The organism is Paraburkholderia agricolaris (genome assembly GCF_009455635.1).
Lineage (GTDB): Bacteria > Pseudomonadota > Gammaproteobacteria > Burkholderiales > Burkholderiaceae > Paraburkholderia > Paraburkholderia agricolaris.
In genome coordinates, this window is record NZ_QPER01000001.1 from 288,358 (window position 1) to 345,132 (window position 56,775).

Sequence of the window (56,775 nt, forward strand, 5' to 3'; positions counted from 1 at the left end):
CGCGCCAGCTTCGCCGATTCGAGATTCATCTCGATGGCGAGGTCTTCCATTCCGTAGTCGGCCTGCGCAACCGTGGTGGCGCCGAACGTGTTGGTCTCGATGATGTCCGCGCCCGCCGCGAGATACTGCTCGTGAATCTCGCCGATGATCTGCGGTTGCGTGATCGACAGCAACTCGTTGTTGCCTTTGATGTCGCGCCCGTAGTCTTTGAAGCGTTCGCCGCGATAGCGGGCTTCGTCGAGCTTGTAGCGCTGGATCATCGTACCCATGGCGCCGTCCAGAATCAGGATGCGCGACTTGAGCAGCGCGGGTAGTTCCGCGCCGCGCGTGTAGGCGGCATCGGCACGGGCTGGCTTGGCGATTTGAGCAGGCTGGTTCATGGCGGACGAGGGCTTGCGCCGGCTTTTGCGGGAAACCTGTCATTGTAGCCGCTGTGCGGCGGTTCCGCCGGGCGCAGGCCGGGCGGGGGCGCGTCCGGCGGCTGCCGCCAGCGCGGAAACACAATGACGAAAACGAAATGATGGAAACAACGGGTTGAAACCAGGGGCGGAAACAACGGTGGAAACAGAACGGCCCAGTCAGGTGAAAGCCTGCTGGGCCGTGTTACTACTGCTAACCGACTTGTAAAGGCCGCCGGCTAAGCCGGTCGGCGCGGTCGATGGTTGTCGCCAAACCGTTACGTTAAACCCTTCGGTTAGTGAAGAATCACCGGTTGATGCATCAGGCTGTCGAATTGCCCGAGGAATTCGTCGACCTCGTCGAGCGACGGTTCATCTTCGATCAGTTTTTGCACGTGCTCGCGGAAGCTCGCTGCCATTGCACCGTCTATGTAGATTTCGCGCTGCATGTTCTTGTCCACGATCTCATAGCCTCCTGATTTCATGGCCAGAGGACCTTCCTGCGGCGGAAACTCGACGACACAATAGTTGGGGCTGTTATAGATCATTTGCATGGCGACACTCCTTATTTCCGTTGGCTCCTGGCCATTCCTGCGCCATAGGTGGAGCTTGTGGTGTGGAATTCAAGGGGTGGGTCCGGATTGACGCTTGTGAAGTTCCGAACCTACCGGTTAGACCGGCTTTCCAAGAAACGTTTCAAGCAGTGCAGCAAAACGGTGAGATTGTTCGATCGGCGTGAGACGAGCCGCATCGAGCATTCGAACTGTGCGCCTTCGAAGGCGTCTGCTATTGCCTGCGTTGCAGCAGGTGGCGTGCCCGTATCGTGGCAGCCCACCACGGTCAACGTCGGGCGACATACTGTTACCAGCTTACCGCGTACACGGAAATCTCGCAGGGCTTCACACGCCACGGCGTAGCCTTCTGACAACGTAAGTGTTAATTCGTGAAAATTTCTGCGATCTGTTCGAGACCCTACCCGAGTTCAGGGCTTTTCTGGCAGGGTGTCAGGAGCGGTCGAATTGACCGATGAGGCAGAGGCGGCTTTGGGCGTCATCGCGGGTGCGTTGGTCGTGGACGGCTGGTTTGCCGGACTGCCAGACGAAATAATGTCGCCACCGTTGGCGCCACCAGCACCGTTCGTACCGTTGGTGTCATTGGAACCGTTGCCCGGAGCGTCGGTTTCGTCTGCATTGAGCTTGCCGCGCCACACGAGTTCGACTTGCGTGCCGTTCGGCTCGGTCTGCATGATTCGCGCGGGCAGCCAGCCAAGCGATGGCGCGAGCCATACGTCGATACGGCGCAGATCGCCATCGTGGCGAGGCAATCGTTTGAAGTGACGCGTCTCGAGATAACCCTGCGCGGTGCGGATAGTCTCGTCGCCGATTGTTTCGATGGGCCAGTTCTCCCCGCTATCGTTATCGACGACGAAAAATTGCCGCGTCACACCCGGCTTGTAAGCGGCAGGGTCGCCACGCACGAGGCTGGCAAGCTGCATCACCATGCTGAAGCGGTCTTGCGCACCGTCCGGCAGCGGCAGTGAAGCCGGTGTGCGTGTGAAGACGATCATTTTGTCGGTGCGATTGAAGATCGCCACGTCTTCCGGACGACGGCCACGTTTTTCGATGTACTGATCCGGCGCGAGGCCGAATGCATCGATGCGGCCATGGCTCGAATACGTGAACGTGCCGACGAACGGCAGTGGCACGGAAACGACCATCTCATAGCTTTGCGCGTTGCTGGTCCAATGGATTGTGCCGGGCTGGTTGCGCACGCCGTTATAGAACGTGTCGTATTGCAGTTCCCCGGATGGCGGAACAGAGAATTTCACACCCGCTGCAGCTTTGGGCGCGCTGGCGGGGGCGGGAGCACTGGCCGCGCCTGAGGCGGCCGCACTCGCATTGGCTGTGGCATTGGAAGGGCTCGTCGCGGCGGCTGCGCTCGCCACGGTATCGGACGCGGCCGTGACCGCGGGTGCCTGCTTTGCCGGTTGCATTGCCGTCAGCACGTGTTCGCGAGGTTTGCTCGCGGCGGCCTTGTGCGCCGGCGCTGGCGCCGCAGCTTTGGGCGCCTCGGCCGCGGGATTGCGCTCGACCCGCTCGGGTGTCAGCAGGGCGACCTGCACGGGCACATGCTCGTTATCCGATGGATTCAGCGTCGCGCGGTTGCGTTCGACCCATTGCGCCGCAATCCAGTGCAGGACGGCCACCACCAGCAGAACCGCAAGCCATCGCCACACTCGCAAACCGGCGCGCGGCCCGGCGAGCGGCGTGCGATCAGTGCGGCGTGTGGCGGAAGGTGAGGACATGGCCGGGTGAGTTCGAACGGGCAGACGGTAACGGAGTAGGCGGGGACATATCCAGCACCCCTGCGCGGCGGCAATGGCAAAAGCCGCCAGGTCTGGGCACGGAACGGGCCGCGAACGGATTCGACCCGCCGCCGGCGAACGATGTTCCTGAACTCAGCGCGTCAGCGCGGCGACGCACTATACCCGAGCTCATACGAAAGCTTTTGCGCACAGTCGCGTAGTGCCGTATCGATCTCGCCACCCCAGCGAATATCGAACGCGCCTTCATGACCGAGCGCGACCAGGCCGAGCGCGAGATCGCCGGTCGAGTCGAACACCGGCATGCAGAACGCGTGGATGGTCGGCAGCAACATGCCTTCAACACGCGCCGCTCCGTGCTGCCGCACCTCCGCCAGCACCTGCTCGACGGCTTCCGGCGTACGCGGGCCGCCCATGTACGACGAGCGGCGCGAGTCGGCCAGTTCGCGCTCCAGCATCGCGGCGGTTTTGCTCGACGGCAGATAGGCGGCGAACAGCAAACCCGTGGCCGAACTGAGCAGCGGCATTACATCGCCGAGTTTGAGCGACGCCTTGGCCGGATGACTCGATTCCATCCAATGGACCATCGTGGGCCCCTGATTGCCCCATACCGCGATGCCCACAGTCAGATCGAGGCGGTCGCGCAGTTCGGCAAGCGCAATGCGCGCAAGCTTCACACCGTCGACGCGAGCAAGCCGTGCCAGCCCCAATTGCAATGCGAAGCCACCCAGTTCGTACCGGCCCGACAGCGGATCCTGCGCCACCACACCGAGACGCAGGAAGCTCACCAGATAACGGTGCGCTTTGGCCGGGCTCATGCCTGCCCGCTGGGCCAGATCGCGCAGCATCATCGCGCGCGGTTCGTGGGTCAGCACCTCGAGCAATCTGAACCCGACTTCGATCGACTGGATGCCCGAGCGCAGCTTCTCCTCGCCAGCCTCGATGCTTTCGTCGTCGGATTCGGGCGTGCCGTGCGGTTCGAGCGGTTCAGCGGAGTCGGCGTCGGTGCGGATCGCGCCGGAGCGGGCAGTAGGCGGCATGAGCAAGGCGCACGGAGCGCGTTCAAAAGCAGTGAGAAGTGAGAAAGGGCGCGGGTACTTGGGCCGCGCCGATTCACCATCGTAGAATAGATTCCTTCTATCGTCACTAACGGTTCACTTTCCTATGAAACTTGCCACGCTGAAGGACGGCACGCGCGACGGTCAACTGATCGTCGTGTCCCGCGACCTGCACACCGCGGCCATCGCCGACGCGATCGCGCCCACCATGCAGCGCGTGCTCGACGACTGGGCCTTCTACGCGCCGCAACTACAGGACCTGTACGACGCGCTCAACCAGGGCCGTGCGCGCAACACCTTCCCGTTCGACGCCAGGGAATGCATGGCGCCGCTGCCGCGCGCGTTCCAGTGGGCCGACGGTTCGTCGTACGTGAACCATGTCGAACTGGTGCGCCGCGCGCGTGGCGCGGAAATGCCGCCGGAATTCTGGACCGATCCGCTGATGTACCAGGGCGGCAGCGACGACTTCATCGGGCCGAAAGACGATGTGCTGTGCGCGTCTGAAGAATTCGGCATCGACTTCGAAGCGGAGGTCGCCGTGATCACCACCGACGTGCCGATGGGCGCTACGCCCGATCAGGCGCTGAGGAGTGTGCGTCTGGTGACGCTCGTCAACGACGTCTCGCTGCGCAATCTGATCCCCGCTGAACTCGCGAAGGGCTTTGGCTTTTTCCAGAGCAAACCGGCCACGTCGTTCGCGCCGGTGGCGGTGACGCCGGACGAACTCGGCGAGAGCTGGCGCGAAGGGCGCCTGCACCGGCCGATGATCGTCCACTGGAACAACAAGAAGGTCGGCCAGCCCGACGCCGGCACGGACATGGTGTTCCACTTCGGGCAACTGATCTCGCACGCCGCGAAAACGCGTAATCTGCGCGCCGGTGCGATTGTCGGCTCGGGCACGGTGTCGAACAAGGACGCGAAGCGCGGCTATTGCTGCATCGCAGAGAAGCGTTGCCTCGAAACCATCGAGCACGGCGCGCCGCAAACGGAGTTCATGAAGTTCGGCGATACCGTGAAGATCGAGATGTTCGACGAAGCAGGCAAGTCGATTTTCGGTTCGATCGATCAGGGCATCGCGCCGCTGGACTAAAGCGACTGATTGAGACGCGGGTTTTTGCGCGAGAGGTGGCATCGAGGCGGCGTCGGCACGTGCTTTATTTGACATCTACGAAAGGGTTTCGCCCGATGCCGGCGCCACCACGCGCCGCTACACTGACTGGCGCGGTGGCGCGCCACGGGGTAGCGGCTGTCCGTTGCATGTGGAACCAGCGTGAAACAGCACGTGAACTGGGCGCCGGCAGCACACCGGTGCAACGCAGGCACAGCGCAAGCACAAGACAAGCAGCACATCGGCAGTACATCAAAACGAAAAACCGACGTGAGGAGACAGCATGCCGCGATTTGAATCACTGGAACGAGAAACCCGGCGCGCTCGCGCATCGAGCGTACGCGCAACACCATCCAGGCGCGGGCTCGGCCGCCTTGCCGCTGCGCTATGTGCCGCGCTACCCACCATCGCCTTGGCGCAGGTGAAGATCGGCCTCGTGCTGTCGCTGACCGGGCCGGCCGCGTCGCTCGGGATTCCCGCGCGCGATACCGTCGCGCTGCTGCCCAAACAGATTGGCGGGCAGAACGTCGAATACATCGTGCTCGACGACGCGTCCGACACCACACAGGCGGTGCAGGACACCAAGAAACTGATCTCCGAGAATCACGTCGACGCGATCATCGGATCGTCGATCACGCCGAATTCGCTCTCCATGATCGATGTGGTTGCCGACGGTGAAACGCCGATGATCTCACTGGCCTCGTCGGCGAAAATCATCGAACCCGTGGACGCTAAACGCCACTGGGTGTTCAAGACCCCGCAGACCGACGCAATGATGGCCTCGGCGATCGCCGCGCACGCCAGCGCACACGGCGTCAAAACGATGGCGTTCATCGGCCAGGCCGATGCGCTCGGCGAAACGTTCTACACCGAAGTCGCCAAATTCGCGCAGTTGCATCACATCGATATGGTGGCGAGCGAGCGCTTCAATCGCACCGATCCGAGCGTGACCGGCCAGGTCCTGAAGATTCTCGCGACCCACCCGGATGCGGTGGTGGTCGGTGCTGCCGGCACGCCCGCCGCGCTGCCGCCGAAGACGCTCAGGGAACGTGGCTACAAAGGGCTGATCTATCACAATCATGGGGTCGGCAATAACGACTTCCTGCGCGTGTGCGGCGCCGATTGCAACGGCACGTTCCTGCCCGCGAGCCCGGTGCTGGTCGCTGCGCAATTGCCGGCGGATCATCCGGCCAAACGTCTCGCGCTCGACTACATCGCGCGCTTTGAAGCGTTGCGCGGAGCGGGCAGCGTGTCGGCGTTCGGTTCGTACACGTGGGACGCCGGCATGTTGCTCGGGAACGCGATACCGATCGCGCTCAAGCAGGCCGCGCCCGGCACACCTGAATTTCGCCGTGCGCTGCGCAACGCGCTGGAAGCGACGCGTGGTCTTGCGGATACCAACGGCGTGGTCAACATGAGCGCCACCGATCACCTCGGACTCGATCAACGGGCCCGCGTGATGGTCGAAATCAAGAATGGGAAGTGGGTTTATCAACCGAATTGAGTTTGCGTGGGGAGTTTGTGTGAGTTTCGCGCTGACATAGCGCGAAACAGGCCGAATGAGCTGAACCTACCGAAGGGGCTCTTAAGGCGACGGTTTCAACAGATACATCGATAGACGGATTGCTCACCATGTCTCAGGCACCACACCGTAACGACGCGTTTTACGCGCACTACCAGTCGCTGCAATTGCACCGTCATCCGCACGGCGTGCTCGAAGTCGTGATGAGCGGCGAGGGCGCGAACAAAAGCGGGCTGGCCACCGCCAACGCGCGGATGCACTTCGAGCTCGCCGAAATCTGGCGCGATATCGATCGGGATCCCGAAACGCGTGTCGCGATTATCCGCGGCGAGGGCAAAGGCTTTTCGGCGGGTGGCGACCTGCAACTGGTCGAAGACATGGCGACCGATTTCGACGTCCGCGCACGCGTGTGGCGCGAGGCGCGCGATCTGGTCTACAACGTGATCAATTGCAGCAAGCCGATCGTTTCGGCGATGCACGGTCCGGCGGTCGGCGCGGGGCTCGTGGCAGGTCTGCTCGCCGATATCTCGATTGCGTCGAAAACGGCGCGCATTATCGACGGCCATACGCGCCTTGGCGTTGCCGCCGGCGATCACGCGGCCATCGTCTGGCCGCTTCTGTGCGGCATGGCGAAAGCCAAGTACTACCTGCTGCTGTGCGAGCCGGTGAGCGGCGAGGAGGCTGAGCGGATCGGTCTCGTGTCGCTTGCCGTCGATGAAAACGATCTGCGGCCCAAAGCATTCGAAGTCGCGCAAAAACTGGCCAACGGCTCGCAAACGGCGATTCGTTGGACCAAATACGCGTTGAACAACTGGCTGCGCTCGGCCGGCCCGGCGTTCGATACGTCACTGGCGCTGGAATTCATGGGTTTCGCCGGGCCGGACGTGCGCGAAGGCGTGACCTCGCTGCGCGAGCGGCGCGCGCCGGATTTTGGCGGCGCGGACCCGTGGAGCGGACGGCCGCGGCACACGCCGGACAGCGGCGCCAAGGACGACGAAGGTTCCTGAAACCGGCGACCGGCGCAGCTTGCGCAAAGCCTCCGCCGGTCCGCGCTTGAGGTGCCGCGCGAGGGGCGCAAACGGTTGTCCGAAGCGCTGCCCAAACTCAGCGTGGTGCGCCGCGCCGCGCGCGGTATGATCGAATCAGACGCGTCCGGGATGGCGCTATTTCCTTCCCTTTATGCAGCGAGGCGACAAGCATGACCGATACACCTGGCACCACGCCGCCCTTTCCCGGTTTCCCCGGGTTTCCGCCCGCTGAAATGCTCGAACGCATGTGGGGCATGATGCGTCTCTCGCCGTTCAGTTCGGCGTTTTCCGGCGGGCAGGCGGGCAGTAGCCTCGGGCCGTCGCTGTCGATGATGTCCGACATGATGGCGCCGCTGACCAATGTCGAAGAGCTCGACAAGCGCATCACGGATATGCGCGCGGTCGAGCAATGGCTGAAGCTCAATCTGAACATGCTGCAATCCGCCATTCAGGCGCTCGAAGTGCAGCGCGCCACGCTCGCGACACTGCGCGCATTCGGTGCGTTCGCGCAGTCGTCGATGGCGCAGCCGGCTTCCGCCGGTGCGGCGCCGAGCCCCGCGCCGGCTGGCTGGCCGCATCCGGAGGCAGCTTCGGCTTCAAGTCCGGCTTCAAGCAATGCGAACTCGTCGGCCGCCGCCGAGCCGGCAACCGAGGAGGGTGAGGTCGCTACGCCGCCGTTCGACGCCTCCGCCTGGTGGAATCTGCTGCAATCGCAGTTCAACCAGATCGCCCAGTTTGCGATGACGCAACCCGCTGCGGGCGCCTCCGCGTCAGGCGATTCGGCGACGGACTCGCCCGGAGCGGCGGGCGCTGCGGCGTCGGCAAAGGGTGCGGCTGACGCACCGGATGAAGCCGCTGACGCCGGGCCTGCCGCCAAACGGCCGGCGGCGAAGCGGGCCGCGTCGGCAACCTCGACTTCGACGGCGAAGCGTGCCGGCAGTACGGGCACCGCTGCGCGCGCGACGAAGAAACCCGTTTAACGGTAGGCGCGAAGCCGGGCGATGCAACCCACGCGATGGCGGCGCAAAGCCCGGCGGACTCTCGGCGCGGCGAGGCAAATTCGCCACATGTCATGGTTTTGACCCCGATCGTCCGCCACACTTCGTGAATCGGATTGTTTATTGAGAGAAGTCAATCGGGCACCAGAATTGCGACTGTTAGTGCACGGGATCCGTAAAGTCAGCGTGCTATCATTGTGTAAGCTTCATTTGGCTTTTGGGCGTGCACTGAAAAACAACCAATCCAGCCGCCCTTGCTCCAATCGCCGCCGGTATCCCCGGCGCAGGGCTGGACGGTGCGGATTCATCGCAAACTGGCTCGACCTCAGGCATAGGGTATCCCTCACCCACGGTTGGCCGCGTAGCGCGTAACTTCTGGTTAGCAGCGCCGCGCAAACGGCTGGACTTCTTTGCTGCCCGATGCATCTAGGCAGCCGATTACCGCGTAAAATTGAATGCTTGGCCGATAAACGGCGCACAAAACAGTGCGTTTCGTTCGTCATCAGCAAAAGTGCTACATGTAGTAGTGACAGACACAGACAGTATGCGCAGAACAGGGGTGGGACTATGAACACCATGCTTTATCCGGAACTTTATAAATCGCTCGAATCCGTTCGATGGGACATGGAGAAAGACATTCCCTGGGACAAGTTCGATGCATCGCTATTGACCGACGAGCAGGCAGCGACGATCAAGATGAACGCGATCACCGAATGGTCGGCGTTGCCCGCCACGGAAATGTTCCTCCGTGACAACCATCACGACAGCGATTTTTCCGCATTCATGAGCGTGTGGTTCTTTGAAGAACAGAAGCATTCGCTGGTGCTGATGGAATATCTGCGCCGCTTCAAGCCGGAAATGTGCCCGACCGAAGAAGAGCTGCACGCCGTGCGCTTTGAATTCGACCCGGCGCCGCCGCTCGAAACGCTGATGCTGCACTTCTGTGGCGAAATCCGCCTGAACCACTGGTATCGCCGTGCAGCCGAATGGCACACCGAACCGGTCATCAAGGCCATTTACGAAACCATCTCGCGCGACGAAGCGCGCCATGGCGGCGCGTATCTGCGCTACATGAAGAAAGCGATGGTGCAAACCGGTGACATCGCGCGTGCTGCGTTCGCCAAGATCGGCGTCCTGATGGCATCGGCTCGCCGCACGGAAAAGCCGCTGCACCCCACCAACCTGCACGTGAATCAGGCGCTGTTCCCGCGCGACACGATTCAATCGCGTCTGCCGGATCCGGAATGGCTCGAGCGCTGGCTCGACGAACAGATCCGTTTCGACGACGGTTGGGAAAAGAAAGTGGTGGAGCGGATTCTGCACAACCTGTCGATCCTGTTCGAGCGTACGTTCAACACGGCGCAGGAATTGAACCGCTATCGCAAGGAAGTGGTCGCGCGCCTGCAGGCCGATCAGAAATCGGCGGAACAGCCGGCTTGATGATTTAGAAGGCTTAAGGTTTCATGAACGGCCCGGCAGGCGTCAGCTTGCCGGGCCGTTTTGCTTCATGCCGTTCGCCGTGTATCGTGGCGGCACTTCTTTTTTCTTCGCGACTCCATCATGGCTGCTACTTTTGAACGCAAGATTCTTACGCGCGACGCGCTGGTGAAGCTTCGCGCTTCGATGGCCGCCCCGGTTGTCTTTACCAACGGGGTGTTCGACATCCTGCACCGCGGGCATGTGACTTATCTTGCCGATGCCAAAGCGCTCGGTGCTTGCCTGATTGTCGGCGTCAATAGCGACGCGTCCGTGCGCATGCTCGGCAAAGGCGATGACCGGCCGATCAATAACGAGGCCGATCGGATGGCTTTGCTGGCGGCGCTGGAGAGCGTCGATTACGTGGTTTGTTTTGGCGAGAAAACGCCTGTCGAGTTGATTTCGGCGCTGCGACCGGATGTGCTGGTCAAAGGCGGCGACTACGACATGGATGCTCTGCCCGAATCGGCCATTGTGCGGGGATGGGGCGGCAAGGCGCTGGCGATTCCCTTCGAGCATGAGCGTTCGACCACCGCGTTATTGAAGAAGGTGCGCGCGCAAGGGTGAGGTGTTTGTCCGGGTTCGGACGGTGCTTTCTTCTTTTCGTCGCCGAAGCGAGACGTAGTGCCGGGGCTTGGCGCCCCTTGCCGCTTCTCTCTACTGCGGCAATGCCGATGCCGCTATCGGCGCCGCCGGCACCGGGCCGCCTACCACTGCCTGGTCGGCTGCTTCCGCTGCCGTGAGGGGTTGCACCTTCAACCATTCCGCGTGCAGCTGACGGTTCAGGTGGTTCGGCTCGCGGCTGCCGGCTGTGGGCGTCGGGCCGAATACGCCGCGCATCGCGACGAATGCCAGCATGTTGGCAAGAAACAATATGGCGATCAGCCAGCGCAGCATCGTTAGTCTTTCCCGGTCGATAAGTTCAGCCGCTGTTATCCGTATGGCCGCGACTCAGGCGCCGTCTGCCAATGTGCGTTCGGCGGCAATCAGCGCGAGCCCCGACAGCACCAGCGAATCGTGGCGAGTATGCGGCACTTTGAGCGCACTTGTCACTTCGTCCACGGCGCCGCCGCTTACCACGAGCCGTACTGGCACTTGCCACTCGTCCTGCAAATCGCGCCACATGCGTTCGATCAAACCGGCTTGCGCCAATGTGCACCCGGCCGACAACGAGCGCGGCGTATCGGTCGCGAAAAACGGGCCGTGGCGTTCCCCGCCTGACGTGGAATTCGCGTCGAGCAAGCCGCGTGCGGCGTTGGCGTCGAGCGTCGGCAGTTGCGCCGTGTGCTCGCCGAGCGAGCGCATCATCAAGGTCCAGCCCGGCGCGATCAGACCGCCGACAAAGCAGCCGTCCGCACGCAACGCTTCAAGCGTGGTAGCCGTGCCGAACGTCGCAATCAGCAGATTCTCGCGGGGAAACGCCGCGTGTGCGCCGATCAGGCCAGCCCAGCGATCGCTGCCGAGCGTATCCGGCGCCGTGTAGCTGTTGGTCACACCGCATTGCTGTGCGCAGGCACGGATCGTCGTACGCGGCAGTTGTGGCCAGTGAGTGTCGAGGAGTGCGGCAATTCGCGCCGCGACACTTTCGCCGGCCACGTTCGATAACCATGCGCCGCCCGGCGTCGGCAAACTCGACCAGTCAGGTTGGTCAGTGCCGCCGTGCGCAAGCGCGCCGGCCGCGATTTGCGTGCCGTCCGGCTTGACCAGCGCCCACTTGATGCGGCTATTGCCTGCGTCGATCAACAGATAAGGCGCGCCGCTCGTCATGCAGCACCGTCGGCCAGACGCAGCGAGACGTCACCGGTCGCCACAGTCAAACGGCCCGCGGCGGTGTTGAGCAGCAGTTGCCCGCGCTCGTCGACCCCTGCCGCCACGCCGCGTGCCAGCTCCTGACCTTGCTCCAGCAACACCACTTCGCGGCCTGCGTAGGCGTGCACGGCGTTCCAGCGCGCCTGGAACGGCGCGAAGCCTTCGGCGCCGAAGCGCTGCAGCGCCGGTTCAAGCGCATTCAGTTCCGCTGCCAGCGTATCGGTGAGGTTCGCGTTCGGCAGCGCGCGTTGCAGCGCGGTCGGCATGGTGCCGCGCGCCTGCGCCGGCACGTCGGCATTCAGCTTGCCGACCTTGGCCGCGAGTTCGTCCGCGCCCTTCACGTTGGTGCCGATACCGATCACCACGGCGCTCGCTTCGTCCGTGCTCCATGCGGTCTCGATCAGGATGCCGGCCAGCTTGTCGCCTTCGAGCAGGACGTCGTTGGGCCACTTCAGCGCGATCTGCCCTGGACCCGCGACGGGCAACGAGCGCAGCCCGTCGACCAGCGCCACACCGACCGCGAGGCTCAAACCCGCCAGCCCTTCGAGCGGCCGCGGCAGCACACACGCCACTGAAAACAGCAGCGCATTGCCCGGTTCGGCATACCAGGGGCGGCCACGGCGGCCGCGCCCCGCGGTTTGCAGATACGCGACCCGCACGATCGGGCGGGGCAGCGCGCCGGCTTTGCGCGGCAATGCCTTGACGCGCGTCATCAAGTCGGCGTTGGTCGAGCCGGTTTCCTCGACGATCTCGATCGGCCAGTCATGCGCGTGCGGGCCGAATAGCGCGACCGCGCGCTCGCGGTCGATGCGCCAGTCGGCAGCCGCAGCGGCTTGGGGTGGGGTCTTGGAGGCGTTCATGAGGCATATTGTAGCGACAGCGAACGCCGTGAGCCCACGAGCCCGGTTCATCAGCCGCGCCTTCGTTACAATGGCCCCTAATCCGATAACCAGATTGCAGCGATCCTTGAACTACGACACTCCGCCCGGCCTTGAAGTCGCGGCAGGCAGCCAAGGCAAGATCGTCCGGCTTTCGGGCCAGTGGACGGCGCTCGCGCTCGCACGCGACAAGGCCACCGGCCACGTGATCCCCTTGTTGCATTCGCTGAGCGGCGCCCAAGGCATCCACGAATGGGACCTGTCCCGTATCGTCCGGATGGACCACGTCGGCGGGCAGGCACTGTGGCGCGTGTGGGGCCACAGAATGCCGCCGGACACCACGCTCACCGACACGCAACGCGACATTTTCGAGCGCATCGCGCTGCTCGACACAGGGCGCGAAAAGGTCGAACCGGTGGTCAAGGTCGATCCCTTCACCCGCCTGGGCCTCTCGATCTTCTCGTTCTTCGAGCATCTGTACGGCGGATTCGGCATGCTCGGGCAAGTCGTGCTCGATATTCTTGCGATCCTGCGCAAGCCGAAAATCACGCCATGGACCGAAATCTCCGCGAACATCTATAACGCCGGCACCAGGGCGTTGCCGATCACCGCGCTGGTCGCGTTCCTGATCGGCATCGTGCTGAGCTATCTGTCGGCGCAGCAACTGCGGCTTTTTGGCGCGAATCAGTACATCGTCAATATTCTCGGGCTGTCGGTGATTCGCGAACTGGGGCCGGTGCTGTCGGCGATTCTGGTGGCGGGCCGCTCAGGCTCGGCGATTACCGCGCAGATCGGCGTGATGCGCGTCACCGAAGAACTCGACGCCATGCGCGTGATGGGCATTCCTCACGGCCTGCGGCTGATTCTGCCGCGCGTGGTCGCACTCGGCGTGGCGATGCCGCTGCTCGTGATGTGGACTAACATCATCGCGTTGACCGGCGGCGCGCTCGCCGCGAAGATCGTGCTCGGCATCGACATGAGCTACTTCGCACGCGCGTTGCCGGGCGTCGTGCCGGTCGCGAATCTGTGGATCGGTTTGGGCAAGGGCGTCGCGTTCGGCATGCTGATCGCGATCGTCGGCTGTCACTTCGGCTTCCGTATCAAGGCCAATTCGCAAAGCCTCGGTGAAGGCACGACCACCTCGGTGGTGACCTCGATCACCATCGTGATTCTCGCGGACGCGGTGTTCGCGATCCTCTTCCAGAACGTGGGGCTAGGATGATCGCGCCACTGACCCAGGCCGTACGCGGCCAACCGATGCCGGAGATCGCGGAGCCGGTGATCGAAGTGATCGACATCACCAAGCGCTACGGCCGCAACATCGTGCATCAGCATCTGAATTTCGACGTGCGGCGTGGCGAGATCGTCTCGATCGTGGGCGGCTCGGGTTCGGGCAAAACCACGCTGGTGCGGCAGATTCTCGGGCTGGAGCGGCCGTCGTCGGGAACCATCAAGCTGTTCGGCGAAGACATTTCCACCATTTCGCCGGAAACCGCGCTGCTCATGCGCAGCCGCTCCGGCATGCTGTTTCAGCGTGGCGCGCTGTTTTCGTCGCTGTCGGTGTTCGACAACGTCGCGCAGCCGTTGCGCGAACTCGGCAAGGTGCCTGAGGATCTGCTGCGCGACATCGTGATGCTCAAGCTCGAGATGGTCGGCCTGCCGTGCAAGCACGCGTCGAAGATGCCGTCGGCGCTCTCTGGTGGGATGATCAAGCGCGTGGGTATCGCGCGCGCCATCGCGCTCGAACCCGAACTGCTGTTTCTCGACGAGCCGACCGCCGGCCTCGATCCACAGGCATCCGACGAATTTGTCGAACTGATCTCGGCGCTGCATCGTGCGCTCGGTCTGACGGTGGTAATGGTCACGCACGATCTGGACACGATGATCGCGCTCTCCACCCGTGTCGCCGTGCTGGCGGACCGCAAGGTGCTGGTCGCCGCGCCGGTCGAAGAGGCGGCGGGCGTCGATCATCCTTTTATCCGCGAGTATTTCCTCGGCCTGCGCGGGCGCCGCGCGCTGCAGGCGCTGCCGCCGGAACGCCGCGCGAAATTGCCGCGCGCGGCGCTCGAATCGGCATCGTCCGAATTGCCGCTGTGAACCAGGGAACCTGACAATGGAAAACAAATCACATGCCTTCTGGGCGGGACTTTTTACGGTGGTCCTGCTGGCTGCGATCGCGGTGGCGGCTTTCTTGTTTAACGTCGACCGTTCGGTGCGGGTGCCGTACGACCTGATCGCGCGCACCAACGTTACGGGGCTGTATACCGACGCGGCGGTGCGCTATCGCGGGCTCGACGTCGGCAAGGTGCAGTCGATCAAATTCGACCGGGATCATCCGGGGCAGATTCTGATCCGCATCCTCGTCGACACGCACGCGCCGATCACGCACTCCACGTTCGGCAGCCTCGGGTTCCAGGGCGTGACGGGTATCGCCTTCATCCAGCTGGATGACAATGGGCGCGATCCGACGCCGCTCGCGTCGTCGGTGAAAGATGTGGCGCAATTGCCGATGCGTCCAGGCTTGCTCGATCAGTTACAGCAACGCGGCGACATCTTGCTGCGCAAACTCGAAAGAGTCACCGACGACGTCGACAATCTGTTGTCGCCGGAAATGGTTAGCCAGTTGCAGGGCACGGCCGCGAGCATTCAGAAAGCCGCCGACGGCGTCGCCACGCTGACCCAGCAGATGGCCCCGGCGGCCGGCAAGCTGCCCGCCACGCTGAACACGCTGGATCGCACGCTGGCATCGACCAACGAGCTGATCACCAGTCTGAACCGTCCGGACGGGCCGTTCGAGACCAATCTGAACAAGGTCGGGACGGCGGCGCAGCAAGCTGGGGACGCGCTGGTCTCAATGGACAGTTCGATTCAGGAACTGTCGGCGCGCGTGGGTTACGACACGCTGCCGCGCGTCAATTCGCTCGCCGAAGACGTGCGCTCGGCGGCCCGTTCGGTTGACCGCGCTGCTGACACGTTCAGCACCAATCCGCGCAGCGTGCTGTTCGGCGCACCGAAATCGGCACCGGGCCCAGGCGAAGCCGGCTTCACATGGCCCGCCGCGCACGCTGCTCAATGAAATGATTTGAAGGTTTTGAAGAAGGAACATGGTTATGTCACGCTCGATTCACCGATTGTTGTCCTCGAGCACCGCGCTTGCGGTATTGCTCGCGTTCGGCGTGTTGGCTGCCGGCTGCGCCGGCAACCCTGCGGCGATCTCGGACATTCGCTACGACCTTGGGCCGCCGAATCCGGCGGCCTCGGCCGGCACGTTGCCGGCAGTGAAGGTGCTCGATGTCACCGCGTCCGACAATCTCGAATCCGACAAGCTGATTTACCGGCTCAGCTACGCCGACGCACAGCAGACGGCGTCGTATGCGAATAGCCACTGGACCATGGCGCCGTCGCAATTGCTGACCCAACGTCTGCGCGGCGCATTGAGTTCGCGCGGCACGGTACTGACCGGCGCCGACGGCGTGCATGCCCCGGTGCTGAAGGTCGATCTGAGCGAGTTCGAACAGGTCTTCGATAGCCAGTCGGAAAGCCACGCGGCGGTCACCGCGCGCGCCACGTTGACGCAAAACGGCAAGGTGATCGGCCAGCGCACCTTCATCGCACGGGCGCCGTCCAGTTCGGCGGACGCGGCCGGCGGCGCGCAGGCGCTTGCCACGGCCAGCGACGATCTCGTCGCGCAGATCAGCGCATGGCTGGGCGTGCAGGCGCTGGTCGCCGCGCAATGACCGGCATGCAGCGCACGCAACGGAGCGCTGCATGAGCGTCAAATCCTGGCAGCGCCGCCCGTCGGCGCTTGCCCGGCAGGCCTTGGGGCTTTATGCGGCGCTGATCGTCTACGGTTCGTGGTATCCGTTTTCCGGCTGGCGTTCGCTCGGCCTCGCGCCGTTTGCGTATCTGTCCGATCCCATGCCGCAATACCTGACGGCGTTCGACGTGGTTACGAACGTGCTCGGCTATATGCCGTTCGGCGCGCTGGTGGTGCTCGCGGTGTATCCGCACTGGCGCGGCCCGCTGGCGGTTGCGTTGGCTTTCGTGCTCGGTGGATTGCTGTCGGGCGTGATGGAAGCGGTGCAGACCTATCTGCCGACGCGGGTTGCGTCCAATCTCGATCTGGCTGCCAACGCGCTCGGCGCGCTGCTGGGCGCGGCAATCGTGTCGCCGGCCACGGGCGCGTTGCTCGATCGCGGTTTGCTGCGGCGTTTGCGGCTGCTCTGGTTCGAGCGTGACACGGCGGCGCTCGCGTGTCTCGTCGCCTCGTGGCCGTTCGCGACGATGTATCCGGCGCCTCGCCTGTTCGGACTGGGCAACTGGCCGCGCGAGCTTTGGCTGCGTTTCGATTCGACGACGCAAGATGCGTTGCTCGCATGGACGCCGTCGGCGTGGCATGTCGGCACGTGGCCGGCGCTGGTTGCCGCCTGGTTGCCGGACGACGCCTGGGAAGCCGTGATCACGACGCTCAATCTGTTCGCCGCACTCGTGCTGGCTTCGCTGCCGGTGCGCCGCCATGCGCCACTGGTGCGGCTGCTGATCGTGTTTATCGTCACGACCTTGTGTGTGAAGGCGGGCGCGACATTTCTGCAATCGCAATCCGGCCTTGCGTTCGACTGGGCAACGCCCGGCGCGCTGGCAGGGCTCGTGGGCGGCACCGTCGCGGCACTGCTGGCGTTGCGCTTGCGACGCAGGTCGCGTGCCGCGCTGGCGGCCTGTGCGCTGACGGTGGCCCTGGTGTTCGTCAATCTGCTGCCGGTGAATCCGTATTTCGATGCCGTACTGGCCGACTGGCGCCAGGGCCGCTATCTGCATTTCAACGGTCTCGCGCACTGGATCGCGTGGATCTGGCCATATGCCGCGCTGGTGTGGCTCGCCTATCTCGTCGAACAGGTGTGGCTCAAGCGGCGCGCGAAGCCCGTATAAGCGCAGGCGGCGCGTGGGGCCGGTCGAATGACTGCACATCGTCCGCCGTTCGGCGGCTGCCAGCCTCGCTCGCTATAATCGTCCGCACAACAGGCGCGCCACAGCGCTAGCAGCGCCACTCCCCACTCTTACAGGCCCGCTCCCGGACATCATGGACTCCTTCTACAAGCACCACGTCTTCTTCTGCCTCAACCAGCGTGAACCCGGCGCGGAGCGCCCGAGTTGCGCGAATTGCAACGCGCAGGAAATGCAGGAATACGCGAAAAAGCGGGTGAAGACACTGGGCCTCGCCGGCCCCGGCCAGGTGCGTATCAACAAGGCCGGCTGTCTGGATCGCTGCGAACTCGGCCCGACGCTCGTCGTGTATCCGGAAGGCGTCTGGTACACCTACGTCGACAAGAGCGACATCGATGAAATCGTCGATTCGCACCTTCTAAACGGCAAGATCGTCGAGCGTCTGAAAATCGATCAATAAGCGTCGCCATGAATGTACATACACAGAAGTATCTGATCGACGGCCCGGTCGGCCAGATCGAGGTCGCGCTGGATCTGCCCGACGACATGCGTGAGAACGGCGCCGCGCCGCGCGGCATCGCGCTGGTCGCGCATCCGCATCCGCTGTTCGGCGGCACGATGGACAACAAGGTCGCGCAGACGCTCGCGCGCACACTCGTGCAGTTGAACTACGTGACGTACCGCTCGAATTTCCGCGGTGTCGGCGAAACGCAAGGCGAGCACGATGCCGGCATCGGCGAGCGCGACGATCTGCGCGCCGTGCTCGATCACATGCGCGCGCAAGCCGGGCAGGCTGATCTGCCCCTCGTATTGGCGGGCTTTTCGTTTGGCACTTTCGTGCTGTCGCACGTGGCGGCCAGGCTGCGTGAAGAAGGCCAGGCGATCGAGCGGATTGTTTTCGTCGGCACTGCGGCGAGCCGTTGGGAAGTCGCACCCGTGCCGGAAAACACGCTTGTGATTCATGGCGAGACCGATGAGACCGTTCCCATTCAGTCGGTTTACGACTGGGCCCGGCCGCAGGAATTGCCGGTTGTCGTGATTCCGGGGGCAGAACATTTTCTGCATCGCAAGCTGCACGTCCTGAAGCGGATCATCGTCGACGCATGGCGCTAATTGACGCCACGCGTGCGTTTTCCGGGGTACAGGTACGTGCAAACGCAAATTAAACGCCACCCTTTGCTCAAAGATACCAGGATAGCGCGCGTATAATGGGCGCTCTTTTTTGGGCGCAGCATCGCCCACCCGGCAGTTCGCGCGACGCGTAGCTTCTTTCTCGCGCGCAGCGGTGCCGGATGCGAGGCGTGCTGCGCGAACCGATCGCGCTGCCGGAAGTCCAATGGGCGCCGTGCCGTTTTTTACGGCCTGACGCTCGCCGACCGGCTCCTCCAAACTATGCGCCCTGCGCGCGATGTATTTTTCCGCACGAATCGACCCTATGCGTTTCTCCATGTCCGGCCGCACGTCATTCCCGTCAGTTTCCTCTTTCGTTCCCCATTCGCTTAGCCGTGCCGTGACCCTCGGCATCGTGCTGCCGGCCACGCTGGTCGCCAGCACGGCGTTCGCGCAAGTGCCGCCGCCCGCGGTGAACGCGCGCTCGTGGGTGCTCGTCGATGCAACCAGCAATCAGGTGCTTGCATCGGGCAATGCCGACGAACGCGTCGAACCGGCTTCGCTGACCAAGCTGATGACCGCGTACCTCGTCTTCGAAGCACTGCAGACGAAGAAGATCACGATGGACCAGACGGTGATGCCGAGCGAAGCGGTGCGTCGCGTGAAAACCGACGAATCGCGCATGTTCATCGAGGCGAACAAGCCGGTGACCGTGCACGATCTGGTGTACGGCATGATCGTCCAGTCGGGTAACGACGCGGCGATCGCGCTGGCCGAACTGGTGGGCGGCAGCGAGGCGCAGTTCGTCAACATGATGAACACCGAAGCGCAGAAACTCGGCATGGCGCATACGCATTTCGCCGACGTGAACGGTATGCCCGACCCGCAGCACTACACCACGGCGGGTGACCTCGCGGTGCTGTCGGCGCGTCTGATCCGTGACTTCCCCGACTACTACAACATCTTCTCGGTCAAGGAATTCACGTACAACAAGATCAAGCAGCCGAACCGCAACCGTCTGCTGTGGATCGACCCGACGGTGGACGGCCTGAAGACCGGTCACACGCAAGCCGCGGGTTACTGCCTGATCGCGAGCGCCAAGCGCCCGCTGCCGGGCGCCAACGACGGTTCGCGCCGTCTCGTCTCGGTGATGATGGGCGAGACCAAGGAACACGACCGCGTGCAGGACAGCCTGAAGATGCTGAACTACGGCTACACCGCGTATGACACGGTGCGTCTGTACAAGGCGAATCAGGTCGTGGGCACGCCGCGCGTCTACAAGGGTGCGCAGGACACTGTGCAGATCGGCGTGAAGGGTGATCAGTACATCACCGTGCCGAAGGGCATGGGCGACAAGGTGAAGCCGCAGATCGAGCAGATCGATCCGCTGATCGCACCGATCGCGAATGGTCAGCAGGTCGGCACCGCGAAGCTGGTGGCCGACGGCAAGGTGTTGGCGCAATTCCCGATCGTCGCGTTGCAAGCTGTGCCGCAAGCCGGCGTGGTCGGCCGCGTCTGGGATTCGCTGATGCTGATGTTCAACAAGAAGAAATAAGAGCCTGATTGCGATGACCGCTGTTGCCGATGTTCCGCTCGACCCCATCGTTTATCTGAACGGCGAGCTGGTGCCCTTGTCCGAAGCGCGGGTGCCGGTTCTCGACCGCGGCTTTATTTTCGGCGACGGCATTTACGAAGTCGCGCCCTTGTATCACCACGCGGGCGGCCGCACGGCGTTTCGCTTCAGGCATCATCTGGCGCGCCTCGCGCGTTCGCTGGACAAGATCGGTATCGCCAATCCATTCGACGACGCCGGCTGGCGTGGGCTGATCGAACGCGTGGTCGCGGCTAATGAAGCGGACGCGGGCCTGCGCTCCGATCAGGACGCGATCGCCTACGTTCAGATCACACGGGGCGTCGCGAAGCGCGGTCACGCATTTCCGGCCGGTATCCAGCCGACCGTGTTCGTGATGGTCACGCCGCTGAGCTTGCCGGGCGCCGCACAGCGCGCACAGGGCGTGCGTTGCGTCACGGCTGAAGACCGCCGCTGGCTCAATTGCGATATCAAATCGGTGTCGCTGCTCGGCAACGTGCTGATGGCGCAGTACGCGGCCGAAAACGATGCGTTCGAAACGATCCAGTTTCGCGACGGCATGCTGACCGAAGGTTCGTCTTCGAATATCTGGATGGTGAAGGACGGTGTGCTGCACGCACCGCCGCGCAGCCACAAGATTCTCGAAGGGATTCGCTACGGGTTGATCGAAGAGCTGACGAGCGAATGCGGCATCCGCTTCGAAGCGCGCGAGATCGCCGAAGCCGAGGTGCGTGCCGCTGACGAGATTCTGGTCAGCTCCGCCACCAAGGAAGTGCTGCCAGTCACGCAGCTCGATGGCCAGCCTGTTGGCGATGGCAAGCCGGGCGCGGTGTTTGCGGCGTTGTACGCCGCCTATCAGCGCGCCAAGGCCAAGGAAGCGCAAGAAGCGCAGCAAGGAGTAGAGAGTGAATCCCGCGAAAGAATCATTGCTTGAGTTCCCGTGCGACTTTCCCATCAAGATCATGGGCAAGTCGCATCCCGAGTTCGCCGACACGATTGTCACGGTGGTGCGGCAATTCGATAGCGAAGTCGACCCTGCACGTGTGGAAACGCGGCCGTCCAGCGGCGGCAATTACACCGGTTTGACGGTCACGGTGCGCGCCACGAGCCAGGCGCAGCTCGACGATATCTATCGCGCGCTCACCGGCCATCCGATGGTGAAGGTGGTGCTTTAACGCCGGGCTTCGTGCCCATGGATTACGGCGTGACACGCAAGGTGTCCACCGCCAGATCGGCGCTTGCTGCCGGCCCCGCCGAGCAAGCCCGCTCGAAAAGCTGCTTGAACCGTCCCACCTCTTCGAACACCCAATCGCGGAACGCCTTGACGCGCGCGGTCTCGAGCATCTGCGGCGGGCAGATGAAGTAGTACTGCCACGGGCTCGGCCCATCCACATCGAATAGCCGCACAAGGCGGCCTGCCGCGATTTCGTGCATTGCCAGCGAACGGCGCGTGAGCGCGATCCCCTGGCCGTCGATGGCCGCCTGCAGCAGATTCGACGAATCCTGATACAGCACGCCGCGCTTCGGCTCTGGCCAGTCGGTGAGGCCGGCGGCGTCGAACCATGGGCGCCAGAGTTCGTCGTCCGAGCGCAGCAGCGGGACTTTGGCCAGATCGGCCGGCGTTTGCGGCAGCTTGCCGCCGTTGAAATTCGGCGCGCAGGCCGGAAAGAAGATTTCCTCCAGCAGCAACTCCGCGTGCAGCCCGGAATATTTGCCGTAGCCGAAACGGATCGCCACGTCGACGTCGTCGCGCGCGAAGTCGGTCAACGCGTTGGTGGACAGCAGTTCGAGGTCCCATTGGGGATGCTCCTCGATAAAGCTGCCGATGCGTGGCGTTACCCAGCGCGCCGCAAACGAAGACAGCATGGAAACCACCAGGCGCCGCTCGCGGTCGCCGGCGCGGATTTCGCGGGTGGCCTCGACCAGCGCCGTCAGCGCGGCGCGCACGCGCGTGGCATAGCGGCGGCCGGTGTCCGTGAGCCGGACGCGCTTGCCGTCGCGGGCGAACAGCGTGACGCCCAACTCCGCCTCAAGCGCGCGAATCTGGTGGCTGACGGCGCCGTGCGTGACGAACAGTTCGTCTGCGGCGCGCGAGAAGCTCTCGTGGCGGGCTGCGGCTTCGAACGCCTTGACGGCGTTTAGCGGGGGTAGATGCCGGAGATCCATCGCAATATTTCTCACATAGAGGTGAAAATAGATCGTTTTGCGTAAACCCTTGCTACGCATACGATTGTAGCCATGAAACGAACTTTGGCGAGGGCATCATGCGAGAAATTTCCTCTAGTATCGCTTTTGAAATCCGCAACGGCGAAACCATTCCTATGAAGGTAGCGCGCAGCACCAAGCTGGTTGTGCACGGCGGTGCGGTGTGGGTGACGCGTAGCGACGACACGGAAGACTACTGGCTGCAGCCCGGCCATACCTTGCGGCTGCGGCGCGGCGAACGGTTGTGGTTGAGCGCCGAAGGCAGTACGCATGCGAAGGTCGCGTTTTCCGTACCCACGCGTTGCGATGAACGTGCGCTGAACTGGTTCGCGCTGGTCGGCGAACGGCTGGCGGCCCGCATGCGTGGGGGCTGGCGCACGGTGTGAGGGCGCTGCGGCACTGCGCCTGCCATGGCGAGCCGGCGCCGCAGTTGATTGCCGTTCGGGCGTGCAGAGAAGCAGAGACACGGCGCTGGCTCATGCAGACACCTTCGGCGGGGATGTCCAGATTTCGGTAAACTGTCGGGATCATGTGCGCCACCCCGGTTTTTCCGTCTCCCTCGTCTGCCACGGCGCCGCTTACGCTGCGCTGGCTTGGCAGCGAACCTTACGAAGCCAGTTTCGAAGCGATGCGCGCGTTCACCGACGCGCGCACTGCCGATACACCCGACGAAATCTGGCTGGTCGAACATCCTCCTGTCTTTACGCTCGGCCAGGCCGGCGATCCGGCGCATCTATTGGCCGCCGATAGCGGCATTCCGCTCGTCAAGGTCGACCGGGGCGGGCAGATCACGTATCACGGGCCCGGCCAGGTGGTGGCTTACCTGCTGCTGGACCTGCGCCGCCGCAAGCTGATGGTGCGCGAGATGGTCACGCGGATCGAGCAGGCCGTGATCGACACCCTCGCGGCGTATAATCTCGCCGGAGAACGCAAGGCGGGCGCCCCTGGTATCTACGTGGCGCCCGGGCCGGACGCCGGGCTGCACGCCGGCGCCAAGATCGCCGCGCTGGGTCTGAAAATCCGCAACGGCTGCAGCTATCACGGCGCGAGCCTCAATGTGAATATGGACTTGCGGCCGTTTCTGGCCATTAATCCATGCGGCTACGCGGGGCTCGAAACAGTCGATATGGCAACGCTGGGCGTTGTCGCCGGCTGGGACGACGTGGCCCGTACCTTTGCAGCACGCCTCACCGCAAACCTCGACGGCAGTCCCGCGGCCGTCGCCCAACCGCAGGCCGGTGTACTTACCGCCTGACTGGACCGAACGAATGACTGACGTTACCGCGAACCTCGCAGCTTCTCCCGCTCCTGACGCCGTGCCGGCCGCCGCCGCTGCCTACGACGCCACCGCAAAGCAGAAGGCGCAAGCCAAAACCGCCCGTATCCCGATCAAGATCGTCCCGATCGAAAAGCTGAAAAAGCCGGATTGGATCCGCGTCAAAGCGGCCACCGGCAATTCGCGCTTCTACGAAATCAAGCAGATTCTGCGCGAGCACAACCTGCACACGGTGTGCGAAGAGGCGAGTTGCCCGAATATCGGCGAATGCTTCGGCAAGGGCACTGCGACATTCATGATCATGGGCGACAAGTGCACGCGCCGTTGCCCGTTCTGCGACGTCGGCCATGGCCGCCCCGATCCGCTCGATGTGGATGAGCCGGGCAACCTGGCGCGCACCATTGCCGCGCTGAAGCTGAAGTACGTGGTGATTACGAGCGTTGACCGTGACGATTTGCGCGACGGTGGCGCGGCTCACTTTGTAGAATGTATCCGCCAGACGCGCGAGCTGTCGCCGGAAACACGCATCGAAATTCTGACGCCGGACTTCCGCGGCCGCCTGGATCGCGCGATCGGCATTCTGAACGCCGCACCGCCCGATGTGATGAACCACAACCTCGAAACGGTACCGCGTTTGTACAAGGAAGCGCGTCCGGGTTCGGACTATGCGCATTCGCTGAAGCTGCTGAAGGACTTCAAGGCGCTGCATCCGGACGTCGCGACCAAATCGGGTTTGATGGTCGGCCTCGGCGAAACCGAAGAGGAAATCTTGCAGGTGATGCGCGATTTGCGCGAGCACGACGTGGACATGCTGACGATCGGCCAGTATCTGCAGCCGTCGGAACACCATCTGCCGGTGCGCTCGTACGTGCATCCGGACACGTTCAAGATGTACGAAGAAGAAGCGTACAAGATGGGCTTCACGCACGCAGCCGTGGGCGCGATGGTTCGCTCGAGCTACCACGCCGATCTGCAGGCGCACGGAGCCGGGGTGGTTTGAGCGATTTAGACCGGGTTGCTGTCTAAAAAATAAAGCCCGCACTGGTTGCGGGCTTTGTTCTTTCTGGCAGGCCGGTTTTTGCCGCCTGAGTCATGCGCTGGCGCCCTACTTGCGCGAGTGACCGGTAGTACCGTGCGAGCAGCATACAAATCGAAGCGCTGGCGCAGATGGAAATGACGACCCACAGTAACTGACCGTCCCGGATAGCAATCATTCGCTAGAACCCATCTACTGCCCACCGCAGCAGTTGTGCCGATCCAACTCAGCGTGAAAAGCAATGCCTGAACAGCGTCATTAGTAATCGCGGATTAATTAGAACCGCCCGCGCACAAACTCCCTATAGTCGAAATCCTCCCAGACAATACACACTAAAGGGGCTTCTCGATGAACCGCTTTCTTCGTCCGCTCGCCGCGTTCGCTGCGCTGCTCGCGCTGTCCGCGCCGTTTTCTTCCGCTGCATACGCGGACAGCAAAGAAGTCGTGATCGCGTATCAGGACATGGTCGTGCCGTGGCGCTATGCGCAAGCCACGGGCGAAGTCGAGAAAGCCACCGGCTACAAAGTCACCTATCGCAAACTCGGCAGCGGCGCCGACGTGATCCGCGCGCTGGCCTCCGGCTCCGTGCAACTCGGCGAAGCGGGGTCGAGCCCGATCGCGGCAGGGCTGTCGCAAGGCGTCGATATTTCGCTGTTCTGGATTCTGGACAACATCAACGACGCCGAAGCGCTGGTTGCGCGCGACGGTTCGAACGTCACCAGTGTTGCCGGCTTGAAAGGCAAGAAGATTGGCGTACCGTTCGTGTCCACCTCGCACTTTCACACACTGGTCGCGCTGCAGAATGCCGGCGTGAATCCGTCGGATGTAAAGATCGTCAATCTGCGGCCGCCTGAAATCGCGGCGGCGTGGGAGCGTGGCGACATCGACGCCACTTACATCTGGGACCCGGTGCTGGCGAAGGTGAAGAAGAACGGCAAGGTGCTGATCACCTCGGGCCAGGTCGCGCAGCAAACCGGTAAGGCGACCTTCGACGGTTTCGTCGTCGACCGTAAGTTCGCGAGCCAGAACGCCGAGTTCGTCGCGCGTTTCGTGAAGGTGCTAGCCGCAACCGATGCAAGCTACCGCGATCACACGTCGGCATGGACCGCGGCGTCTCCGCAGGTCGAGGCGGTCGCGAAGGAGTCCGGCGCCACTGCGCAGGACGTGCCCGCGAGTCTCGCGTTGTATGCATTCCCGACGCCGGCCCAGCAGGCGTCGAACGCATGGCTTGGCGGTGGTGCGCAATCCGGCGCGGCTAAATCGCTCGCCGCGACCGCTGCGTTTCTGAAGACGCAAGGCACGATTCAGAACGTGCTGGCCGATTATTCGACCGGCGTCGATCCGCAATTCGTGCAGCGTGCGGCGCATTGATTGTTGAGCAAGTCTATCCATCAGCATCATGAGGCACGGCGATGAGCGGTCTTGAGATCCGGCGGCTGCATGTCGCCTACGAAGGCGTCCGCGGCACGGCGCCGACCATCGCGCTCGCCGACGTCGATTTGCGCATCGAGCCAGGTGAATTCGTCGTCGCGCTGGGTGCGTCCGGTTGCGGCAAGACAACCTTGCTCAATTGCATCGCCGGTTTCATTCAACCGACCGGCGGCGAGGTGCGGCTGAACGATGAACCCGTGCTTGGGCCGGGCGCGGATCGCGGTGTCGTGTTCCAGAAGTACGCGCTGATGCCCTGGCTCGACGTGCTCGACAACGTTGCGCTCGGTTTGCGTTTTCAGCGCGTGCCGAAGGCGCAGCGCGAACGCATCGCGCTGGAGAAGCTGGCCTTGGTTGGTCTCGAGAAGCATGCGCGCTCGCGCGTCTACGCGCTGTCGGGCGGCATGCAGCAGCGCGTGGGCATTGCGCGCGCACTAGCAAGCGATCCGCAGGTGCTGCTGATGGATGAACCCATGGGCGCGCTCGACGCGATGACGCGCGAGTCGATGCAGGAACTCGTGCTGGACGTCTGGGGCCGCACGCGCAAGACGGTGTTCTTCATTACGCATAGCGTGGAGGAGGCGCTGTTTCTGGCGACGCGCCTCGTCGTGATGACGCCGGGACCGGGCCGTATCGCCGAGAGCTACGACCTGCCATTCGCGCGGCGCTTTCTCGAGACACGCGATGCGCGTGCGGTCAAGTCGTCGCCGGCGTTCATCGAATGGCGCGAACGGCTGGTGCGCCGTCTGCACGAGCGAAATGAACGGAATCAGGAAGAGGTGCTGTCGTGACGGCTTCGCGTGAATCTTTGGGCAAGGTGCCGCTAACCCAGGCAAGCGAGCCGCCGCGACGCAACGCGCGGCCGGTACGCGGCTGGCGTTTGCCGGGCGAAGGGCCGACCGCGGCGCTGAGCGCGGTTTCGGTCACGACGCTCGCGGCACTGTGGTGGTTCGCGACGCACCTCCACTGGCTGCCACCGCTATTTCTGCCGACGCCCGAGGCGGTTTGGGCCGCGTTTCTGGACGCGTGGCACGGACGCATTCAAGGCGGTTTGCCGCTCTCCGAACATCTCGCATGGAGCGCGTTGCGCGTGTTCGGCGCGTTCGCACTGGCTGCCGTCACGGCGGTGCCGGTCGGGATTCTGATGGGCGTGAGCCGGGTTGCCCGCGGCTTGCTCGATCCGCCGCTGGAGTTCTACCGGCCGTTGCCGCCGCTCGCGTATCTGCCGCTGGTGGTGATCTGGTTCGGCATCGACGAGACGGCGAAGATCGTCGTGATCTATCTCGCCTGTTTCGCGCCGATTGCGATGGCGGCGCGGGCCGGTGTGCGCAGCGCGACTATCGAGCAGATTCATGCGGCCTATTCGCTGGGTGGACGCTTCACGCAGATCGTGCGCCATGTGGTTTTGCCGGCAGCGTTGCCCGAGATTCTGACCGGCTTGCGGATTGCGATCGGCTTCGGCTGGACCACGCTGGTTGCCGCGGAGATGGTCGCGGCAACTGCGGGGCTGGGTCAGATGGTGCTCAACGCGTCGAGCTTTTTGCGTACCGATGTGGTGGTGATGGGTATCGTGCTGATCGGACTGATCGCATGGCTATTCGATCTCGGCATGCGTGCGCTGGAACGGCGGCTGGTGCCGTGGAAGGGGCGTGTGTAGTCGGCTCTACCTCGTGGCCACCCCAAGGCCACCCCGCGCCGTGCGCAATCTCAAGCAAATAATTTAATCACCGGCCAGCCGCGTTCCGCGGCAATGGCTCGCAAACGCGGGTCGGGATTGGTGGCGACCGGATGCGTGACGCGTTCGAGCAACGGCACGTCGTTGATCGAGTCGCTATAGAACCAGCTCTGCGGAAAATCTTCCAGACGATGGCCAAGCGAAGCCAGCCAACCCTCGGTGCGGACGATCTTGCCTTCGCGGAAGGTGGGTACACCGACTGCGGTTCCAGTAAAGCGTGCCAGCGGATCGCCGCCTTCGGTGCCGAGATCGATCCCCAGCAGATGTTCGAAACCGAGCGCTTTGCCGATCGGTTTCGTAATGAACACATTGGTGGCCGTGACGATGCAGCACAGATCGCCCGCATCGATGTGACGTTGCACGAGTTCCCGCGCAGCCGGCAGGATGGCCGGCGCAATCACCTCCTGCATGAACTTCGCATGCCACGCGTCGAGTTGCTCGCGTGAGTGGCGCGCCAGCGGCGCCAGGGTGTAGTTCAGATAGGCGGTCATATCGAGCGTGCCGGCCACATACTGCCGGTAGTAATCGTCGATTTCCTCCGCATGCCGCGCAGCGCCTTCTATGCCCAGATTGGCGATGAAGTGGGCCCACGCCTGATCGCTGTCGAGCGGCAGCAACGTGTGGTCCAGGTCGAATAGCGCAAGGTTGCGGCTCATCCAGAGTCCTTGTGATGAAGTGGGCAAACAAAGTGATCGAGTGAACCGTGTTCCGGACGATGAGCAGGCACACAGCAACTCGCAGCTTTGCGCGAGCGTATATTTAAAAGCACAAAATTACAATAAGGCAAAAATGTGCAACACTACTGTCATAAACACCCCGGGTGCCGATTCGCGCGGCATGCGGTTCGGGTCATGGCAGCAGGAATGGATGCGTAGCGTTTTATGTTGATTCTCCTTAACCTTCTGGCTGGTGTGGCGCTCCTCGTGTGGGGGTCGCACATCGTACGTACCGGCATCCTGCGCGTGCTCGGCGCCGATCTGCGCAGCGTCCTCGGGCGCAGCACCAGCAGCCGCTGGCGGGCCTTCCTGTCGGGCGTCGGTGTGACGAGCCTCGTGCAGAGCAGCAACGCAACGGCGGTGATCGTCACGTCGTTCGCCGCGCAAGGTCTTTTACCGCTCACCAGCGGCCTTGCGATCATGCTTGGCGCCGACGTCGGCACCGCACTGATGGCGCGCCTGCTGACGCTCGATCTGTCATGGCTGTCGCCGATCCTGATTCTGCTCGGCGTGCCGCTCTTTCTGTCGCGCAAGCAAACCCGTCTCGGCCAGGCCGGCCGTACGCTGATCGGGCTCGGCCTGATTCTGCTGGCGCTGCACCTGATCGTCGAAGCCGCCCAGCCGATGATGCAAGGCGCCGGCGTGCGCGTGATGTTCGGTGCGCTGACCGGCGACACCATGCTCGACGCGCTGGTCGGCGCGGCATTTGCGATGCTGTCCTACTCGAGTCTCGCCGCGGTCCTGTTGACCGCGACGCTTGCCTCGTCCGGCGTTATCTCGTTGAAGGTGGCGCTGTGTCTGGTGATCGGCGCGAATCTCGGCAGCGGCTTGCTGGCGTTGATGGGCACGCTCGCTCAGAACGCCGCGGCGCGGCGTCTGGCCTTGGGCAGCCTCGCGTTCAAGCTGGCCGGCGCGCTGCTGATCCTGCCGTTCGCGCCGCTGCTCGCCCGCGGGCTGCCGGTGCTGATTGCAAATCCACGCGAAGCGGTGGTTGGCTTTCATGTGATCTACAACACGCTGCGCTGCTGCGCCTGCCTGTTGCTGATCGATCCGGTCGCGCGCATCTGCACGCGAGTGTTGCCGGACCGGCCGCAGGCCAACGGCGAGCTGCGGCCGCTGCATCTGGATGCCGCCGCGCTTCCCACGCCCACGCTCGCACTCGCGCATGCGGCACGGGAGGTGCTGCGCATCGGCGACATCGTGCGCACCATGCTCGATAACGTTGCCGAGCTGATTCACGACAATAGCCTCGAGAAGGCGCGCGAAACGGTTCGCATGGACGACGACGTCGACCAGCTCTACGCCGCAGTCAAAAGCTATCTGACGCTGATTTCCCGCGAGCAGCTCGATGAGGCCGATAGCCGCCGCTGGACCGACATCATCTCGCTGACAATCAACCTGGAACATGCGGGCGACATCATCGAGCGGATCGTGCGCGATATCGAGGAAAAGAAGATCGCGCACCGTCTGTCGTTTTCGGCGGAGGGGCTGGGCGAGCTGGACGATCTGCACACACGGCTCGTCAGCAATCTGCAACTTGGCCTGTCGGTGTTTCTGAATAACGATTTGCGTTGTGCCGAGCGGCTGCTGGCGGAAAAGGAGCGCTTTCGCGATCTGGAGCGCGCATATTCGTACAAACACCTGGACCGGCTCGCCGGGCAAACCTTACGCAGCATCGAAACCAGTGCGTTGCACCTGGATCTGATCAGCGATATGAAACGGCTCAATTCGCTGTTCTGTTCGACGGCGTATCCGGTGCTCGACGCTGCCGGCGCGTTGCGTGACACGCGCTTGCGCAAGCGTGCGCTCGATACGATGCATGTGAAGGAATAGGGCGAAGCCCTACGAGGTCCCAAAGAGGCCCTAAGCCCTTAAGCCCCTAAGCCCCTAAGCCAGAACGATCTCTTCCAGCTTCTTTTTGAGTGCCGCAAAGTCAGCAGCTTCGGCCGCCTTTTTGTTGGTGACCAGCACATCGATCCGATCGACCGGGCAGTACGAAATCCGGCTGCGCTGACCGATCTTGCTGTAGTCGGCGAGGATCACCACGCGGTCCGCGTTGGCAACCATGGCACGCGCCACTTCGGTTTCGGCGTGATCGTAGTTGGTCGCTCCATGCCGGTGATCGATGCCGACCGGCGAGAGCAAGGCCATATCCGCCCGATAGCGCTGGATGTCGAGCACGGTGGTGGCGCCGGTAGTCGCCATGGCGCGATCGCTGATCGAGCCGCCGAGCAGGATCACTTCGTTGGCCGCTTCCGTTTGATCCACGGCACCGCGCATTTTCAGTGCGACGTCGATGGAATTGGTCACGATCGTCAGGTTCGCCAGTTTCGCCAGTTCCTCGGCGAGCGCCGCGGTGGTGGTGCCCGCGTCGATGAAGAGTGTCTGGCCGCTCGCGATCAAACCGGTGGCCGCCTTCGCAATCGCGGTTTTTGACTTGACGCGCATATGGGCGCGCTCGGCGATCGGTGCCTCGTCGGCGGGTTTGATCGCGCCGCCATGCACGCGCCGCAATTCACCGAGTGCCTCGAGGTCGAGCAGATCGCGCCGTACGGTTTCGCGCGATACCCCGAGATCCGCCATGATCCGTTCGGTCGACACGCGTTGCAGCGTGGACAGCAACGCGCGAATTCTCTGATGACGGTCTTCCTGCCACATGCATTTTTCCTTGGGTGCGAACGCTCGCTGACACGGCTTGTTCTTAAAGTGTCATCGTGGACACGGATGTGTGTCCAGACTATGTCAAGCCTACTACTTTAGTCGAATTGTGTTGTATTTTTTTGGCAGCTTGCAAGTTTGTGTATTTCATCTTAGCCTTCGCAGATCGAAGTGCTATGCCTATTTCGAACATCAAATGTTCGGAAAGGAATTGAAATGTCCGATTTCGAGCAATTTGCGGCGTTTTTTGGCAATTTGATTGATCCATGTCGTTGCCATAATGGACCTTGGGATCTGCCGCCTGAACCGTTTGTTGCTGCACGCGGCGCCGCCCGGAAGCGACATGGTTCGGCATCCTGACAATAAGATCGCGGGGCCGCCACGCGACGCAATGAGCCGCGGCGTTGGCCGTGCGGCCAGCTATCGCAGCGTTGCCCATTGACGTGACACTACGCGCGGGGCTCGCGCGTAAAGGTTGCATGGCGGCAGTAGCGGCAGGGAACGTGTCGAGAGCATACTCAACTCGCTCTATCTGGATGGAAGGTAACGAGACGTGGCAAACGGGACTGATCGCACTTTATCCGCCAACTGGCCCTATCCGAGGCTGGTTGCGCACCGCTGCGGCGGCACGCTGGCGCCGGAGAACACGTTGGCCGGTTTCGACGCCTGCGTGCGTTACGGCTACCGCATGGTCGAATTCGACGCCAAGCTCTCCGCCGACAACCAGCTCTTCCTGCTGCACGACGACACGCTGGAACGTACCAGCAATGGTCATGGCGCCGCTGCCGAACACACGTGGGACCAACTGGCCAGGCTCGACGCCGGTGCCTGGTTCGGGCCGCAGTTCGCCGGCACCCACCTGCCGACACTCGCCGAGGCCGCCGGGCGTTGCGCGCGAGATGGCATTGCCGCCAACATCGAAATCAAACCTTGTCCGGGGCGTGACGAGATCACGGGAAGCCTGGTTGCAAGCGGCGCGCTGACTTTGTGGCAAGGGCAAACCCCACCTTTGCTGTCGTCATTTTCGTTCGAGGCGCTTGCTGCGGCGCGCGTTGCAGCGCCTGTGCTGCAGCGCGGCATGTTGTTCGAAGAGGTTCCGGCGGACTGGCTGCGCATTGTGCGGGAACTGGATTGCGTGTCGTTGCACGCGAGCCACCGGTATCTGAACGAGCCGCTGGTTGCCGAGATCAAGGCGGCCGGGCTGCGCGTGCTGGCCTACACGGTGAACGACCCTGAGCGCGCGCGGCTGCTCGTCCACTGGGGCGTCGACATGATTTGTACAGATCGCATCGATAAGCTTGAACACGACATGTTCTCGGCGCCGGCGAAACCGGGCTGAGCGTGACGCGGGCGCGGGCTTGTTCAGATGCGCGCCCATGAAGCTGAAAACCAGAAATTTTCCAAACGTAGCAATTTCGGCAGAGGATGGGGAAGACTATGAAGCGCACCGCGTTAGCTCGTTTATTTTCGATGTCGGCCGCTGCGGGTGTCGCCGCAGCCGGTGTGAGCAGCGCCTCGGCCGCGCCGCTCGACGCACTGATCGCCGCCGCCAAGCAGGAAGGCCAACTCACCGTGATCGCGTTGCCGCACGACTGGTGCAACTACGGTCAACTGGTGGCGGGATTCCAGAAGAAGTACGGCATCAAGATCAACGAGCTGAATCCGGATGCGGGTTCGGGCGACGAAGTGGAAGCCATCAAGGCGAACAAGGGCAACAAGGGGCCGCAGGCGCCCGACGTGATCGACGTGGGTTTGTCGTTCGGTCCGACCGCGAAGGCCCAGGGTTTGCTGCAGCCGTACAAGGTTGCTACGTGGAACTCGATTCCGAAAGAGTCGAAAGATCCTGACGGTTATTGGTATGGCGATTACTACGGCGTACTGTCGTTTGAAGTGAACGCCGACATGATCGACAAGGTGCCGTCCGACTGGAGCGATCTGCTCAAGCCTGACTATAAGAACGCAGTCTCGCTGGCAGGCGACCCGCGCACGGCCAATCAGGCAATCCAGGCCGTGTTTGCCGCCGGCATGTCGCAAAGCAAAGGCGATGTGAGCAAGGCCGACACGGCCGGTCTCAAGTATTTCGCCGACCTGAACAAGAGCGGCAACTTCGTACCGGTGATCGGCAAGGCCGCATCGCTTGCACAGGGCACCACGCCGATCATCGTGCGTTGGGACTACAACGCGCTCGCCGACCGCGACACCCTGAAGGGCAACCCGAAGGTGCAGGTGGTGATTCCGAAAACGGGTGTGGTCGCCGGTGTGTACGTGCAGGCGATCAGCGCCTACGCGCCGCATCCGAATGCGGCCAAACTGTGGATGGAGTATCTGTACTCCGATGAAGGCCAGATTGGCTGGCTGAGCGGCTATTGCCATCCGATGCGCTACAACGAACTGGTAGCGCAGAAGAAGGTTCCGCAAGCGCTGCTCGACAAGCTGCCGCCGCCTTCGTCATACAAGAATGTGGTGTTCCCGACGCTGTCCCAGCAGGACGCCTACAAAGACACCATCACGAAACACTGGGACGAAGCGGTCGGCGCGAACGTCAAATAATCATCGTGGCGCACGCGGTGGCGGCGGTGGAGCGGCGTTCAATCGCACGCCGCATATGCCGCGGCTTTTACCCGTAACGCGCAGTTTTCAAAAGATGACGCGTCGCTCCCTGAGGGCGGCGCGTCAGGCGTTAATCAGAAAGCCCCAAGGGTGAGCTATGAGCGCTTCATCGGATGCTGGGTCGGTGCAGCCGGAATTACTGGTTCCGCCTGTGCCCACGCCAACACCTCGCGCCGGCGGTCCGAGCCGCGCGTCGCATTTTCTCGCCTGGATCGGCGTGGTGCCGTTTTTTGCTTTCGCACTGTTGTTCCTGATTCTGCCGACCGGCTTTCTGATGGTGGGTGCGTTTCAGGATCCCCAAGGCCACTTCACCCTCGCGAATTTCCGCGACCTGCTGCAGCCCACGGTGCTGGACGCCTACTGGATCAGCTTCAAGGTGAGCGCCGCGTCTGCGATCGGCGGCGGCGTAATCGGCTTGCTGCTCGCGTGGGCGGCGGTGCAGGGCAAACTGCCGGGCTGGATTCGCCCTACGCTGATGACGTTCTCCGGCGTCGCTTCTAATTTTGCCGGCGTGCCGCTCGCGTTCGCCTTCATCTGCACGCTGGGGCGCGTCGGCCTCGTGACCGTCCTGCTGAAGAAATACCTCGACTTCAATCTGTACTCGACGGGCTTCAGTGTGCTGAGCTTCTCGGGACTCACGCTGACTTACCTGTACTTCCAGATTCCCCTGATGGTGCTGATCGTCACGCCGGCGCTTGATGGCCTGAAGCGCGAATGGCGCGAAGCATGCGACTGCCTCGGCGGCACGGCCTTCCAATACTGGCGCCACGTCGCGTTACCGGTGCTGTGGCCGAGCGTGCTCGGCGCGACCCTGCTGCTGTTCGCCAATTCGTTCGGCGCGGTCGCCACGGCATACGCGCTGACCGGCAGTTCGCTTAACATCGTCACGATCCTGCTCTACGCGCAGATTCGCGGCGACGTGATGCACAACCAGAACCTCGGCTACGCGCTCGCGCTCGGCATGGTGCTCGTGACCGGACTGTCGAATGGCGGGTACATCTGGTTGCGTTCGCGCGCAGAAAGGGGGCGCCGATGAAAGGCCAATCGCGTGCGGGCGCGTGGATCGCGATGATCGCCGGTTCGCTGTACTTTCTGATTCCGTTGCTCGCGACCTTCGAATTCAGCCTGCGCATGAAGCGTGGCGTCTACAGCTTCGAGGCGTACCACGTGGTGCTGAGCGACCCGCGTTTTCAGGCCTCGTTCGGTTACTCGATCCTGATGGCAATCCTGACGATCATTGTCGGCGTGTTGCTGGTAGTGCCGACCGCGTACTACGTGCAGTTGCGGTTGCCGAAACTGCGGCCGGTCGTCGAGTTCATTACGTTGTTGCCGCTGGTGGTGCCGGCGATTGTGATCGTGTTCGGTTATCTGCGCATCTACAACAGCAGTTCGATTCTGCCGCTCACCGGCAACGAACGCGCAACCGATCTGTTGCTGGTGTTCGGCTATGTGACGCTTTCGCTGCCGTACATGTATCGCGCGGTCGACGCCGGTTTGCGCGCGGTCGACGTGCGCTCGCTGACCGAAGCCGCCGAATGTCTCGGGGCAAGCTGGCCGACGATTCTGTTCAAGGTGATCTTCCCCAATATCCGCTCGGGCATTCTGTCCGGCGCCTTCCTCACCTTTGCCGTGGTGATCGGCGAGTTCACGCTGGCGAGTCTGCTCGACCGTCCCGCGTTCGGTCCGTATCTGCAGTTGATCGGTGCGAACCGCGCGTACGAACCGTCGGCGCTCGCGATTATCGCGTTCGTGATTACGTGGGCGGCGATGGGATTGATCCAGGTATTCGGTTCGGCCCGCGCGCTTAGCGGCCAGAAAATTTGACGGATTCATTTGACCGGATAAGGCAGAGAATCATGGCATTCCTTGAGATAGAAAATCTGCATAAGGCCTTCGGGGCGAACACGGCGCTGCATCACTTCGACATGAAGATCGAGCGCGGCGAATTCATCACGTTTCTTGGGCCGTCCGGCTGCGGCAAGACGACGGTGCTGCGGATGATCGCCGGTTTCGAAACGCCGACGCGCGGCACCATCCGGCTCGATAACAAGGACGTGACGCATTTGCGCACGCGGCAGCGTAAGGTCGGCATGGTGTTTCAGTCGTATGCGCTGTTTCCGAACATGACCGTGGCCGATAACATCGGTTTCGGGCTGAAGATCACGCACCGTCCCCAGGCGGAGATCAGCAAGCGTGTCGAGGAGATGTTGCAACTGATCAAGCTGCCGCACCTCGGCGCGCGCTATCCGTGGCAACTGTCGGGCGGTCAGCAGCAGCGCGTGGCGCTGGCGCGCGCGCTCGCCGGCAAGCCCCAGGTGCTGCTGCTCGACGAACCACTCTCCGCGCTCGACGCGAAGATTCGCATTTCGTTGCGGCAGGACATTCGGGCGCTGCAACGCGAGTTGGGCATCACGTCGATTTTCGTCACGCACGACCAGGAAGAGGCGTTGTCGATTTCGGACCGCATCGTGGTGATGAATGAGGGGCGCGTCGAACAGATCGGTTCGCCTTCGGAGATCTACAACTATCCGCGCACGCGCTTTGTCGCATCGTTTGTCGGCACATTGAACATTCTCGCGGGGCATGTGATCGACCCGAAATCCGGCAGGATGGCCGTCGACGGTCAGGAGCTGACCACTACGCAAGCGTTGCCTGCGGACGACGCGGGCAAGCAACGCATGCTTGCGCTACGGCCTGAAGCCATCGTTCTGGAACCGGCCGCGCCGGGCCGCAATACGCTCAGCGCGATCGTCGAAGAAGTGAATTTTCTCGGTGCGGTGGTGCGCATCAGAACACGCGTGAAGGATGCGGTCATCTCACTCGATGTGTTCAATGATCCGAATCGCGGCTTGCCCGAACGCGGTCAACCGGTGTCGCTGGGTTTCTCGCACGAAAACCTGTTGGTGCTGGAAGAGGGCGGCGCATAGAAGTCAGACAGCCGCGTCTGACATGGATGAGCGTCACACTTAAACGCTACGCGGCTTCGCGCTGAAGTGAGCGGAAGCCACGCCCGAAAAGCTTCTCCGGGTTTTCCCGGAGGTGCCGCCGGTACGGATTCCGGATTCCCCGACACCCCTCGTCCGGATTTCCGGAATCCCGGACGGTGTGAGCGGCGACACGCCAAAAAACCTATATAAATCAAAGCGATTCGCTTCGCACTAAGCTGGCATCGACCTTGCAATTTAGAACCCGCGGCCGCAACGGTCCGACAACTAAAGCAAGGAGACAACGATGTCTGATTTCCCTTCCCGGTATTTCTGAATTCGTCGTCTTGTCGCGGCCTAATGCCGTGCACAAACGTGACGATTATTCGTTCGCATGGTGCGCAGCGTGGCAGGCCTTGAGCTCACCCATATCGCAGGAAACATCGTGAAGAAACCCATTCATAAAGTGCTGTACGTCCAGGTGATCGTGGCGATCATCATCGGCATTGCGCTTGGCCATTATTCGCCGGACTTCGCCGTCGACATGAAGCCGCTCGGTGACGGCTTCATCAAGCTGATCAAGATGGTGATCGGGCCGATCATCTTCTGCACGGTGGTGACGGGTATCGCCGGCATGGAAGACATGAAGAAGGTCGGGCGCGTCGGCGGCAAGGCGCTGCTGTACTTCGAAATCGTCTCGACGTTCGCGCTGGTGCTCGGTCTGATCGCGACACACGTGCTGAAGCCGGGCGTGGGCTTCAATATCGATCCCGCTACGCTCGACGGTAAGGCTGTCGCGTCGTATGCCGCGAAGGCACACGGCCAGAGCACGGTCGAATTCCTGATGCACATCATTCCGGACACGCTCGTGTCCGCGTTCGCTCAGGGCGAAATCCTGCAGATCCTGCTGATCGCGTTGCTGTTTGGCGCGGTGCTGGCCACGGCTGGTGAGAAGGGCAAGGTCGTCACGAACTTCATCGACGGAATCTCGCACGTGCTGTTCGGCATTGTGCGCATCATCACGAAGCTGGCGCCGATCGGCGCGTTCGGCGCGATGGCGTTCACGATCGGCAAGTACGGCATCGGCTCGCTGCTGCCCATGCTCAAGCTGATCGGCACGTTCTATCTGACCTCGATCGTGTTCGTGGTGGTCGTGCTCGGCATCATCGCGCGTGTGGTGGGCTTCAACATCCTGCGCTTTGTCGGCTACATCAAGGAAGAGATGCTGATCGTGCTTGGCACGAGTTCGTCGGAAGCCGCGCTGCCGCAACTGATGCTGAAACTCGAAAAGCTCGGCTGCTCGCGCTCGGTGGTGGGCCTCGTAGTGCCGACCGGTTACTCGTTCAACCTCGACGGCACCAACATCTACATGACGATGGCCGTGCTGTTCATCGCCCAGGCAACCAACACTGACCTCACGTGGACGCAGCAACTCACGCTGCTGGCGGTGACGATGCTGACGTCGAAGGGCGCAAGCGGCGTGACGGGCGCGGGTTTCATCACGCTGGCCGCCACGCTCGCGGTGGTGCCGACCATTCCGCTGTCGGGCATGGTGCTGATTCTCGGAATCGACCGCTTCATGAGCGAATGCCGCGCGCTGACGAACATCGTCGGCAACGGTGTGGCGACGGTGGTGGTGTCGGCATGGGAAAAGGAACTGGACCGCAACAAGCTGAACGCCGCGTTGCGGGGTGACGTGCCGGTTAAAGAGCCGGCTGGCGTTTAAGCCGCGTACCGGCCCCGCCACCACTCCGATCACGGCCGCGGACGTTCCGGCATGAAAGCGTCCGCGCACCGTGATCCCGCGCCGTCGGCCGAGGAAGCTCGCGCCGGCGGCGCGCCGCCTTATGCCACAATATCCGATCCACACCGATCGGGAATTGCCAACGTGACGCGCCGCCTGCTGATCCTCTTCGCGCTCGTCGCCGGGCTCGTGGCGGCGTGCGGGCTCACGTACAGCATTGCGTGGCAAAGCGGCATCGACAACTTGCGGCACAACGCCGCGGTACGGGTCGATCGCACCACGAGCGCGCTGAAAAGCACGCTCGAGCGTTACGAATCGCTGCCTTATTTGCTGGCCGAACATCCCATCGTGCAGGACGTGCTGGTCAATCCCACTCCTGCCAACGTCCAGCGCGCCAATCTCTATCTCGAAGACCTCAACCGCCACGCGCGGGCAACGGTCACCTACATCATTCCGCTCGACGGCTATTGCGTCGCCGCGAGCAACTGGCACGGGCCGGGCAGCTTCATCGGCGCGGGCTATCAATTCCGGCCATATTTTCTCGATGCGGTGAAGGGCGGCGTGGGTCGCTTCTTCGGTATCGGCACGATTTCGCAGGCGCCGGGTTATTACATCTCGCAGCCGGTGCGGCGCGACGGCAGGATCGTCGGCGTGGCGGTCGTCAAACTCGATCTCGAATGGTTTCAGGGCGCGGATGCGTCCGAGCCGCTGGTGGTTACCGACGACCACGGCGTGATCTTTTTGTCGTCGGTGCCGGCGTGGAAATATCACACGATCCGGCCGTTGTCGGGACAGGTCGCCGATTCGATCTATCAGGCGCGCCAGTACGCGCAACAGCCGATTGCGCCACTGCCGGTGACGATCGAGCGCACGCTCGAAGGCAATGCGCAGATCGTGCGCATCGGCGGCGGCCGTTATGCGCCGCGCTATCTGGCGTCGCGGCGCGGCATGGGTGAGCCGGACTGGCATCTGATCACAATGTCGCCCGTCAATCCGGTCGACGCCGACGCGCGCAACGCGACTATCGTTACCGGTTTCGGATATGTGTCGCTGGTCCTGCTCGCGTTCTACTGGAGAATGCGCCGCGCCCGTGTGCGCGAAGTGATGCGTAGCCGTTCCCTGCTGCAAAAGGCCTATGCGGAATTGAACCAGCGCGTGGCCGAGCGCACCGCGGATCTCTCGCAGGCGAACGAACAGTTGCAGAAGGAAGTGGCCGAGCGGACGCGCGCCGAACAGGAGTTGCGCGCGGCGCACGATGAGCTGATCCAGGCGAGCAAGCTCGCCGCGTTGGGTCAGATGGCGGCCGGCATTACGCATGAATTGAATCAGCCACTTGCGGCGCTGCGCGGTTTCTCCGACAACACGCGGGTGCTGCTCGAGCGCGGTGACCAGGCTTCGGCGCGCGAGAATCTCGAAGCGATCGCGGCGCTTACCGAACGCATGGGCAAGATCACCAATCAGTTGAAGCTGTTCGTCGGGCGCGCCCGGCCGCGTAGCGCGCGTGCGCCGATCATGCGAGCGTTGCGCAACGTCGTTGCGCTGCTGCAAAAACGCCTGCAAGGCGTCGACGTCGAACTCGTGTTGCTCGATGCCGACACTGGCGTGCGTACATCGCTGAATCTGGCCGACGACCATCCCGATCTGATCGCCCATTGCGACGATCTGCGGCTCGAACAGGTGCTGATCAATCTGCTCGGCAACGCGCTCGACGCGACGGCGGGAATGGCACCCCCGCGCATCTGGATCGAGGTTGAAGCCACGGAGTCGAGCGTTTCGTTCGCGGTGCGCGACAACGGCCCCGGCATTCCCGACGACGTGCTGCCGCGTCTGTTCGAACCATTTTTCACGACGAAGGAAATGGGCCAGGGGCTGGGACTCGGTCTCGCGATTTCATCGTCGATTGCGCGCGACTGCGGCGGCACGCTGGTAGCGGGCAACGCGCCGGACGGCGGTGCATTATTCGTGTTGACGCTGCGCCGCGCGCGCGTGCAGACGAGCCATACTTCGGATCCGCTTATCGCCGGTTCCTGAATCAAATGAGAACGACATGCTGAACCACGGCCTGCAAGTGCTGTACATCGAAGACGACGAACTGGTGCGCCGCGCCAGCGTGCAGAGTTTGCAACTCGCGGGCTTCGACGTGATCGGCCATGCGTCGGCGGAATCCGCGGCGAAAATGATTAGCGCGGATTTCTCCGGGGTGATCGTCAGCGATATTCGCTTGCCTGGCGCAAGCGGTCTTGAGCTGCTCGCGCAGTGCCACGAGCGTGCGCCCGACGTGCCGGTGATTCTGGTTACCGGTCACGGCGATATTTCGATGGCCGTGCAGGCGATGCGCGACGGCGCGTATGACTTCATCGAAAAGCCGTTCGCCTCCGAGCGTCTGATCGAAACCGTACGGCGTGCGCTGGAGCGCCGCAAGCTGGTGCTTGAGAATCTCGCGTTGCGCCGTGAACTGGCCGGGCAGAACTCGGTGGCGCCGCGCATCATTGGCCGTAGTCCGGCGATCGAGCAGGTGCGCCGGCTGATCGCGAATATCGCGCCGACCGACGCGTCAGTGCTGATCAACGGCGACACCGGTGCGGGCAAGGAGTTGATCGCGCGCAGTCTGCATGAACTGTCGCCACGGCGGGACAAACCGTTTATCGCGGTGAACTGCGGCGCGCTGCCGGAGCAGATGTTCGAGTCGGAAATGTTCGGCTACGAACCCGGCGCATTCACCGGTGCGGCCAAACGCCGGATCGGCAAGCTCGAACATGCTTCGGGCGGCACGTTGTTCCTCGACGAAATCGAAAGTATGCCGCTCGCGTTGCAGGTCAAGTTGCTGCGCGTATTGCAGGACGGCGTGCTGGAACGGCTCGGTTCGAATCAGCCGATTCGCGTGAATTGCCGCGTGGTGGCAGCCGCGAAGGGCGACATGGCTGAGCATGTCGCGGACGGTTCGTTTCGTCGCGATTTGCTGTACCGGTTGAACGTGGTGACGATCGCGCTGCCGCCTTTGGGTGAGCGGCGCGAAGACATCGTGCCGTTGTTCGAACACTTTCTGCTGGATGCCGCGGTGCGTTATCAACGCCCCGCGCCGATTCTCACAGACCGGCAGCGCGCGAGCCTGATGCAGCGCGACTGGCCGGGCAATGTGCGCGAACTGCGCAATGCCGCCGACCGTTTCGTGCTCGGTGTGGCCGACGATCCAGTCATGTCTTTCGCCGACGATAGCGTAGCGGCGCAACCGCTAAAGGAACGTGTCGAGCAATTCGAGCGGGCGGTGATCGCGGAGGCGTTGGAGCAGGCCGGCGGCGTCGTCGCGCTGGCGGCGGACAAGCTGCAGCTTGGGAAGGCGACGCTCTACGAGAAGATCAAACGATATGGCCTTGCGGCCAAGGGAGAAGGGGAGCGCTGAGGATTTGATGCGCCGGCGGCGAACTGCGGCGCCGGCGTGTTTGAATCAGGATGCTTTGCTTCAGGTGTTGCGCGATTGCGCAGCAATCAGGCCGCGTTCAGCGCTTTTTCCAGCAACTGGTCGAGTTCCGCGAATTGCGGCTCGCCGACGTAGCGCTTCAGGATCTTGCCGTCCTTGTCGACCAGGAAGGTGGTCGGCGTGAGCTGGACGTTGCCGAACTGCTTGGCGGCCGAGCCGTCGTCCATGGCGACCTTGAACGGCAACTGGCGGGTTTGCGTGTAGTTGGTCACGTACATCGGCGCGTCGTAATTCATTGCGACGGCGACGAACTCGAGCCCTTTGCCCTTGAAGCGGTTATAGGTCTGGACCATCTGCGGCATTTCCTTCATGCAGGTGTCGCAGCTGGTTGCCCAGAAGTTGACCAGGTAGACCTTGCCTTTCAGGTCGGCGGTCGAGATTTTCTGGCCCGACAACAACGTGAAGGTCGCATCAGGCACGCGTTGCTGGCCGGCGAACGCAAGATAGCCGGCAGTCGCAAGCGCGATAGCCACGACGGCGATGATGATGGCGCGAATCGGATTCGCGCGCCGTGTGGCGGTGGACGGGGTGGAGCTCATGTACGGAACCTCGAAAGTCGCGCGGAACGCGCGGGACAGTGCGTTGGTTTGGGACTGCATTTGGACCTGTGCTTTTGGACCCGCGTTGGGACGATTAAATCCGTTGCGGCCAAGCGTCGCTATTGTAGCCCCATTCCGGCTGCGCGGCAGTGGGCGGCCCGGGAGGGGATAATAGGACTTTACGTTCCTGTCAGCCTGATCTTCTGTCCCCATGCTCCGAACTGCATTTCGCTTCCTCGCCCGAATCTCGACAACCCCGTTTGACCGTCCCGTCAGCCGTTCTGCAGATTTCTCCGTGACCGATGGCCGCCCGGCCGGCGGCGTTTCCCGCTTACAGCGGGCGCGCACCGTACTCGGCACGCTGGCTTGCGCACTGGCATTAGGCGGAGCGTTGAGCGCGTGTTCGCCGACCTTCGACTGGCGCACCATCATGAATAACGACAACGGCTATACGGTTGACCTGCCGGCCAAGCCAGGCAACGATCAGCGCGTGATCCAGATCGATGGCAAGCCCATGCAGATGGCGATGCAAACCGCCGAAGCCGGCGACGCCGTGTTCGCGGTAGGCACCGTGATGCTGCCGAGCGACGACGCGGCGACACAGCGCGCCGCCCTCGAGTTCCTGCGCACCGGTCTCGCCCGCAACGTCGGCGCCGCGCCGGATGCGCACGCGGTGCAAATCCCGCTTGCTGCCGGTGGTCAAGTGCTGGGTCTGGAAATGAAGCTGACCGGCGAGGCGGGTTCGCAGCACGAAACGCGCACAGTCTATGCACGGCTGGTGGCACGTGGGCGGCATGTCTATCAGGCTGCGATCATCGCGTCCAAGCCCCTGCAGCAGGAGCAGGTCGATCAGTTTTTTTCGTCGTTCCAACTCTACTGAAACCGCAGTTCCGGCCGAGTCGCGCGTGAGAAGATCGTTGTGCACAGTGAAAGTTCCTTCGTAGCATCGCGCGCTAATACTCGGTTTACGTTGAAGTTTTCCGATTACCCACAGGCGCTGTGGATAACTCTGTTGAGAACTTCGCGTTTTTTGCCGCAGAGGCCCATCCCACGGGCATCCGGTCAGGTTTTGCCTGCTCTGGGCGTTCGAAATAACTCAATTAAATCAATGCCTTTTGGGTGCATGCTTGCGTGTGCCTTTCAGATGTTTCCAGATTTGTCTAAAGCGCGAACATGTGCATAAGTCAAGTCTTGACAGCCGATTTTTCGCCTTATACCGACCCAAAAGCCCGGCGATATTGAACGGCTTCACCGATCTGATTCGCGCCCGGCATGGCGGTGCCGGCCAGATCGGCAATGGTCCGCGCCACCTTCAGGACTCTGTAGTGAGCCCGCGCTGACCAGCCGAAGCGTTCTCCGGCCTGACGCAGTAAAGCTTCACCGGCTGCGTCGGGGCGGCAAACCTCGTCCACTTCCCGTCCACCCAGTTCCCGATTGGTTTTGCCTTGCCGCGTGAGTTGCCGCTCGCGAGCCGCATTCACCCGCAGTGCGATCGTCGCACTGGATTCACTGGCGGCCGTGGAACGTGCCGCCAACTCCGCTGGCGTCAGCGCGGGAATTTCCAGCTGAATGTCGATCCGGTCGAGCAGCGGCCCGGACAGCTTGCGTAGATAACGCGCCGCGATCTCCGGCGTGCAACGGCAGCGCCCGTTGGGGTCGCCGCGCCATCCGCATGGACACGGGTTCATCGCGGCGATCAACTGGCAGGCGGCCGGAAAGTCCGCTTGCCAGGCGGCGCGCGAAATGGTGATACGGCCGGCTTCAAGGGGTTCGCGCAAAGTTTCCAGCACATGACGGTCGAACTCCGGCAACTCGTCCAGAAACAGCACACCGAGGTGCGCCAAGGTGATCTCGCCGGGTTGCGGTGGGTTGCGCCCGCCGACCAGCGCCGGTGCGCTCGACGAATGATGAGGCGCGCGAAACGGCCGTTGCCTCCATTGCGAAGGCTTAAAACCCGCCCGGCTGGCGGACAGCAACGCCGCCGAGCTGAGCGCTTCGGCATCGGTCATGGCGGGGAGCAGGCCTGGCAGACGAGCGGCAAGCATCGATTTGCCCGCGCCGGGCGGCCCGACCAGCAAGACGTGGTGCCCACCGGCCGCAGCGACTTCAAGTGCGCGGCGCGCGCCACGCTGGCCGATCACGTCCTTCATGTCTGGAAAAGCGGCGGGGGCGTTCTCGCTGAGGTCGGGTGCGGCGACCGGGTAGAGCCGGGCGTCGGGCGCGCCGGCAAGATGCGCGCACAGCGACGGCAGATCGGAGGCGCCATAGACATCGACCCCAGGCACAAGGGCTGCCTCGGCCGCACTTGCAGCAGGCAAATAGAGCTGTGGTGTGTGCTGAACGGACGACGTGGAGCTTGTCTCCTCGCCGGCCGAAGTGAACGCTGACGTACAAGCACCATGGGAAGCGCCGCCGAAGCCATCGTGGGACGCAGCGCTGCGGGCCGTCCCGCAGGCCATCGCGAAAGCCCCCCGCATTGGCCGGAGCGCACCGGTCAGCGACAGCTCGCCGGCGAACTCACGGTGTAGCAGGGACTCGGGTGGAATCTGCCCGCTCGCCGCCAGAATGCCTAAAGCGATCGGCAGATCGAAGCGTCCGGACTCCTTTGGCAAATCGGCGGGCGCGAGATTGACGGTGATACGCCGCACAGGGAAATCGAAGCTGCAGTTCTGCAGCGCCGCGCGTACACGCTCACGGCTTTCGCGCACTTCCAGATCGGGGAGGCCGACGATCGAAAAAGAGGGTAATCCGTTCGCGAGGTGAACCTCGACGGTTACTTCGGGCGCGCGGCCAGAGGCCGGCGCGCGACTGCGCACCACGGCAAGCGACATGTTTTCTCCCGTCGGACGGCGCGCGCAGGCGCGCGAGAGTCCCCTAAAACGCTGATGACGTCACGGCTCGCTTGCCAGTGATGTGCAGCACTGCGCAGCTAAAGCGCTGCGAGCAAAGCTTCAGGACGTTTGCGTCGTGACCGGCAGCTTCTGCTCGAGTTCGGCGACGCGGCGCTCCAATTCTTCGAGGCGCGCGCGGGTGCGTACCAGCACCTGGGTTTGCGTATCGAATTCCTCACGCGTGACCAGGTCGAGCTTGGAAAAGCCCTGCGACAGCATCGCTTTCACGTTGCGTTCGACATCTTTGGCCGGCGAGTTCTTGAACAGCTCGCTCATGCGAGCCTGCAAATCGTTAAAGACATCGTTCGGTTGTTTCATGGTGTTCCCCTTGATGCACAAAAAATGTGCATGTTTCGTTACGTCTGTGCTTTGGTCCGGCGAATGGTTCGTCTTGGTGCATGACCGGTTACCCGCCGCTGCCGCGTGAGCCCGTTTGGTGCGCGCTCAAACGTTAAATGCCTTCGAACACTCTAGCAACGATCCATACGCCGCGCCACCGTGCCCCGCCAACGTTGGCCGTTCAGCCAGGGCCGCTTGGGCCCCTTTCGCAGCGAGCCCCGGACGAAGTCTGACACAACATGGCATGCGAGTTGCTGTTACTGCCCCGCGCGCACTGCCGGGTGCTTTTACCGGCATCGGAACGAGACCACGCGAACGGGTTACAGGTAAGCAAACAGGGTACGCAACGGGTTACGCAACTTAGCGAGGGATTTCATGAAACTCATTACCGCAATCATCAAGCCGTTCAAGCTCGATGAGGCGCGCGAAGCCTTGTCGGCCATCGGCGTCTCGGGCATCACGGTGACGGAAGTCAAAGGCTTCGGTCGTCAGAAGGGCCACACGGAACTCTATCGGGGCGCTGAATACGTCGTCGATTTCCTGCCGAAGGTGAAGATCGAGGCGGCTGTCTCGGACGACATCGTCGATCAGGCGATCGAGGCGCTCGAGCGCGCGGCACGCACCGGCAAGATCGGCGACGGCAAGATTTTCGTCACCCCGATCGAGCAGGTGATTCGGATTCGCACCGGGGAGACCGGCGCGGACGCTCTGTAACAACAAAAGATAGCGACACAGATAGCGACAAGAGGAAATGAAGATGCGCAAATTAATGATGTCCTTGCTGATGGCCGGTTCGCTGCTCGCGGGCGGTATCGGCGCCGCCCTCGCGGACGACGCTTCCGCCCCCGCAGCCGCCTCGGCAGCGGCTTCCGATACGACGGCGAGCGCGCCGGCACCGGACGCCTCGGCAGCACCTGCTGCTGCCGCGGCTTCGGCACCGGCCGCTGACGCGTCCGCCGCACCGGCTGCCAGCGCCGCCGCAGCCGCGCCGGCAGCCTCGGACGCCGCACCTGCCGCACCGACCGCGCCGTTCTCGGTCGATTCGTCGAAGATCAATTCGGGCGACACCGCCTGGATGCTGACCTCCACCGCGCTCGTGCTGTTCATGACGATCCCGGGTCTGGCGCTGTTCTACGGCGGCATGGTCCGCAAGAAGAACGTGCTCGCGATCCTGATGCAGAGCTTCGCGATTACGTGTCTGGTGTCGATCATCTGGGTCGTGATCGGCTACAGCCTCGCGTTCACGCCGGGCAACTCGTTCATCGGCGGCTTCTCGCGCTTCTTCATGGCGGGCATGAACTACATCAAGGGCGACAAGGCGACCACGCTGACGGTCAGCCACCTCGCCCCGACGATCCCGGAAACGGTCTACGTCGTTTATCAGATGACGTTCGCGATCATCACCCCGGCGCTGATCACGGGTGCGTTTGCCGACCGTATGAAGTTCTCAGCAATGCTGGTGTTCATGACGCTGTGGTCGATCATCGTCTACTCGCCGATCGCTCACATGGTCTGGGAACCGACCGGCTGGCTGGCTAGCGCGGGCATCCTCGACTTCGCGGGCGGTACGGTGGTGCACATCAACGCCGGTATTGCGGCGCTGGTCTGCGCGCTGGTGCTCGGCAAGCGTATCGGCTACGGCAAGGAAGCGATGGCGCCGCACAATCTGACGCTCACGCTGATCGGTGGCGCCATGCTGTGGGTGGGCTGGTTCGGCTTCAACGCGGGTTCGGCAGTGGCAGCAGACGGCCGTGCCGGTTTCGCGATGTTCGCAACGCAAGTGGCAACCGCGGCAGCAGCACTGGCATGGATGTTCGCTGAATGGGCAGCCAAGGGTAAGCCGTCGGTACTCGGTATCGTGTCGGGTGCTGTGGCAGGTCTGGTGGCGATTACGCCGGCTTCGGGCTTCGTCGGTATGACGGGCTCGCTGGTGATCGGTATCGCGGCAGGCGTAATCTGCTTCTGGTCGGCCACTTGGCTCAAGCACAAGCTCGGTTACGACGATTCGCTCGACGCGTTCGGCGTGCACTGCATCGGCGGTATCGTGGGTGCGCTGCTGACCGGCGTGTTCGCGGTCAAGGACATCGGCGGTGCGGACGGCAGCGTGATCCTGCAAGCCAAGGGCGTGCTGACGACGCTGATCTACAGCGGCGTGGTGAGCTACATCCTGCTGAAGGTCATCGACATGACAATGGGTATCCGCGTGACGGAAGAAGAGGAACGCGAAGGCCTGGACGTGAGCCTGCACGGCGAACACGTCGAATAAGGATTCCCCTGCAAGCCGAAGGGGCTTGCGGGTCAGCAACAAGCGCAGCGATTTTGGCCCGCCTTTATGGCGGGCTTTTTTATTGCGGCCTATCTTGTAAACAGCAGATTTCCCTGCCTATCATCGCGATAGCGAGAATGCATTCGCATCCGCTTGCGAATGGAGAAACCGTCCCCAAATGGACAAAGCATTTGCTCTACAATCTTTTTTCTCCAGTCTGCGAGTGATCAATGGTTCCGCACCTAGTTACGGCGTTAAACGGCCCGCTGCTCGATCTCGAGCGGAAGATCCTCGACGCTACGCCCGCTATCGAACGCTGGTTCCGGCTTGAATGGCAGGAGCACACGCCGCCGTTCTACTGTTCGGTCGATCTGCGTAACGCGGGGTTCAAGCTCGCACCGGTCGACACCAATCTGTTTCCCGGCGCATTCAACAATCTGCCGCAGGAAGTGCTGCCGCTTGCCGTGCAGGCCGCGATGGCGTCGATCGAAAAGATCTGCCCGGACGCGAAGAATCTGCTGGTGATTCCGGAGCGCCATACGCGCAACGCGTTTTATCTCGAGAATGTTGCCCGTCTGGCTGCGATCATGCGTCAGGCCGGCTTGAACGTGCGCTTCGGCACGCTCGACGAAAGCATCGTCGGGCCGGTCACGATTGCCTTGTCCGACGGCCAGAAGCTGGTGCTCGAACCGCTCGAGCGGTCGCAGCGGCGCCTCGGTCTGAAGAATTTCGACCCATGTTCGATTCTGCTGAACAATGACCTGTCGGGCGGCATTCCGCCGGTGCTGGAAAATCTGCATGAGCAGTATTTGCTGCCGCCGCTGCACGCCGGCTGGGCCGTGCGCCGCAAATCGACACATTTCTCCTGCTATGACGACGTCGCGAAGAAGTTCGCGAAAATGGTCGAAATCGATCCGTGGATGATCAATCCGTACTTCGCGCATGTCGAAGGGGTCGATTTCCAGGAGCGCACGGGTGAAGAAGCGCTGGCCGATGCGATCGACGGCGTGCTCAAGAAGATCGCCAGGAAGTATCGCGAGTACGGCATTTCCGAGAAACCGTATGTTGTCATCAAATCGGATGCGGGCACCTATGGCATGGGTGTGATGACCGTGCACGACGCGTCGGAAGTGGCCGCGCTGACCAAGCGCGAGCGCGCCAAGATGGCCGCCACCAAAGACGGCCTCGAAGTGCATGACGTGATCGTGCAGGAAGGCGTGTACACCTTCGAGCGGATCGGCGAGGAAGTGGCCGAGCCGGTGGTGTATATGATCGACCGTTACGTGGTCGGCGGCTTCTACCGCGTGCACGGCAGCCGCGAGCGCGATCAGAATCTGAACGCACCGGGCATGCACTTCGTGCCGCTCGGCTTCGAGCATACGGCGCTGCCGGATGCGCATGCCAAGCCCGGCGCGGCGGTGCCGAACCGTTTCTATATGTACGGCGTGGTGGCGCGACTCGGGTTGCTGGCCGCATCGGTCGAACTGGAAAAGACCGATCCGGAAGCGATTCAGGTTTAAATCTCGCGAGATGGGCGAAAAGCGGCGTGCGTGCCGCCGTCGCCATTTTCACCGACCCTATTGACGATCAATGCCAAGCCCTAAGGGCGCACCGGAATCCTCATGGACATTCTTTTCATCGCCGATCCGCTTACGCAGTTCAAGATCTACAAAGACTCGACCTACGCGATGATGGCCGAAGCCGCGCGCCGTGGCCATACGCTTTACACCTGCGAGCCGAAGCATCTGGCGTGGACAGGCGGCGACGTCGAGGCGAACGTGCAGCGCTTTGCGATCGTCGGCGACGTGACGGACCTGCATCGCGATACCTGGTACGCCGCCGAAGCAGCCGCGCCGCGTTCGCTGAAACAATTCAGCGCGGTGGTGATGCGTAAAGACCCGCCGTTCGATATGGAATACGTGACGTCGACCTGGCTGCTGGAAATGGCCGAGCGCGGCGGCGCGCGCATCTTCAACAAGCCGCAGGCGATTCGCGATCATTCGGAAAAACTGGCGATCGGCGAGTTTGCGCAATTCGTGGCGCCGACCTTGGTGACGCGCGACGCCGCCCGCTTGCGCGCTTTCCATGAAGAACACGGCGACGTGATCCTGAAGCCGCTCGACGGCATGGGCGGCATGGGCGTGTTTCGCGTGAAGGCCGACGGCATGAATCTGGGCTCGATCATCGAAATGCTGAGCCACGACGGCGCGCGCTCGGTGATGGCGCAAAAATTCATCCCCGAAATCAAGGAAGGCGACAAGCGCATTCTGCTGATCGGCGGCGAAGCGGTGCCGTTTTCGCTCGCGCGGATTCCTCAGGGTAATGAGGTGCGCGGCAATCTGGCGGCTGGCGGACTGGGCGTGGCTCGACCGCTCACTGAGCACGACCGCAAGATCGCCGACACGCTCGCGCCGGTGCTCGCCGCACGCGGTCTGCTGCTGGTCGGGCTGGACGCGATCGGCGACTGGCTCACCGAGGTGAACGTGACGAGCCCGACATGTTTCCGCGAGATCATGGATCAGACCGGCTTCGACGTCGCGGCGATGTTCATCGACGCGCTGGAGCGCGCGGCAGCTTGAGGCGCAACTGAGGCGCAACCCTTGAATGGCCGCCATGGCCCCCAAACTGTGTAGTAAATCCGCATCAAGCGAGACACCGGCTTTGGCGCGAAAATGAGCCTGATACAATGCCCGCTCTCCCGCACCAAGCCGCATCGAGGGCGTCTGCGAGGCGCTGCAGGCATGGATTGCGGACTGTAGGCGAGTTGTTTTCCGCCAACGCCGTCGCGGCATCAGGCGACGCGGGCCGCTCGCCAGATAGTGCGTTCCGGCGCTCCCGACCCACGGCCGGTCGAGGGTGCTTACGAACCGGGTTTCGTCCCGGTCCACGGTTCGGGGCCGATCTTTTGCAGTAAGGCTGACATGGCAGGCATTCTGATCATTGCGCACGCTCCGTTCGCCACCGCGTTGCGCGATTGTATTTCGCACATTTACGGTGGCTTGCCGGCGCGTATCGGTGTGATCGACGTATCGCCGGATTGCGATCCGGCACAGCAGGTTGCATTCGCGCATTCGGAGATCGAGCGGCTCAAGGAAGAAAACGGCGCGCTCGTGCTCACTGACATGTTTGGCGCCACGCCGGCGAATATCGCCGGGCGACTCGCCTCGGTGCCGAACGTCCGCGTGCTGTGCGGCGTCAATCTGCCGATGCTGGTGCGCGCGGTCTGTTATCGCGCCACGCCGCTCGACACGCTGGTCGACAAGGCGCTCGCCGGAGCCACCAAGGGCGTGCATGCAATCGGACCTGCCACGCCGGCACCGGTTGCGCCTCCCGCGGGATCCGGCGACTGTTTGCCCGCGTTGCCACCCGAGGCCGACCTGACCCAGAAAGTGGGCTCGACCGGGTTGTAAGCGGACCGTACGGTTTTAAACGATTGCGATCGGGTTGCGGCCCGATTGCAGCTGGTTTGCAGTTTCACCTTTCACCACAACATTCACCCGCGCTTCGGACCATCACATGCTGCAACAGGAAACGACTATTGTGAACAAGCTGGGGCTGCACGCGCGCGCGTCGGCCAAGTTGACGCAACTCGCGGGCAACTACCAGGCGGAAATCTGGATGAGCCGCAATGGCCGCCGTATCAACGCCAAGAGCATCATGGGTGTGATGATGCTGGCCGCGGGTATAGGCAGCACGGTGCTGATCGAAACCGAGGGCACCGACGAGAAAGAGGCAATGGACGCATTGCTGAAACTGATTGCCGATAAATTTGGCGAAGGTCAGTGAATTCGCGCGTTCTCTTTGCCTGAAGCAAAATGCCGCGGCTGTCCGCGGCATTTTTTTTAGCGCGAGACAATCGTGCAAGAGTAGTGCACGAGCGGTGCGAAGGCGCATGAGCCGATAGTGCCGGCGGCGCGTGGGGAGCGTTGCCGGAACGCCGGGCCAATGAAGGCGCATTGTCGTGGCCGCTTACGGTATTTCGTGCTGCGCTGCACACAGCCCCGACGTACTTGCAAAGGGCGCGGAATTTATAATGACAATGAGAGTCTGAGAGCATTGCAGCGGTTTGCCGCGGCATCACACAACTAGAGGAGGTGCGCGTGTCATTCACGCTGCATGGAATTCCCGTGTCACGCGGTATCGCCATCGGGCGGGCTTATCTGATCGCCCCGGCTGCACTTGACGTAGACCACTATTTGATCGAACCCGCCCAGATCGAGGGCGAGATCGAGCGTTTCCGCACGGCCCAGCAACAGGTGCATCAAGAACTCGACGCGTTGCGCGCCGATCTTGCCGCGGATGCGCCGAGCGAAATGGGCGCGTTCATCAACGTTCATTCAATGATCCTGAACGATGCGATGCTCGTGCAGGAAACCATCGACCTGATCCGCACGCGCCGCTACAACGTCGAGTGGGCGCTGACCGAACAACTCGAGCGCCTGTCGCGCCATTTCGACGATATCGAAGACGAATACCTGCGTGAACGCAAAGCGGACATCGAACAGGTGGTCGAGCGCGTGCTGAAGGCGCTCGCCGGCGCGACGGGGGCGCTGGTGGACGGCGTGCACGGTACCTGTGACGAGATGATTGTGGTCGCGCACGACATCGCGCCGGCCGACATGATGCAATTCAAAACGCAAACGTTTCAGGGTTTCGTCACCGATCTGGGCGGACGGACCTCGCATACGGCGATCGTCGCGCGCAGTCTCGGCATTCCGGCGGCGGTCGGCGTGCAGCATGCGAGCGCGCTGATCCGGCAGGACGACCTGATCATTGTCGACGGCGATCACGGCATTGTGATCGTCGATCCCGCGCCGATCGTGCTGGAAGAGTACTCATACCGGCAGAGCGAAAAGGCGCTTGAGCAGCGCAAGCTGCAACGGCTGAAGTTCTCGCCCACGCAGACGCTGTGCGGCACGCGTATTGAACTGTGCGCGAACATCGAATTGCCGGAGGACGCGCGCGCAGCGGTCGATTCCGGCGCGACCGGGGTGGGCCTGTTCCGCACCGAGTTTCTGTTCATGAATCACAAGCACCACATGCCGGAAGAGGAGGAGCAGTTTGCAGCCTACCGGCGCGCGGTCGAGCTGATGAACGGCTTGCCGGTAACGATCCGTACGATCGACGTCGGCGCCGACAAGCCACTCGATTCGATGGGAGGCGGCGACGGCTACGAAACCGCACCGAACCCCGCTTTGGGGCTCAGAGCGATTCGCTGGAGCCTCTCCGAGCCGCAGATGTTCCTGACGCAGTTGCGTGCGATTCTCCGCGCGTCGGCGTTCGGCAAGGTGAAGATTCTGATTCCGATGCTCGCGCATGCGCAGGAGATCGATCAGACGCTCGATCTGATTCGCGAAGCCAAGCGGCAGCTTGACGATGCCGGCATCGCCTACGATCCGAACGTGCAGGTTGGCGCGATGATCGAGATTCCGGCTGCCGCGATTGCGTTGCCGCTGTTTCTCAAGCGGCTGGATTTTCTGTCGATCGGCACGAACGATCTGATCCAGTACACGCTGGCGATCGATCGCGCGGATAACTCCGTCGCGCATCTATACGACCCGCTGCATCCGGCGGTGCTGCATCTGATCGCCTTTACGCTGCGTGAGGCGAAGCGGGCGGGGGTGCCGGTGTCGGTATGCGGCGAGATGGCGGGCGATCCGGCGTTGACGCGTCTGTTGCTCGGCATGGGTCTCACCGAGTTTTCGATGCATCCGAGCCAGTTGCTGGTGGTCAAGCAGGAAGTCCTGCGCTCGCATCTGAAGACGCTCGAGAAGCCGGTGGCCGACGTGCTGGCTTCGTTCGAACCGGAAGAAGTACAGGCGGCCCTCAAGCGTGTGGTGCTGGCTTGAAACTGAAGATTGCTTAGGTTCAAACGGAAAACGCCGCACATGTGCGGCGTTTTTTATTCGGGTCTCGTTCGGACTCAAACGTGATGCCGTTGCCCACATACCGGGCAATCCGGCTGGCGCGCAATGCGCATCGTGTTCCATTCCATTCGCAGCGAATCGAGCATCGTGAGGCGGCCCACCAGCGGCGTGCCGATTTCGCCGATCACTTTTAGCGCTTCAGCGGCCTGCATTGAACCAATGATGCCGACCGTGGGCGCGAACACGCCCATGGTCGAGCACGCGACTTCCTCGAACGGCTGATCTTCAGGGAACACGCACGCATAGCAGGGCGACGTTTCGTCGCGGAAATCGAAGGTGCTGATCTGGCCGTCGAAGCGCAACGCCGCACCCGACACCAGCGGCACGCCGTGTTTTACGCATGCCCGGTTGATCGCGTGGCGGGTCGCGAAGTTGTCGGTGCAATCCAGCACGACGGTGGCGTGCGGCACCTCGCGATCGAGCCACGCATCGTCGACACGTTCGGCTACCGCGTTCACCACCACCTCGGGATTGATCTGGGCGATCGCGTCGCGCCCGGACTCCACCTTCTTGCGCCCGACCGACGCGCTCACGTGCAGAATCTGCCGCTGCAGATTGGTCAGGTCGACCGTATCGGCATCGACCAGCGTCAGGCGACCGACGCCTGCCGCCGCCAGATACATCGCCGCAGGCGAGCCCAGACCGCCCGCACCGACGATGATCGCGTGCGCGTCGATAAAGCGCTGCTGCGCCTCGATGCCGATTTCGTCGACGAGGATATGGCGGGAATAGCGGAGGAGTTGATCGTCGTTCATGGCGGGGCGCGTGGAGTGTCGCGCAATGAAGAGCAGGGCCGGCGGCCTGCCATGCGCGTTTTCGTTATTTTAATCGCGCGAGGACGTGGGTGTTCGTGCTGGTGCTGGGGTTGGGTATTGCGCTACGTATTGCGATGCATGCTCCAGCGTCCACAGCGACGTGCGCTCGCAGCCGAACAGACTGCGAGGGCACGTTGGGCTTGCCGCTTAGTTGCTTTGCGTAGCAGGCGCCGAGGCCGGGACCGGGCCCGAAGCGCCCGGCACCGGTTGCGTCGGCTTCACCGCGACCGGCGCGGACGCCGACGTTGCCGGCTTGTTCTGCGCCAGACGCCGCTCAGTCAGCGACTTCGATTCCTGAACCGGCTTGCCTTCCAGCTTGTTCAGCGCCTGTTGCAGCATGAAGTCGTCGGGCGAACCGAACTCGACCGGCTTGCGTTCACGATCCTTCTGACGCTGTTCCGGCGTCTTCTTGTCGTTCTGCTCTTCAAGCTGGCGCAGTTGGTCCATGCGCTCCTGTTCGCGCTGTTCCGCTTCCTTCTTCTCGTTCGGATCCTGCGTGTTCGCAAGGTGGTTCGAGTAGTCGACTTCGCGGGTAACGAGTGCGTCGTCCGGATCGCCTTCCGCGTACTGATCGACCGCGATGTCAGGACGGATGCCCTTGTTCTGGATCGAACGGCCGCTCGGCGTGTAGTAGTACGCCGTGGTCAGACGCAGGGCCGTGTCGGCCGTCATCGGGCGGACGGTTTGCACCGAACCCTTGCCGAACGTGGTCTTGCCGACGATCAGCGCACGATGCTGGTCCTGCAGCGCGCCCGCGACGATTTCCGAAGCCGATGCCGAGTAGGCGTTGGTCAGCACGATCATCGGCACAGTCTTGAAGATCGGTGCTTCGTCTTTCAGCGGATCGCTGTCGAACGATTGCAGGCGGTAGTTATCGTAGGTGTCGCGATAGACCTGCTTCGAATCCGGAATCTGGCCGTTGGTGGACACCACCACCGAATTCGGCGGCAGGAACGCGCCGGCAACGCCAACCGCACTTTGCAGCAGACCGCCGCCGTTATTGCGCAGATCGAGCACGAGGCCCTTCAGGTTCGGCTGTTGACGGGCGATGTCCTGCAGCTTCGCGGCCAGATCAGGCGTGGTGCGTTCCTGGAAGCTGGTGATGCGGATATATGCGTAGCCTGGCGCCAGGATCTTCATCTTGACCGACTGGACCTTGATGATCGCGCGCGTCACCGTGAGCGGGAACGTGCGGTCGTCGGTCTTGCGGAAGATGGTCAGCGTGACCTTGGTGCCGGGATCGCCGCGCATTTGCTTGACGGCCTGGTCGAGCGTCATGCCGCGCACAGGTTTGTCGTTGATGCGGGTGATCAGGTCGCCCGGACGGATACCGGCGCGGAAGGCAGGCGTGTCTTCAATCGGCGAGATCACCTTGATCAGGCCGTCTTCGGACGAAATTTCGATGCCGAGACCCGCGAAGCGACCCTTGGTCTGCTCCTGCAGTTCTTCGTAATCGGTCTTGTCGAGATACGACGAGTGCGGGTCGAGGCTCGACACCATGCCCTTGATGGCGGCGGTGAGGAGCTTCTTGTCGTCGACCGGTTCGACGTATTCATGCTTGATTTGCCCGAAAACTTCGGCAAACAGCCTGAGTTGGTCCAGCGGCAGCGGTGCAACGGCGCTCGAGGCGGCGCTGGCGGGTTGCTGGGCCGAGGCGGAGAGTTGCAGGGTGGCGAATACGCCGGTAGCAAGGCCCGCGGCAATCAGGCCGATATTTTTCAGGTTCTTTCGCATAGAGTCTGTTGCGGTCGGAAGCGCGTGGCAGCGTCGATAGAGATGGGGACGGACAAGTATAACTGCACACTCGCCCAGTCAGGGCGCAGCACAGGCTATCGTGCTTCGACAGCCCGGGTCAGGCCTGGTTCGTGAGAGCGGCGCTGCGATGATGAAGTAATGTGCGGTAACAGTAAGATGGCAGCCAGATGGCGCGCGAGCCATGCGGGCCGCG

General features: G+C 62.7%; 55 protein-coding genes and 1 pseudogene (1 of these 56 only partly in view). 40 read left to right on the forward strand and 16 right to left on the reverse strand.

Translation table 11 applies throughout. From position 1 onward, the window contains the following. The 5 genes and pseudogenes from GH665_RS01240 to GH665_RS01255 all read right to left on the reverse strand — a co-directional run. Positions 1-380, reverse strand: the beginning of a protein-coding gene (locus GH665_RS01240; RefSeq protein ID WP_153134353.1) for a homocysteine S-methyltransferase family protein. It extends 691 nt beyond the left edge of the window; 380 of the gene's 1,071 nt are visible here — the first part of the coding sequence; it begins with the start codon at positions 378-380; its stop codon lies off the left edge, out of view. A gap of 314 nt (positions 381-694) precedes the next feature. Beyond that, positions 695-952: a BTH_I0359 family protein gene (locus GH665_RS01245; protein ID WP_028198981.1), complete on the reverse strand. Its 258-nt coding sequence runs from the start codon at positions 950-952 to the stop codon at positions 695-697. Positions 953-1,069: 117 nt separating this feature from the next. Then, a pseudogene (locus GH665_RS39610) lies at positions 1,070-1,338 on the reverse strand (3-oxoadipate enol-lactonase); the annotation flags it as partial. 42 nt (positions 1,339-1,380) lie between these two features. After that, positions 1,381-2,703 (reverse strand): DUF3108 domain-containing protein, encoded by a 1,323-nt coding sequence (locus GH665_RS01250; RefSeq protein WP_153134354.1) that lies wholly within the window; start codon positions 2,701-2,703, stop codon positions 1,381-1,383. 161 nt (positions 2,704-2,864) lie between these two features. Then, complete coding sequence (locus tag GH665_RS01255; RefSeq protein WP_153134355.1) at positions 2,865-3,761, reverse strand: IclR family transcriptional regulator; 897 nt, start codon at positions 3,759-3,761, stop codon at positions 2,865-2,867. Positions 3,762-3,885: 124 nt separating this feature from the next. Between GH665_RS01255 and GH665_RS01260 the strand changes: the two genes are divergently transcribed. The 6 genes from GH665_RS01260 to rfaE2 all read left to right on the forward strand — a co-directional run bounded on the left by GH665_RS01260 (position 3,886) and on the right by rfaE2 (position 10,478). After that, positions 3,886-4,869 carry a fumarylacetoacetate hydrolase family protein gene (locus tag GH665_RS01260; RefSeq protein ID WP_153134356.1) on the forward strand — a complete coding sequence of 328 codons (984 nt, stop codon included), beginning with the start codon at positions 3,886-3,888 and terminating at the stop codon, positions 4,867-4,869. A 301-nt stretch (positions 4,870-5,170) separates the two neighbouring features. Further along, positions 5,171-6,391 carry an ABC transporter substrate-binding protein gene (locus GH665_RS01265; protein ID WP_153134357.1) on the forward strand — a complete coding sequence of 407 codons (1,221 nt, stop codon included), beginning with the start codon at positions 5,171-5,173 and terminating at the stop codon, positions 6,389-6,391. A gap of 128 nt (positions 6,392-6,519) precedes the next feature. Further along, positions 6,520-7,416, forward strand: a complete 897-nt coding sequence (locus tag GH665_RS01270) for an enoyl-CoA hydratase/isomerase family protein (protein WP_153134358.1) — start codon at positions 6,520-6,522, stop codon at positions 7,414-7,416. A 191-nt stretch (positions 7,417-7,607) separates the two neighbouring features. Next, positions 7,608-8,417, forward strand: coding sequence for a PhaM family polyhydroxyalkanoate granule multifunctional regulatory protein (locus GH665_RS01275; protein ID WP_153134359.1), 810 nt, complete (start codon positions 7,608-7,610; stop codon positions 8,415-8,417). Between the two features lie 585 nt (positions 8,418-9,002). Then, entirely contained in the window at positions 9,003-9,875 is an 873-nt protein-coding gene (locus tag GH665_RS01280) for a ferritin family protein (protein ID WP_028198988.1), read from the forward strand. Between the two features lie 120 nt (positions 9,876-9,995). Then, positions 9,996-10,478, forward strand: coding sequence for a D-glycero-beta-D-manno-heptose 1-phosphate adenylyltransferase (rfaE2, locus tag GH665_RS01285; RefSeq protein ID WP_153134360.1), 483 nt, complete (start codon positions 9,996-9,998; stop codon positions 10,476-10,478). 90 nt (positions 10,479-10,568) lie between these two features. Here the strand turns inward: rfaE2 and GH665_RS01290 are convergent, their stop codons facing one another. The 3 genes from GH665_RS01290 to GH665_RS01300 are packed head-to-tail and all read right to left on the reverse strand — an operon-like array spanning position 10,569 to position 12,580. Further along, on the reverse strand, positions 10,569-10,808 hold the full coding sequence (locus GH665_RS01290; RefSeq protein WP_153134361.1) for a hypothetical protein: 240 nt from the start codon (positions 10,806-10,808) through the stop codon (positions 10,569-10,571). A gap of 54 nt (positions 10,809-10,862) precedes the next feature. After that, entirely contained in the window at positions 10,863-11,678 is an 816-nt protein-coding gene (locus GH665_RS01295; RefSeq protein ID WP_153134362.1) for a type III pantothenate kinase, read from the reverse strand. After that, entirely contained in the window at positions 11,675-12,580 is a 906-nt protein-coding gene (locus tag GH665_RS01300) for a biotin--[acetyl-CoA-carboxylase] ligase (RefSeq protein WP_153134363.1), read from the reverse strand. Before GH665_RS01300 ends, GH665_RS01295 begins: the two co-directional genes overlap by 4 nt. Before the next feature lie 106 nt (positions 12,581-12,686). Between GH665_RS01300 and GH665_RS01305 the strand changes: the two genes are divergently transcribed. The 10 genes from GH665_RS01305 (at position 12,687) to GH665_RS01350 (ending at position 21,415) form a co-directional block, all read left to right on the forward strand. After that, on the forward strand, positions 12,687-13,820 hold the full coding sequence (locus GH665_RS01305) for an MlaE family ABC transporter permease (RefSeq protein WP_153134364.1): 1,134 nt from the start codon (positions 12,687-12,689) through the stop codon (positions 13,818-13,820). Then, the gene (locus GH665_RS01310) at positions 13,817-14,695 is read left to right on the forward strand and encodes an ABC transporter ATP-binding protein (RefSeq protein WP_074285595.1); all 879 of its coding nucleotides are present in this window, start codon (positions 13,817-13,819) and stop codon (positions 14,693-14,695) included. The genes GH665_RS01305 and GH665_RS01310 overlap by 4 nt, the downstream gene beginning before the upstream one ends. A 16-nt stretch (positions 14,696-14,711) precedes the next feature. After that, a complete protein-coding gene (locus GH665_RS01315) occupies positions 14,712-15,674 on the forward strand; it encodes an MlaD family protein (protein ID WP_153134365.1) in 963 nt (320 codons plus the stop codon). A gap of 34 nt (positions 15,675-15,708) precedes the next feature. Next, positions 15,709-16,335 (forward strand): ABC-type transport auxiliary lipoprotein family protein, encoded by a 627-nt coding sequence (locus tag GH665_RS01320; RefSeq protein WP_153134366.1) that lies wholly within the window; start codon positions 15,709-15,711, stop codon positions 16,333-16,335. 31 nt (positions 16,336-16,366) lie between these two features. Next, positions 16,367-17,524: a VanZ family protein gene (locus tag GH665_RS01325; protein ID WP_153134367.1), complete on the forward strand. Its 1,158-nt coding sequence runs from the start codon at positions 16,367-16,369 to the stop codon at positions 17,522-17,524. 151 nt (positions 17,525-17,675) lie between these two features. Further along, positions 17,676-17,999: a (2Fe-2S) ferredoxin domain-containing protein gene (locus GH665_RS01330; protein ID WP_153134368.1), complete on the forward strand. Its 324-nt coding sequence runs from the start codon at positions 17,676-17,678 to the stop codon at positions 17,997-17,999. A gap of 8 nt (positions 18,000-18,007) precedes the next feature. Continuing rightward, complete coding sequence (locus GH665_RS01335) at positions 18,008-18,652, forward strand: alpha/beta hydrolase (RefSeq protein ID WP_153134369.1); 645 nt, start codon at positions 18,008-18,010, stop codon at positions 18,650-18,652. A gap of 322 nt (positions 18,653-18,974) precedes the next feature. Beyond that, on the forward strand, positions 18,975-20,204 hold the full coding sequence (locus GH665_RS01340; protein WP_028199000.1) for a D-alanyl-D-alanine carboxypeptidase family protein: 1,230 nt from the start codon (positions 18,975-18,977) through the stop codon (positions 20,202-20,204). A 13-nt stretch (positions 20,205-20,217) separates the two neighbouring features. Then, positions 20,218-21,174 carry a D-amino acid aminotransferase gene (locus GH665_RS01345; RefSeq protein WP_153134370.1) on the forward strand — a complete coding sequence of 319 codons (957 nt, stop codon included), beginning with the start codon at positions 20,218-20,220 and terminating at the stop codon, positions 21,172-21,174. Continuing rightward, positions 21,146-21,415, forward strand: a complete 270-nt coding sequence (locus GH665_RS01350) for a DUF493 family protein (protein ID WP_028199002.1) — start codon at positions 21,146-21,148, stop codon at positions 21,413-21,415. The genes GH665_RS01345 and GH665_RS01350 overlap by 29 nt, the downstream gene beginning before the upstream one ends. A gap of 22 nt (positions 21,416-21,437) precedes the next feature. On the opposite strand, the gene GH665_RS01355 is transcribed toward GH665_RS01350, so the two are convergent. Then, entirely contained in the window at positions 21,438-22,406 is a 969-nt protein-coding gene (locus GH665_RS01355) for a transcriptional regulator GcvA (protein ID WP_153134371.1), read from the reverse strand. A gap of 98 nt (positions 22,407-22,504) precedes the next feature. Here GH665_RS01355 and GH665_RS01360 point away from each other — a divergent pair, with 98 nt between their 5' ends. The 6 genes from GH665_RS01360 (at position 22,505) to GH665_RS01385 (ending at position 27,842) form a co-directional block, all read left to right on the forward strand. After that, positions 22,505-22,831 carry a DUF2917 domain-containing protein gene (locus GH665_RS01360; protein WP_153134372.1) on the forward strand — a complete coding sequence of 109 codons (327 nt, stop codon included), beginning with the start codon at positions 22,505-22,507 and terminating at the stop codon, positions 22,829-22,831. A 143-nt stretch (positions 22,832-22,974) separates the two neighbouring features. Next, complete coding sequence (gene lipB, locus GH665_RS01365; protein WP_153134373.1) at positions 22,975-23,700, forward strand: lipoyl(octanoyl) transferase LipB; 726 nt, start codon at positions 22,975-22,977, stop codon at positions 23,698-23,700. A gap of 13 nt (positions 23,701-23,713) precedes the next feature. Further along, complete coding sequence (gene lipA, locus GH665_RS01370; RefSeq protein ID WP_028199006.1) at positions 23,714-24,721, forward strand: lipoyl synthase; 1,008 nt, start codon at positions 23,714-23,716, stop codon at positions 24,719-24,721. Positions 24,722-25,105: 384 nt separating this feature from the next. Next, complete coding sequence (gene tauA, locus GH665_RS01375; RefSeq protein ID WP_153134374.1) at positions 25,106-26,128, forward strand: taurine ABC transporter substrate-binding protein; 1,023 nt, start codon at positions 25,106-25,108, stop codon at positions 26,126-26,128. A 41-nt stretch (positions 26,129-26,169) separates the two neighbouring features. Continuing rightward, positions 26,170-26,976, forward strand: a complete 807-nt coding sequence (locus GH665_RS01380) for a taurine ABC transporter ATP-binding protein (RefSeq protein ID WP_153134375.1) — start codon at positions 26,170-26,172, stop codon at positions 26,974-26,976. Continuing rightward, on the forward strand, positions 26,973-27,842 hold the full coding sequence (locus tag GH665_RS01385; protein ID WP_153134376.1) for an ABC transporter permease subunit: 870 nt from the start codon (positions 26,973-26,975) through the stop codon (positions 27,840-27,842). The genes GH665_RS01380 and GH665_RS01385 overlap by 4 nt, the downstream gene beginning before the upstream one ends. A gap of 50 nt (positions 27,843-27,892) precedes the next feature. Here GH665_RS01385 and GH665_RS01390 read toward each other — a convergent pair whose 3' ends face one another. After that, on the reverse strand, positions 27,893-28,576 hold the full coding sequence (locus GH665_RS01390; RefSeq protein WP_153134377.1) for a histidinol-phosphatase: 684 nt from the start codon (positions 28,574-28,576) through the stop codon (positions 27,893-27,895). A 225-nt stretch (positions 28,577-28,801) separates the two neighbouring features. Here GH665_RS01390 and GH665_RS01395 point away from each other — a divergent pair, with 225 nt between their 5' ends. Next, a complete protein-coding gene (locus GH665_RS01395) occupies positions 28,802-30,469 on the forward strand; it encodes a Na/Pi cotransporter family protein (protein WP_153134378.1) in 1,668 nt (555 codons plus the stop codon). A gap of 54 nt (positions 30,470-30,523) precedes the next feature. On the opposite strand, the gene GH665_RS01400 is transcribed toward GH665_RS01395, so the two are convergent. Continuing rightward, on the reverse strand, positions 30,524-31,294 hold the full coding sequence (locus tag GH665_RS01400) for a DeoR/GlpR family DNA-binding transcription regulator (protein WP_028199012.1): 771 nt from the start codon (positions 31,292-31,294) through the stop codon (positions 30,524-30,526). 216 nt (positions 31,295-31,510) lie between these two features. Between GH665_RS01400 and GH665_RS01405 the strand changes: the two genes are divergently transcribed. The 9 genes from GH665_RS01405 (at position 31,511) to GH665_RS01445 (ending at position 41,972) form a co-directional block, all read left to right on the forward strand. Continuing rightward, positions 31,511-31,654, forward strand: coding sequence for a hypothetical protein (locus GH665_RS01405; RefSeq protein WP_153134379.1), 144 nt, complete (start codon positions 31,511-31,513; stop codon positions 31,652-31,654). A 193-nt stretch (positions 31,655-31,847) separates the two neighbouring features. Further along, positions 31,848-32,633, forward strand: a complete 786-nt coding sequence (gene ugpQ, locus GH665_RS01410) for a glycerophosphodiester phosphodiesterase (RefSeq protein ID WP_153134380.1) — start codon at positions 31,848-31,850, stop codon at positions 32,631-32,633. 98 nt (positions 32,634-32,731) lie between these two features. After that, positions 32,732-33,844, forward strand: coding sequence for an ABC transporter substrate-binding protein (locus tag GH665_RS01415; protein ID WP_153134381.1), 1,113 nt, complete (start codon positions 32,732-32,734; stop codon positions 33,842-33,844). 157 nt (positions 33,845-34,001) lie between these two features. Beyond that, positions 34,002-34,940 carry an ABC transporter permease gene (locus GH665_RS01420; RefSeq protein ID WP_028199015.1) on the forward strand — a complete coding sequence of 313 codons (939 nt, stop codon included), beginning with the start codon at positions 34,002-34,004 and terminating at the stop codon, positions 34,938-34,940. Beyond that, positions 34,937-35,728: an ABC transporter permease gene (locus tag GH665_RS01425; RefSeq protein WP_028199016.1), complete on the forward strand. Its 792-nt coding sequence runs from the start codon at positions 34,937-34,939 to the stop codon at positions 35,726-35,728. Before GH665_RS01420 ends, GH665_RS01425 begins: the two co-directional genes overlap by 4 nt. Positions 35,729-35,760: 32 nt before the next feature. Further along, positions 35,761-36,831 carry an ABC transporter ATP-binding protein gene (locus GH665_RS01430; RefSeq protein WP_153134382.1) on the forward strand — a complete coding sequence of 357 codons (1,071 nt, stop codon included), beginning with the start codon at positions 35,761-35,763 and terminating at the stop codon, positions 36,829-36,831. A 442-nt stretch (positions 36,832-37,273) separates the two neighbouring features. Beyond that, complete coding sequence (locus GH665_RS01435) at positions 37,274-38,554, forward strand: dicarboxylate/amino acid:cation symporter (RefSeq protein ID WP_153134383.1); 1,281 nt, start codon at positions 37,274-37,276, stop codon at positions 38,552-38,554. Between the two features lie 51 nt (positions 38,555-38,605). Further along, positions 38,606-40,603, forward strand: coding sequence for a sensor histidine kinase (locus GH665_RS01440; RefSeq protein WP_153134384.1), 1,998 nt, complete (start codon positions 38,606-38,608; stop codon positions 40,601-40,603). Between the two features lie 16 nt (positions 40,604-40,619). Further along, positions 40,620-41,972 (forward strand): sigma-54-dependent transcriptional regulator, encoded by a 1,353-nt coding sequence (locus tag GH665_RS01445; RefSeq protein ID WP_174771696.1) that lies wholly within the window; start codon positions 40,620-40,622, stop codon positions 41,970-41,972. Positions 41,973-42,058: 86 nt separating this feature from the next. On the opposite strand, the gene GH665_RS01450 is transcribed toward GH665_RS01445, so the two are convergent. Then, entirely contained in the window at positions 42,059-42,589 is a 531-nt protein-coding gene (locus GH665_RS01450) for a TlpA disulfide reductase family protein (protein WP_153134385.1), read from the reverse strand. 211 nt (positions 42,590-42,800) lie between these two features. Between GH665_RS01450 and GH665_RS01455 the strand changes: the two genes are divergently transcribed. Beyond that, positions 42,801-43,469: a hypothetical protein gene (locus GH665_RS01455; protein WP_167530890.1), complete on the forward strand. Its 669-nt coding sequence runs from the start codon at positions 42,801-42,803 to the stop codon at positions 43,467-43,469. Positions 43,470-43,800: 331 nt separating this feature from the next. On the opposite strand, the gene GH665_RS01460 is transcribed toward GH665_RS01455, so the two are convergent. Together GH665_RS01460 and GH665_RS01465 are read right to left on the reverse strand one after the other, a co-directional pair. After that, complete coding sequence (locus GH665_RS01460) at positions 43,801-45,420, reverse strand: YifB family Mg chelatase-like AAA ATPase (protein WP_153134386.1); 1,620 nt, start codon at positions 45,418-45,420, stop codon at positions 43,801-43,803. A 120-nt stretch (positions 45,421-45,540) separates the two neighbouring features. After that, positions 45,541-45,798, reverse strand: coding sequence for an accessory factor UbiK family protein (locus GH665_RS01465; RefSeq protein WP_028199025.1), 258 nt, complete (start codon positions 45,796-45,798; stop codon positions 45,541-45,543). 396 nt (positions 45,799-46,194) lie between these two features. Here GH665_RS01465 and GH665_RS01470 point away from each other — a divergent pair, with 396 nt between their 5' ends. The 7 genes from GH665_RS01470 (at position 46,195) to ptsP (ending at position 53,934) form a co-directional block, all read left to right on the forward strand. Continuing rightward, complete coding sequence (locus GH665_RS01470) at positions 46,195-46,533, forward strand: P-II family nitrogen regulator (protein ID WP_006048089.1); 339 nt, start codon at positions 46,195-46,197, stop codon at positions 46,531-46,533. Between the two features lie 43 nt (positions 46,534-46,576). Beyond that, on the forward strand, positions 46,577-48,085 hold the full coding sequence (locus GH665_RS01475) for an ammonium transporter (RefSeq protein ID WP_153134387.1): 1,509 nt from the start codon (positions 46,577-46,579) through the stop codon (positions 48,083-48,085). A 230-nt stretch (positions 48,086-48,315) separates the two neighbouring features. After that, the gene (gene gshA, locus GH665_RS01480; RefSeq protein WP_153134388.1) at positions 48,316-49,605 is read left to right on the forward strand and encodes a glutamate--cysteine ligase; all 1,290 of its coding nucleotides are present in this window, start codon (positions 48,316-48,318) and stop codon (positions 49,603-49,605) included. A 102-nt stretch (positions 49,606-49,707) separates the two neighbouring features. Continuing rightward, positions 49,708-50,664 carry a glutathione synthase gene (gene gshB, locus GH665_RS01485; RefSeq protein ID WP_028199028.1) on the forward strand — a complete coding sequence of 319 codons (957 nt, stop codon included), beginning with the start codon at positions 49,708-49,710 and terminating at the stop codon, positions 50,662-50,664. A 342-nt stretch (positions 50,665-51,006) separates the two neighbouring features. After that, positions 51,007-51,495, forward strand: coding sequence for a PTS sugar transporter subunit IIA (locus GH665_RS01490; protein WP_028199029.1), 489 nt, complete (start codon positions 51,007-51,009; stop codon positions 51,493-51,495). 106 nt (positions 51,496-51,601) lie between these two features. Beyond that, entirely contained in the window at positions 51,602-51,871 is a 270-nt protein-coding gene (locus GH665_RS01495; protein ID WP_054035732.1) for an HPr family phosphocarrier protein, read from the forward strand. A gap of 314 nt (positions 51,872-52,185) precedes the next feature. Beyond that, positions 52,186-53,934 (forward strand): phosphoenolpyruvate--protein phosphotransferase, encoded by a 1,749-nt coding sequence (gene ptsP, locus GH665_RS01500; RefSeq protein WP_153134389.1) that lies wholly within the window; start codon positions 52,186-52,188, stop codon positions 53,932-53,934. A gap of 74 nt (positions 53,935-54,008) precedes the next feature. Here the strand turns inward: ptsP and GH665_RS01505 are convergent, their stop codons facing one another. Together GH665_RS01505 and GH665_RS01510 are read right to left on the reverse strand one after the other, a co-directional pair. Then, positions 54,009-54,767 (reverse strand): HesA/MoeB/ThiF family protein, encoded by a 759-nt coding sequence (locus tag GH665_RS01505; protein WP_153134390.1) that lies wholly within the window; start codon positions 54,765-54,767, stop codon positions 54,009-54,011. Between the two features lie 207 nt (positions 54,768-54,974). Further along, complete coding sequence (locus GH665_RS01510) at positions 54,975-56,561, reverse strand: S41 family peptidase (protein WP_153134391.1); 1,587 nt, start codon at positions 56,559-56,561, stop codon at positions 54,975-54,977. Positions 56,562-56,775: the final 214 nt, after the last annotated feature.

Coding starts and splice junctions, on each gene's coding strand:
- GH665_RS01245 (WP_028198981.1), bottom strand. CDS start 952: ATGCAAATGATCTATAACAGCCCCAACTATTGTGTCGTCGAGTTTCCG.
- GH665_RS01250 (WP_153134354.1), bottom strand. CDS start 2,703: ATGTCCTCACCTTCCGCCACACGCCGCACTGATCGCACGCCGCTCGCC.
- GH665_RS01255 (WP_153134355.1), bottom strand. CDS start 3,761: ATGCCGCCTACTGCCCGCTCCGGCGCGATCCGCACCGACGCCGACTCC.
- GH665_RS01260 (WP_153134356.1), top strand. CDS start 3,886: ATGAAACTTGCCACGCTGAAGGACGGCACGCGCGACGGTCAACTGATC.
- GH665_RS01265 (WP_153134357.1), top strand. CDS start 5,171: ATGCCGCGATTTGAATCACTGGAACGAGAAACCCGGCGCGCTCGCGCA.
- GH665_RS01270 (WP_153134358.1), top strand. CDS start 6,520: ATGTCTCAGGCACCACACCGTAACGACGCGTTTTACGCGCACTACCAG.
- GH665_RS01275 (WP_153134359.1), top strand. CDS start 7,608: ATGACCGATACACCTGGCACCACGCCGCCCTTTCCCGGTTTCCCCGGG.
- GH665_RS01280 (WP_028198988.1), top strand. CDS start 9,003: ATGAACACCATGCTTTATCCGGAACTTTATAAATCGCTCGAATCCGTT.
- rfaE2 (WP_153134360.1), top strand. CDS start 9,996: ATGGCTGCTACTTTTGAACGCAAGATTCTTACGCGCGACGCGCTGGTG.
- GH665_RS01290 (WP_153134361.1), bottom strand. CDS start 10,808: ATGCTGCGCTGGCTGATCGCCATATTGTTTCTTGCCAACATGCTGGCA.
- GH665_RS01295 (WP_153134362.1), bottom strand. CDS start 11,678: ATGACGAGCGGCGCGCCTTATCTGTTGATCGACGCAGGCAATAGCCGC.
- GH665_RS01300 (WP_153134363.1), bottom strand. CDS start 12,580: ATGAACGCCTCCAAGACCCCACCCCAAGCCGCTGCGGCTGCCGACTGG.
- GH665_RS01310 (WP_074285595.1), top strand. CDS start 13,817: ATGATCGCGCCACTGACCCAGGCCGTACGCGGCCAACCGATGCCGGAG.
- GH665_RS01315 (WP_153134365.1), top strand. CDS start 14,712: ATGGAAAACAAATCACATGCCTTCTGGGCGGGACTTTTTACGGTGGTC.
- GH665_RS01320 (WP_153134366.1), top strand. CDS start 15,709: ATGTCACGCTCGATTCACCGATTGTTGTCCTCGAGCACCGCGCTTGCG.
- GH665_RS01325 (WP_153134367.1), top strand. CDS start 16,367: ATGAGCGTCAAATCCTGGCAGCGCCGCCCGTCGGCGCTTGCCCGGCAG.
- GH665_RS01330 (WP_153134368.1), top strand. CDS start 17,676: ATGGACTCCTTCTACAAGCACCACGTCTTCTTCTGCCTCAACCAGCGT.
- GH665_RS01335 (WP_153134369.1), top strand. CDS start 18,008: ATGAATGTACATACACAGAAGTATCTGATCGACGGCCCGGTCGGCCAG.
- GH665_RS01340 (WP_028199000.1), top strand. CDS start 18,975: ATGCGTTTCTCCATGTCCGGCCGCACGTCATTCCCGTCAGTTTCCTCT.
- GH665_RS01345 (WP_153134370.1), top strand. CDS start 20,218: ATGACCGCTGTTGCCGATGTTCCGCTCGACCCCATCGTTTATCTGAAC.
- GH665_RS01355 (WP_153134371.1), bottom strand. CDS start 22,406: ATGGATCTCCGGCATCTACCCCCGCTAAACGCCGTCAAGGCGTTCGAA.
- GH665_RS01360 (WP_153134372.1), top strand. CDS start 22,505: ATGCGAGAAATTTCCTCTAGTATCGCTTTTGAAATCCGCAACGGCGAA.
- lipB (WP_153134373.1), top strand. CDS start 22,975: ATGTGCGCCACCCCGGTTTTTCCGTCTCCCTCGTCTGCCACGGCGCCG.
- lipA (WP_028199006.1), top strand. CDS start 23,714: ATGACTGACGTTACCGCGAACCTCGCAGCTTCTCCCGCTCCTGACGCC.
- tauA (WP_153134374.1), top strand. CDS start 25,106: ATGAACCGCTTTCTTCGTCCGCTCGCCGCGTTCGCTGCGCTGCTCGCG.
- GH665_RS01380 (WP_153134375.1), top strand. CDS start 26,170: ATGAGCGGTCTTGAGATCCGGCGGCTGCATGTCGCCTACGAAGGCGTC.
- GH665_RS01390 (WP_153134377.1), bottom strand. CDS start 28,576: ATGAGCCGCAACCTTGCGCTATTCGACCTGGACCACACGTTGCTGCCG.
- GH665_RS01395 (WP_153134378.1), top strand. CDS start 28,802: ATGTTGATTCTCCTTAACCTTCTGGCTGGTGTGGCGCTCCTCGTGTGG.
- GH665_RS01400 (WP_028199012.1), bottom strand. CDS start 31,294: ATGTGGCAGGAAGACCGTCATCAGAGAATTCGCGCGTTGCTGTCCACG.
- GH665_RS01405 (WP_153134379.1), top strand. CDS start 31,511: ATGTCCGATTTCGAGCAATTTGCGGCGTTTTTTGGCAATTTGATTGAT.
- GH665_RS01415 (WP_153134381.1), top strand. CDS start 32,732: ATGAAGCGCACCGCGTTAGCTCGTTTATTTTCGATGTCGGCCGCTGCG.
- GH665_RS01420 (WP_028199015.1), top strand. CDS start 34,002: ATGAGCGCTTCATCGGATGCTGGGTCGGTGCAGCCGGAATTACTGGTT.
- GH665_RS01425 (WP_028199016.1), top strand. CDS start 34,937: ATGAAAGGCCAATCGCGTGCGGGCGCGTGGATCGCGATGATCGCCGGT.
- GH665_RS01430 (WP_153134382.1), top strand. CDS start 35,761: ATGGCATTCCTTGAGATAGAAAATCTGCATAAGGCCTTCGGGGCGAAC.
- GH665_RS01440 (WP_153134384.1), top strand. CDS start 38,606: ATGAAAGCGTCCGCGCACCGTGATCCCGCGCCGTCGGCCGAGGAAGCT.
- GH665_RS01445 (WP_174771696.1), top strand. CDS start 40,620: ATGCTGAACCACGGCCTGCAAGTGCTGTACATCGAAGACGACGAACTG.
- GH665_RS01450 (WP_153134385.1), bottom strand. CDS start 42,589: ATGAGCTCCACCCCGTCCACCGCCACACGGCGCGCGAATCCGATTCGC.
- GH665_RS01455 (WP_167530890.1), top strand. CDS start 42,801: ATGCTCCGAACTGCATTTCGCTTCCTCGCCCGAATCTCGACAACCCCG.
- GH665_RS01460 (WP_153134386.1), bottom strand. CDS start 45,420: ATGTCGCTTGCCGTGGTGCGCAGTCGCGCGCCGGCCTCTGGCCGCGCG.
- GH665_RS01465 (WP_028199025.1), bottom strand. CDS start 45,798: ATGAAACAACCGAACGATGTCTTTAACGATTTGCAGGCTCGCATGAGC.
- GH665_RS01470 (WP_006048089.1), top strand. CDS start 46,195: ATGAAACTCATTACCGCAATCATCAAGCCGTTCAAGCTCGATGAGGCG.
- GH665_RS01475 (WP_153134387.1), top strand. CDS start 46,577: ATGCGCAAATTAATGATGTCCTTGCTGATGGCCGGTTCGCTGCTCGCG.
- gshA (WP_153134388.1), top strand. CDS start 48,316: ATGGTTCCGCACCTAGTTACGGCGTTAAACGGCCCGCTGCTCGATCTC.
- gshB (WP_028199028.1), top strand. CDS start 49,708: ATGGACATTCTTTTCATCGCCGATCCGCTTACGCAGTTCAAGATCTAC.
- GH665_RS01490 (WP_028199029.1), top strand. CDS start 51,007: ATGGCAGGCATTCTGATCATTGCGCACGCTCCGTTCGCCACCGCGTTG.
- GH665_RS01495 (WP_054035732.1), top strand. CDS start 51,602: ATGCTGCAACAGGAAACGACTATTGTGAACAAGCTGGGGCTGCACGCG.
- GH665_RS01505 (WP_153134390.1), bottom strand. CDS start 54,767: ATGAACGACGATCAACTCCTCCGCTATTCCCGCCATATCCTCGTCGAC.
- GH665_RS01510 (WP_153134391.1), bottom strand. CDS start 56,561: ATGCGAAAGAACCTGAAAAATATCGGCCTGATTGCCGCGGGCCTTGCT.